This window comes from Azospirillum oryzae (assembly GCF_900177515.1).
Classification (GTDB): domain Bacteria; phylum Pseudomonadota; class Alphaproteobacteria; order Azospirillales; family Azospirillaceae; genus Azospirillum; species Azospirillum oryzae_A.
This window is the reverse complement of sequence record NZ_FXAK01000007.1, coordinates 109,390-165,924: the sequence shown is the minus strand read 5'-3', so window position 1 is coordinate 165,924 and position 56,535 is coordinate 109,390. Positions and strand designations below refer to the sequence as shown.

The window sequence follows — 56,535 nt, the reverse complement described above, 5'->3', positions numbered from 1 at the left end:
GACCCAGGAGATGGTGTTCGACGCCCACGCCCGTGCCGCGGCCTTCTACGGCGGCCTGTGCGAGCGCGGCATCTACGACAACATGAAGACGGCGGTGGACGCCGTATTTGTCGGCAAAGAGCGCCGCTTCAACCGCCGCTTCGCCCAGATGTGCTCGCATTACCTGGTCGAGCCGGTGGCCTGCACCCCGGCTTCGGGCTGGGAAAAGGGCCAGGTCGAGAACCAGGTCGGCACCTTGCGCCAGCGGCTGTTCACGCCGCGGCTGCGGGCCAAGACGCTGGAAGAGGTGAACGAACGCCTGCACGACGAGGTGATCGTCTGGGCCCAACAGACGCCGCATCCAGAGGATAGGAGCCGGACGGTGTGGGAGGTGTTCCAGGCGGAGCGGCCGGCGCTGATCACCGTGAGCGATCCTTTCGACGGCTTCCACGAGGCCACGCTCAGCGTCTCGAAAACCTGCCTGATCCACTTTGACCGCAACCGCTACAGCGTGGCCGCGATCGCCGCCGGCAAGCCGGTGCAGGTCCGCGCCTACGCGACACGGATCGTGGTGTGGTTCAACGGCGCGATCGTCGCCGAGCACCCACGAGCTTTCGGGCACGGCCACACGCGGTACAATCCGCTGCACTACCTGCCGGTTCTCGTCCGCAAGCCGGGGGCGCTGCGCAACGGGGCGCCGTTCCGGGACTGGGATTTGCCGCCAGCCCTGGCGACGGTGCGGACCCGCCTGGGCCGCGGCGACGACGCTGACCGGCAGTTCGTTGGCGTGCTCGCCGCCATCCTCACCGATGGCCTGGAGGCGGTGGAGGTCGCCTGCCGCGAGGCACTGGCGAGCGGTACGCACAGCCGGGACGTGATCCTGAACATCCTCGCCCGGCGCCACGACGTCACACCGGCACCGGCCATGGCGGTGCCGACGGCGTTGACGCTGTCCATCGAGCCGGCCGCCGACTGCGGGCGCTACGACCGCCTGCGCGCGGTGCGGGAGGGCTGCCATGGAACGGCATGAGCTGATGGCGCTGATGGCCGAGCTCAGCTTGGCCGGCATGCGTGCCGCCTACGACGAGGTGATGAGCGACGGGCTGAAGCGGCAGCGCACCGTCCAGCAGATCCTGGGCGATCTGCTGGCGGCGGAGCGGGCGGAGAAGCAGGCGCGCTCGATCCGTTACCAGCTCGGCGCCGCCAAGCTGCCCCTGGCCAAGACGCTGGCCGAGTTCGACTTCACCGCCAGTCCCCTCAACGAGGGGCTGGTGCGCGACCTGCACGATGGCGGCTTTCTGGAAACCCAGCGCAACGCCGTGTTCATCGGGGGAACCGGGACCGGCAAGACGCACATGTGCATCGCCATTACGGCCAACTGCGTGCGCCGCGGCGCCCGTGCCCGGTTCTTCAACGTCATCGACCTGGTGAACCGGCTGGAGGCCGAAGCCCGGATCGGGCAGGCGGGCAAGCTCGCTGACCAGTTGACCCGCGTTGATCTCGTGGTGCTGGACGAACTCGGCTACCTGCCGTTCTCACAGAGTGGCGGCCAACTGCTGTTCCACGCGCTCAGCCAGTTGTACTCGCGGACCTCGGTGTTGATCACCACCAACTTGAGCTTCGCTGAATGGCCAACGGTGTTCGCTGGCGACGCCAAGATGACCACCGCTTTGCTCGACCGGCTGACGCATCACTGCGACATCCTGGAAACCGGCAACGAGAGCTGGCGGTTCAAGAACCGCTCCTGATCCAAAGCCCTCCCCCCGTCCGTTGCCCAGGGGGGCCCACAGGCCCCTCCCACACGCGCCGCTGCGTCAGCCATGAGGGCACTCCGCGGCGCGCGCGGGACCCTCCCGTGGACTCCCTGGACAACAGGTTCTGCAACCGCAAGCGTGGCTGGAAATTGCAAGCCGATGCCGGCTGGAAATTGGAAGCCGGTTGACACGAACCGTCATCTCTACGCTAATATCCCTGTCAATATTCCCAATTCTTTACCCGGATAAACGAAAGGGAATTTCTTCAGTGTGGCACAGGTCTGAAGTAGATCAATACACAAAATAATATTACACGAAATTAGGGAAGTGACGCTTGACGATCACATCACCCCATTTCTTACACCATATTTTTTCATTTCCATCAACATTTATTGCAACTCCCTTCATTTTATCTATAAAACTTACGCATAAAAAAAGTCTAAACGTCAAATATTTTTCATCTTCTCTATTGCGGAAATACAATAGCGCCTCAACAACTCTTTCGACATGTTCATAAAAACCATCCGGCCAATTCATTATTATTCCCATAGAATGAATCAGGCAATCTTCGTAATATTTATAAATGCTTCCATAGATGATTTTCCTACTTCTTACTTGTATAAGTGGAGCCATATATAGATCAACAATTAGATCTAGAAAATTTTCCAAAGACAATGCTCGCAACTTATCAGCTATTTTTGTGTTTTCATCCTCTTTTTTATGCCAAAGAAGGAAAGAAATGTGTTTTGAGCAGAAAATTAAGTTCTCATGAGAATTACTCTTGAAGCAGTCGTCATACTCAAAGGCACCACATTCACACATGTATGTTGCTTGGCTCCATGACAGAGACCTACCGCATTCTGGACATTGATCAATTATATGAGTTCCATGAATTGGGCAGGCAATCCAGGCTCCAATATCCCATACAGACTGAAATATTGGATTCTCATAAAAACATATTGTGCATATCTTCTGTGAAGATAATTTGAAGTGCTTCCTTCTTATCTCAAATCCGTAGAAATTGGTGATCCGGTCGTTTTTATCCCGAGGTATGTAGCCGCAGCCCTTTATGGTTTCGTAATCACACCCCGTGATACAATGCACTTGGTACAGTATATCTTCATAATACGTTTCCTCTTTCGATGATAAGTTATTTTTGAACATCCACTGCAGGCTATCGAACCCATTAGCAATACTAAGCCGCCGAAGATAACCAACCACGCTTTCACCAGGAACCAGATCGCTCCGGATGACAAGACGGTTGGGGATCGCAAAATTGTTGCGGATTGCCATTCTTCCGCTCCCACCTGTTTCGCCTGTTTATCCTTGAAGCGCCAATTTGAACCGCACCGAAATTTCAGTGTCTCTAGCTAGTCATCAGACTGGTTCATCTGAGATACAGACGGGACGTGCGGTACTGTCCAGTATCGGCAGAGCATAGGCTGTGTCTTCGATCATGTGGCTGTACAGGGGACGATGATGCCACCATCGCAGTTAGAAGTGGACAAACCAGATGTCTATAGTAGAATAAACCAGACATAGAATTTCGTTCTGTATAGGTAACAGTCTGTCTGGTGCATACCACCAGCAGACGTCCATTCCGCTCCAGTTCAGAACAGCCAGTATCAGCGCACCAGCAGGTCCAGCGGGACACGCAGCGCAGAGGCAATCTTAGCCAACGTGTCAAGGCTGCCGGGCTGGCAAGCACTCCCGATCTCCGACAGGCACGATGGCGCGACGCCGGCCGCTTCTGCGAGCCCGCGCGCAGTGAGGCTCCGGTACTCGCGGAAAACAGTGGCAGAATGGACACCGTCTAGGAGCCGCTCAGCGAGTTCAAAGGGGAATGCCTCCGTCTCGCCAACAGCCAGACGACTCTTCACCACGTCGGCGTCAGCCAGATCCCGGGCGTCGACGACCAACTCAGCCAAGGCCTCATAGTCGGTCCGGCTCAGCGTCACAGTGTCCGCTGTTTCGGCAATTGGCGTAATGGGCAGGACGTTCATGGGGATACCTTATCGTAACTCACAACCTTCAGCATCGTGATCAGCAACGCATCGCCACCGATCGGGTGAATGGCTCCTCAGTCCCCGTATCGGCCGCGCTCCCGCCCGTTACCGAACGCTTTTGACTTTGCTATTGCCAAAGCGCCTGATCGCAGCACAGTCAGACGCTTTGGCAAGATACAAGGTTACTTCCTTTACTCAACCAGCCAGCGTAGCATCCAGCATACCGTCGATGTTGCCAGACGCAGCATTTAGGTGCGGAGTGACCGGTGCAGCGGTGTACATCATGCATGATTCAGATCGCCGAGAGGATCTTCGGGCAGTCATTGATCTCTTGCCATTGGGCAAGCGCCAGAAAGCTCTCGCCGTGGAAAGCATCGACAGCATGTCAGCGGACGAGAAGGATGACATGCTCGCACTTTATGAACAAGTGGTCAGCCAACTGCCGGCGGCCCTGGAAGCGGCTAAACGAATACGGGGCATCATTCCAGCGACTCAAACAGAAAGTGCTTCGCCGTTCGACTCCGAGCAGTGACATATCCCTCTCTGTTCGCCGACACTGTGAATGGGCAACGAGGCCGTTTGGCGGTGGAATTCACGGAGACCACCACAGCTTTCGGTCCAGATGGTGACCGTCACGGCGCAGACGATCGCAGTGAACGTCGGTGATGTGGCAGCGGCGGGATCGGCAGAAGAAGGTAACGGTCGCGGAAGCGGGGCTGGAACCGGGTGAGCCGGTGGCCCCGAATGCGCCGGCCAATGCCTGGGCTGGGCGAGCCGCAGAGAAGAATGGGACGGCGTTGCACCTGGACCAAGTCCAGTATGCGCCTGAGGCAACCGCGCGGTTGGCGGCCAGATAGTCTGACGACGAACCGGTTCGCCGGAAGCGCTGGGATGGTCGCTGACGCAGCGGTGCGCATTCCGATCAACCGCAGGTACTCTGGCAAGGATAAGCCGTGCCGCCGGGCGTGCGGGAGCCAGCGATCGCGCTCGGTGGGAGTGGGCTTGATCGTTGCCAAACGGTGGATGACCGGGCGCGTGGGCGATCGGGGCATTCGTGCTGTCCCTTGAAACTGAGGCCCAACGGTAACGCCGCCCACCAAGAGCGTCGTCTTAGTATCGGAGCTACGGTCCCGGCGGCAGCGCCTCACTCTACCGCACGGACGGTTGCGAGCAAGCTTTCCGGGGCGCCGAGGTCCGATAGTTTTCTTGCCCATGCCATTTGGACCTCACGCCACTCACGTTCACCTGTGCCGTCCGTCTGAGTGAGCAGGCGCCAGTTGTATTTGAGCCCGACCCGCTGCAGGAGTTGTCCAACCTCATACCCGTCCCAAGCCTGCCGGTCGCTGCCCTTCAGCCACGCCAGCGTCTGATCCCATGCCGCCAGGAACTCTTCCGTCACAATCATACCGATCCGAGCCTCCTCTATACGGGCAAGCGGGATCGTCCGGCGAGTGACGCACGCAGGAGCCGCTTACCCGATCTTATTTTACGGGTGACGGAGATAAGCCGAAAAATGAGCCTATGGTCAAGTGCTGTGCCCGAAAGGACAGTTCGGGTTATGGTGCGAGACCTGAAGCAACTTCTTGGCGCGCGGCTACGGGCCCGCCGCTTAGCCCTCAATCTGACCCAGGAGCAGGTTGCCGAAGCTATCGCACGCACCGTCGAGACAGTGTCGAACCTTGAACGTGGCAGAGCCTTTCCGGGCCTCGATACGTTGGAGCAATTGGGCCGAGTGCTCGACCTGCCGCTCGGTAGCTTGTTCGAGGAGGTGGGCACGACGGCGGTGTCGTCCCGGCGCGTGGAGCTGCGCGCCCAGCTACTCGCCCTCGCCGATGGACTCGCCGACGCCGACCTGGAAATAGCGGTCCGACAGGTGGAGGCTTTAGCGCAGGGGAGGCCGCGGCGGCCGTGAGGCTCCGCTTTGACTTCTCCTTGACGCTTTCGCCGCCGCACGTATGTAGAACGACACGTCCCGTCTGGCGCAGTCGTCGGGTAAATGGTGCATAACGGTCATCTTCGACGGGACCGATGTCACCGCTTTGGACTTGGAGGTTTCTTACTGATGGCTGCGCTTCGCCAAAACCGCCGTCCCACCATGCCCGGAGTAATCCTCAAGGCCCACTACATGGAACCGCGTCGCATCAGCGTGACTGCCATGGCGGATGCGTTGGGTTTGAGCCGGAAGTACGTCAGCCAGATCGTAAACGGCCACAAAAGGCTCGATCCGACCACTGCGGCCCGTTTGGCAATCGTACTTGGAACCAAGCCGCGCTTCTGGATGAACCTCCAAGCCGCCGTCGATGAATGGGACGCCTTGATGGAAATCGCTGACTGGACGCCTGGTGCGACTTTCGCGCCGCCGCCAGCCAGCAGCGACTCGGCTGCACCAGCGGCGTAGAAGCGTCCGCCAAAGGCGCGCCAACGGCGCCGGCTAGCAGCAGGATCGTCGGCGTTCCATCCGGTCCGACACTGCGATAGTAGAGTTGTGCGAAAAGCGCCGACACGCGCGACCTGCGGGACTGGGCTAAGCCCCGCGGGGTCGCGTGGAACGGCGCCAGTGGCTGGATGTTCACCTCGCTTATCAAACTTTGCGCAAAAGCCTGTGCGATTTCTCATCCTTTGCTTAATGCTCTATCAGATTCTGTTTAACTGCGGCACATAACGCATTGATCTCATTGTGCAGACTTTCTCATTTTTTGTGACATGGACCAAAAGCTCCGCCCTTTTCGTTTGCAGCCGCGGCTTCGTCATCCCTCGGAGGAAGCTGGAGTGTTCCTACAGGCTCGTCATGCGCAAACGCAGCGCATTGCCGATGACCGACACCGAACTCAGCGCCATGGCGGCGGCCGCGATGATCGGGCTCAGCGTCCAGCCGAACAGCGGATAGAAGACTCCGGCCGCCACCGGCACCCCGAGCGCGTTGTAGACGAAGGCGAGGAACAGGTTCTGGCGGATATTGCCCATGGTGGCACGGCTCAGCAGCCGGGCGCGGGCGATGCCGGCGAGGTCGCCCTTCACCAGCGTCACGCCGGCGCTCTGGATCGCCACCTCGGTCCCGGTGCCCATGGCGACCCCGACGTCCGCTTCGGCGAGTGCGGGGGCATCGTTGACGCCGTCGCCCGCCATGGCGACCACGCGGCCCTCCGCCTTCAGCTTCCGCACGATCTGATGCTTCTGGTCGGGCAGGACCTCGGCCTCGACCTCGTCGATGCCGAGGCGCCGCGCCACCGCCTCCGCGGTGGTCCGGTTGTCGCCGGTCAGCATGACGATGCGCACGCCATCGGCGCGCAGCGTCTCCAGTGCATGCGGCGTGCTCGCCTTGATCGGGTCGGCCACCGCGATCACACCGCCGGGGCGGCCGTCCACCGCGGCGAACAGCGCCGTCGCCCCCTCCCGCCGCAGCTCGTCGGCGCGTGCATCCAGGTCGCCCGCCTCGAGGTTGTCCAGGACCACGCCCCGGTCCCGCATCATCGCCGCATTGCCGAGCAGCACCACCCGGCCGCCAACCCTCCCGACCACCCCCTTGCCGGTCACCGAGCCAAAGTCGGCGACCTCCTGCAACGGCAGCCCCCGCTCCCTGGCGGACGCGACGATGGCAGCGGCCAGGGGATGTTCGCTCGACCGCTCCAGACTGGCTGCCAGGGATAGAAGCTCCGCCTCGTCGATACCGGCCGCCGGGACGACCGCGGTCACCCGTGGCTTTCCCTCGGTCAGCGTGCCGGTCTTGTCCACCACCAGCGTGTCGACCTTCTCGAAACGCTCCAGGCTCGCGGCGTCCTTGATCAGCACACCGGCCGTCGCCCCCTTTCCCACCCCGACCATGATCGACATCGGCGTCGCCAGCCCCAGCGCACAGGGGCACGCGATGATGAGCACCGAGACCGCGGCGATCAGCGCGTAGGCGAAGGCGGGGTCCGGTCCCCAGAGCATCCAGCCGGCGAAGGCGAGAAGGGCAGCCAGGATGACCGCCGGGACGAAGTAGCCGGACACCACATCGGCCATCCGCTGGATGGGGGCGCGAGAGCGCTGGGCTTCGGCCACCATGGTCACGATGCGCGACAGCATGGTGTCGGAGCCGACCTTCTCGGCCCGCATCACCAAGGCGCCCGTCTGGTTCACGGTACCGCCGATCACCTTGGCGCCGGGCTCCTTCTCCACCGGCATGCTCTCGCCGGTGACCATCGACTCGTCCACGGCGCTGCGACCCTCGAGTACCTCGCCGTCGACCGGCACCCCGTCGCCGGGGCGGACGCGCAGCCGGTCGCCGACCCGGACCTGGTCGAGGGGAACCTCCTCGTCCTCGCCGCTCTCCTCGATACGGCGGGCCGTCTTGGGCGCCAGGTTCAGCAGCGCCCGAATGGCGCCGCCGGTCTGTTCGCGGGCGCGCAGTTCCAGCACCTGGCCGAGCAGCACCAGCACGGTGATGACGGCGGCGGCCTCGTAGTAGACGGCCACCACCCCGTCCATGCCCCGGAAACTCGCCGGGAAGAGACCGGGCAGGAAGGTCGCGGCCAAGCTGAAGAGGTAGGCAACGCCGACCCCCAGCGCGATCAGGCTGAACATGTTCAGGCTGTGCCGCCGGAACGATTGCCAGCCGCGCTCCAGCAGCGGCCAGCCCGCCCACAGCACGACCGGCGTCGCCAGGAGAAACTGAATCCAGATGGAGAGGCGCGGCGGCACCAGGTCATGCAGCCCAAGGGCCGGAATGTGGCTGCCCATCTCCAGGACCAGCAGCGGCACGCTGAGCACCAGGCCGATCCAGAAGCGCCGGGTCATGTCGACGAGTTCCGGGTTCGGCCCTTCTTCGAGGCTGGCACCCACCGGTTCCAGGGCCATGCCGCAGATCGGGCAGTTGCCTGGTCCCTCCTGCCGGATTTCCGGGTGCATCGGGCAGGTGTAGATGACACCCTTCTGGGGCGAGGCCTGCCCGGCCCGCTTCGGCGCCGCGGGCTTGGCTTCCGGCTTCAGGTATTGCTCCGGAGCGGCGACGAACTTGTCATGGCAGCGCGCCGAGCAGAAGTGGAAGCTGTGCCCATCATGCTCCGCATGGTGCGCGGTCCGCTCCGGGTCGACCATCATGCCGCAGACAGGGTCTTTGACCATCCTATGGTCGTCGGGTCCTGCGTGATGATGATGACCATGATGGTCATGTCCGTGCTGATGCCCATGGCCATGATGCAGGTCGTTCATGTTCGCGTCTCCCTTCGCAGGCCCGGCGTCGACGCTCCGGCATTGCGCGGCGCCGTCCGGATTCGAGGTGTGGCGGCGGCTGTGGACCCCATGCTCCGCCTTCCAGTGACCGGAAGGTCAATCCCGCTGTGCAGGCTGACGACTTCCTCTCCTCAGTTCTTCGACCGCTCGCTCATCGCGGTGTGGCGGCGACGGATTTCCTCCGGCCAGGAGCTTTTGATGAAGGCCAGAACGGCCCATATGTCGGCGTCGCTCAAGCTGTTGCCGAACGCCGGCATGTCGCTGCTGTAGCCGGGCGGAGCGAACGCGGCGATGCCTTGTTTGGTGATCTTGAAGAGATCCGCGTCCGGGTGGTGCCACGTATGGCCGGAAGCGTCATGAGGGGGCGCCGGCAGACGGCCGTCGGGCTTGCGGCTCTGCCAGTTCGGCTGACCCTCGAGCCGAACCCCGTGGCACGACGCGCACTGCTCGGCGTACACCACCCTCCCTCGGGCGACCTGCGCGGCATCGGTCGGGTCGGCGCCCGCCGTCGGACCGACGAGCATGACCGCGCCAGCCACCGCGACTGCAGCGGCCAGAGTCAAGCCGATGCCGGCCTTCAACGCCTTTTTCACGGCCGCTTCCCCCGATGCGTCATGACTGGAACGGCTTCCAGGCGTTGCCCTGGGCGTTGACCTGGGATCAGCGAGGCCGCCGCCGGCGTGGCGAGTTTCTTCTTGGCGCTCATCGCGCGTCTCCTCGTTCGGGGTGGCATGAGGCGGTGATCCTCATGCCACCCTTGGGGTCTCAGTGGCCGGCGTGGCCCACCTCAAAGCGGGCCTGAACCGGCTTCTGGCCGGGCATGGTCAGGGCGGTGACCACCTTCACGCTGTCGTGGGACTCGCCCAGCTTGGCCTTTCCCTTGAGCGCATTGGCGCCTGCCGGCTCCAGCGTGACCTTCTGGGTCTGCTTGTTGGCCAGGATGGTGGCCTCGGCCTTGGCGCCGGTCACGTCGACCGGCTTGTCCGCGCCGTCGGTCACGTACAGGACGACGTCGTTGCCCTGGAGCACGAGCTCGGCATGGTACGGGCCGGCGTCGGTGCGGGGGCCGCCATGGGTGCCGGTCTTGGCGCCGTCGGCAAAGGCCGGGACCGGGGCGGCGACCAGGGCGGCGGCGACGAGGAGGGTCGAGAACTTCACGATAGGCTTTCCTTCTGGATTGGAAACGGGTGAACGGGTGGATCAGTAGGCCTCGGCCGGACGCAGCGAGCCGGCTTGGGCATCGACCAGATGCCTGAGCGGCTTCCCGCCGAGCCTGAGGAAGAGGACGGGGGTCAGGACCGTGTCGAGCAGGGTGGCGCTGACCAGGCCGCCGAAGATGGTGACGGCGACCGGGTGGAGGATCTCCTTGCCCGGGGCGTCGGCGCCGATCATCAGCGGCACCAGGGCAACGCCGGCCGACAGGGCCGTCATCAGCACCGGGGTCAGCCGCTCCTGGCTGCCGCGGATCACCATGGCCTTGCCGAAGCTCTCGCCCTCGTGCAGGACCAGGTTGATGTAATGGCTGACCTTCAGGATGCCGTTGCGCGTGCTGATGCCGGTCAGGGTGATGAAACCGATCATCGAGGCGACCGACAGCGGCTGTCCGGCGATCCACAGCGCCGCGACGCTGCCGATCAGGGCCAGCGGCACGTTGCCCATGATGATCAGCGTCAGCACCGCGGAGCGGTAGCGGCTGTAGAGCACCAGGAAGATCATCGCCAGCGACACCATCGACAGCGCCGCGATGGTCTTGGACGCTTCCTCCTGCGCCTGGAAGGTGCCCTCCAGGCTGGTGAAGTAGCCGGGCGGCAGCGAAGAGCGGCCGACCACCTCACGGATGCCCGCGACGATCTGCGCCATGTCCGTCTTGCCGTCGCTGTTGCCGAGGATGACGATGCGGCGCTTGCCGTTCTCCCGCAGGATCTGGTTCGGACCGTCGGTCTCCTCGACACTGGCGAACAGGCTGAGCGGCACCCGCCCCGCCGGGGTCTCGACCAGCAGGTTGGCCAAGCCGCTGGTGGTGCGGTCCTCGTCGGAGAGCCGCAGCACGACGTCGAAGCGCCGCGTGCCGTCGACGATCTCCGACACCACCCGCCCGTTGGACAGGCTCTCCAGCGCCTCCGTCGCCATCGCCGGGGTGACGCCGTAGAGGGAAGCCCGCTCATAGTCGATCACGACCTGCACCTGCGGGATGCGGACCTGCTTCTCGATCTGCAGGTCGACCAGCCCGGGGATCGCCGTCAGCGTCTGCTGCAGTTGCCCGGCGAGGCTGCGCAGGGTGTCCAGATCCTCGCCATAGACCTTCAGGGCGATCTGGGCGCGGACGCCGGACAGCATATGGTCGAGCCGGTGCGAGATCGGCTGGCCGATGTTGACCGACACCGGCAGGGCAGCCAGCCGTGCCCGCACGTCGGCCAACACCGCGGAACGGCTGCGCGCGGACGGCATCAGGTCGACGTCGATCTCGCTGGAATGGACGCCTTCCGCGTGCTCGTCGAGTTCGGCACGGCCGGTGCGGCGGCCGACCGACGCCACCTCCGGCACCTGCATGATCAGCTTCTCGGCGGCGAGACCGACGCGGTTCGACTCGGCCAGCGAGATGCCGGGGTTCAGCACCATGGAGATCGTCAGCGTGCCCTCGTTGAAGGGCGGCAGGAAGGCGCGTGGCAGGCTCGGCACCGTGGCCGCGGCGATCACCACGGCGGAGCCTACGACGGCGAAGAGGGTGCCCGGATTGGCAAACGCCCAACCGAGCAGCCGTGCGTTGCCGGCTTTCAGCCGCCGCACCAGCCAGCTGTCATGCTCGTCGAGCCGCTTCAGCTTGGGCAGCAGGTAGTAGGACAGTACCGGGGTGACGGTGATGGCGGTGACCAGGCTGGCGAGGATCGAGACGATGTAGGCCACGCCCAGCGGCGCGAACAGCCGTCCCTCGATGCCGGACAGGGCGAACAGCGGGACGAACACCAGGATGATGATGATCGTGGCGTAGACGATGCCGGAGCGCACCTCCTGCGAGGCCGCCGCCACCACCTCCAGGATCGGCCGCGGGTTGCCGGCCCGCCGGTTCTCGCCGAGGCGGCGGTAGATGTTCTCCACATCGACGACGGCATCGTCGACCAGTTCGCCGATGGCGATGGCGAGGCCGCCCAGCGTCATGGTGTTGATCGACATGCCGAACGCCTTGAACACCAGCACGGTGATCAGGATCGAGATCGGAATGGCGGTCAGCGAGATCAGCGTCGTGCGGACGTTCAGCAGGAACAGGAACAGGATGACGGCGACCACCACCACCGCCTCCTGCAGCACCGTCATGACGTTGTGGATCGAGGTGTCGATGAAGTTGGCCTGCTTGAACAGGATCTCGTTCGCCTTCACCCCCTTCGGCAGGAACTGCGCCAGATCGGCCAGGGCCTTCTCGACATCGGCCGTCAGCGTCGTCGTGTCACTGCCCGGCTGTTTCTGCACGGACAGGATGACGGCCGGCTTGCCGTCGACGCCGGCGTCACCGCGCTTCACACGGGCGGCGAAGTCGACGTCGGCCACCTGGCGCAGATGGATGGGCTGGCCGGCCTTGTAGGCAACCACCAGATTGCGCAGGTCCTCCAGCCGGGTCGTCCGGCCGATGTTGCGGATCAGGTACTCCTCGCTGTGCTGGTCGATGAACCCGCCGCCGGTATTCGCCGAGAACTGTTGAAGCGCTTTCACCAGTTCATCGGTGGTGATCTCCAGGTCGTGCAGGCGCGCCGGGTCGGGGGCGATACGGTACTGGCGGATTTCCCCGCCGATCGGGATGACCTGACTGACGCCGGGGATGGCGAGCAAACGGGGACGGACCACCCAATCGGCGAGTTCGCGGACATCCATCGGCCCGACGCCGGTTCCCGGCTCGGCGGACATGGCGAGCAGCATGATCTCGCCCATGATCGAGGAGATCGGCCCCATCTGCGGCCGGACGTTCGGGGGCAGCTGGCCCTGGACGATGGCCAGACGCTCGGCGACCTGCTGGCGGTTGCGGTAGATGTCGGTGCCCCAGTCGAACTCGACGAAGACGATGGACAGGCCGACACCGGAAACCGAGCGCACGCGGGTGATGCCCGGCATGCCGTTCATCGAGGTCTCGATCGGGAAGGTGACCAGCTGCTCGACCTCCTCGGGCGCCAGTCCCTCGGCCTCGGTCATCAGCGTGACCGTGGGCTTGTTGAGATCGGGGAAGACGTCGACCGGCAGACCCTTGAGGACGAAGGAGCCGTAGACGACCAGCAGCACGGCGGCTGCCAGCACGAACAGGCGGTTGCGCAGGCTGGTGTTGACGAGGACGTTGAACATGGCCGCCTCACCGGACCTGGTTCAGCAGGCCGGCGCCATCGGTCACGATGCGCGCCTCCGGCTCGATGCCCGCCAGGACCAGCACCGTGCCGCCGTCGACCGGCTGGGTGCGCACGGGCCGGGCGACGAAGCGCTGCGGCGACTCGTGCTGCCAGACGATCGGCTGACCGCCGGCGCCGCGCACCACGCTGTGGCGCGGCAGGACGATGCCCGATGCGGTGCCCTGCACCTGGGCGACGAGCCGGACCGGCTGGCCGACGCCGAGCCCAGCCGGCGGATTGCCGATCCGGAAGAGCAGCGGGATCGCCTGCTGGCGCAAAGCCACGCTGGAACCGAGGAGTTCCAACGACAGGTGGGTGCCGTCGGCGGTCGTCGCCGTGGCCGCCTTGATGGCGTTCGCCACCCGGGGATCGAAGGCGACCGCCTCGACCATCAGCCGCGACGGATCGACGATCTCGAACAGGACCTGATCGCGGCCCTCGATGACCTGACCGGCTTTGACGTTGTTGGCGGTGACGACCCCAGCGATGGGAGCGCGCAAGGCTTCCTTTGTGGTCAGGGTTGGCGACAGGGCGGCACGGCGCTTGCGCAGGCCGTTGAGGTTGGCCTCCGCTTCCTCGATGTCCCGTTGCGGCACGCTGCCTTCCAGCTTCCGCAGGCGCTGCACCCGCGACTCGGCGATGACGAGCTCCTGCTCGACCGTGGCGATCTGCTGCTGGATGCCGCTGCGGTCGACCACGTTCACGGCCGGCGTGATGGTGGCCAGGATTTGCCCGGCCTCGACACGCTGACCGACATAGGGCAACCCCTTCTCGCCCGGTTCGATGCGGCCGCTCTGGGTCGCCTGGACGTGACCGCCGCCGTTCGGATCGGCGATGATCTGGCCGATCAGCTGGACTGTCTGCGCCGCCTGCTGCGTCTTGGCGACCGTGGTGCGCACCGACAGCAGGCGCTGTGACGTCTTGGGCACGTACAGGCTGCCGTCCGGCAGCCTGCGCGGGCTCTCCGCCGCGCCGGTCACCGCCATCGGCGCCGCCGCTGCTCCTGGAGTCTTGTCCTTCGCCTCATCGGCATGGCTGTGATCCTCGCCGCCATGGGCGAAAGCGGCGCCGCTGGCCAGCAACAGGCCGAGGCCGAGCAGGGCCGCTCCGGCGACCGTGCGCGCCCGGCCCCGCTGGGTCAGCGCCACCGTGGTCAGCACGCCGAGCAGGAAGAGCATGACGGCCCCCAGCATCAGGCCAGGATCATGCCGCACCTGACCGAGCATGGCCGACACGCCGCGCCCGCCATTGGGCTCGACGGGCTGGACGGTCGCCGGGATCTCCAGCGTGCCGATCAGCAGGTCGGCGGCGTCGGCCGCCGTCACCGACACGGTCAACTCGTGCGGACCCGGCTTCGACACCCACGCGGCGTCGAGGCGGTAGACGCCCTCCTCCCCGGAAACGGGGGAGGCGGTCACGGCTTCCCCATCGGCGGTGACCTCGACGGTCGCGCCGGTCACCGGCTCGTTGGTGGTGAAGCGGTCCAGGTAGACCAGCAGGCCTTTGCCCTGGACGACCGCCACCAGTTCGAAGTCCGACGAGGACGTCTCCATCGTCGGTGTGGCGGTGGCGACGACCGGCTTGGGAGCGTCGCCGTGCTCATGGCCTTCATGAGCCAGCGTCGGAAGGGCGACCGGCGCGGCAAGGCTCGCGGCGATCGAGGCCGCGGCGAGAAGGCGTCGGTGGATCATGGAAGAACTCCGAGAGACTGGTTCAAACGGGCGCGCGCGGCGCCGACCTGGATTTCGGCAGTGGCACGGGCGAGGTCGGCTTCGAAAGCCGCCTCCTGGGCCCGCACGAACTCGACGAGGCTGATCTCGCCGCCTTTTCTCGCCCGCTCGACGATGGACAGGCGCCCCTTGAGCGCGGCGGCGCGGTCGCGGGCGATGGAAAGGCGTTCGGTGGCGGCCTGATGGGCCAGGCGGGCCTGCCGGATTTCGGTCTCGATGGTGCGCTCCGCGTTCGCCTGCTCGGCTTCGCTGCGGACCACCTCGGTGGCTGCCTCGGCGCGCTTGGGGGCATTGACCGCGTCCACCGAGAACGGGATGCGCACCGACAGGCCGAGGATGGTGTCGAAGCGCTCCCCACGACCATCCCGCTCCTTGCGGGCCAGAACGCCGACCTCCGGGCTATCGCGGGTGGTGAGATCGACCAGCTGCCTCTGCGCCTGGGCCGACCGGACGCCCAGGCGAGCCGCCTGAAGCACCGGGTGCCGGTCGAGCGGCTGCTCGCCGATCAGCGGCTCGGGCGTGGCTTTCGGGACCGTGGCGCCGGTCAGCGTGCGGAACGCCTGCCGGGCCTCCTCCAGGGTCAACTCCTCGTCCCGGACCTCCGCGGCCACGGCGAGGGCCTCCCCGCGCGCCAGCTGGTGGTCGGCCTCGGAGGTTTCCCCGGCTTTGGAGCTGCGCTTCGTGTCGGCCTCAAGACGGCGCGCCACCGCGAGGCGCTGACGGGCGAGTTCGACACGCCGCTCAAGGAGCGCGATCTGCCACAGTGCCGTCCGGACCTCTCCGGCGACGGCCAGTTGGCGCGCCGCGATCTCCGCGTCGGTGCGCGCCAGCAGCGCGTCGGCGGCGCGGACGGTCGCCGTGCCCTGGCCGGGCAGCCAGAGCGGGACGCCGACTTCGGCCTCATACTCGCGCCGCCCGACATTGCGGCCCACCACATCGGTGATGTGCCGCAGGGTGACGGCCGGAGCGGACGGCACCAGCGACTCCCCGGCGCCGCGTTGGGCCACCGCTTGCCCCCGCTTGGCCTCCAGCGACCGGATCTCAGGATTGAGCCGCCACGCCCCCTCCACGGCATCGCGCAGGGTCTGCGCCCCGGCCGGAAGTGCCAGCAGGCAGACGGCAACTGCCGCCGCCGCCGCCTGCGTCATACGCTTGGAGCCGAACTCACGCACCAAACGACCCTCCTACCTTGGGGCGGTTCGGCCCATGTCCGGCAGGCTGCGGGACCCATCCCGGCGTGACGGCGGCATACCGCTCGTAGGCGATGCCGAAGACGCGGAGGGCAGCACTCTCCTGGAGGTTGAAAATGACCGGCATCCACAGTCCGTATCCCGGGGCCTCGTGCGTCATGGCCGCCTCCTCACATCATGCCCATCGGGCCGGCGAACAGCTGGTCGGCGACCTTCTTCTGGTCGTCGCTCAGCGCGGCGTAGAGCGGCTTGGCGGCGGCCTCGAGCGCTTTGGCGGCGTCGAGCCGGGTCGCCAGGACCTTCTGCTGAGCGGCCAGCCGCTCCGGCCACGCGGACGGCAGGCCGCCCTTGGTCATCTGCTCGTGCATGGCCTGATGGGCCTTGGCGTTCGACCGCAGGGTGTCGGCGAAGGCATTCCACTGCGGCGCCTGGGCATCGGTGATCCTGAGCTCCGCCTTCAGGAAGGCGATGCGGCCCTCGACGTGCTCGAACGGCAGGCCCATGGCGCCCATGGCGCCCATGCCACCCTGCTGACCCATCATCATCTGGCGCATCATGGGCATCATCTGCTCCATCATGCCCGGCCCCATCATGCTGGATTGGCCACTCTGCTGGCCCATCATGCCGCCCATCATCATGCCGGGCCGGTTCGCGCTGGGCGGACCTCCCTGGGCTTGGGTACCGGGCTGCACCGGGGCCACAGTGGGCTGGTCCTGGGTGGTGGTGGCGCCGTTCGGGTGGTGGACCTGGTGGTCCTGACCCTGGTCCGGAGTGGTGGCGGTCTGGGCCTGGGCAGCCGACATCATGGCGACGAGCGCAAAGGCCGGGAGCAGTGTGCGGGTGAAAGACGACATGGCGTCCTCCGTCTGATCATCTGGTTCGAGCCATCCCGGCCGGACTCCATGCGGGAGCGCCGGGGACACAAAGGCCGCGCGCACGACATCCGGCGACGTCCTTCGCTGAGCCGAAGCTCAAGCTGGGCGCGGACAGACTCGTGGCGTCAGAGGATCAGAGAGGGGGACGGAGTGCCGGGTCGCTGCCGATGCCTTCGGGCGTGGCCAGGGCAAGCAGATGGTCTGCCCGGTCGAGGGCCGGAATGAAGGCCGCAATGGCATCGGCGGGGAGGCCGCCATGCATGGTCGCGCATTGGGCGACGCTGCAGCAGGCATCGTCGCCGAGCACACCAAGATCCTTGCAGGGGTCCTGCTTGTGCTCATGGTCTGCCACGCCAGCGACACCATCGTCGTGCGTGTCGACCAAGCCGTGCTCATGAGGCGCCGGCGAATGCTGGTGAGGCAGCAGACTGGCGTGGCTCGGCACGGCATAGACGAGCAGCGTGGCCAGCATCAGCAGGCTCACCACCACCCTCCTCACCGTCGACCACGTCCCACGCCACATGGCGATTGCCTTCCTTGTCCGAGATCGGACGGCACCTTAGCTGTGCCCACCGGCCCCTCTGCCAAAGGTAATACCATTCCCTTGTCCCTGCAACAGCACGATCGTCTCGACGACCGCCCCTGTCAGGGTCCCGGAAAAGTGCGGCGGAAGGTCACTCCGCTTCCATCACCAATCCAGGCAGTAAAGCAAGCATCAACCCTCCAGCGGTGGGAGGGTCAATACGAAAAACGCGCGACGTCAACGGCAGTCGATCGACGATGCCGGTTGACGGACATCAATGCCCGCACACATGCGGGAGACTATGGTTGTGCCGGCCCGGACGGATCCGGGTCGTTCAAAGCGACGGCTGGCATGAAGCGGTTGGGCCACATCTTCGCCATTCTGGCGTTCGGCTTCGCGCTCCTGATGGGCGCGGCGGGCGGAGCCATGGCGAATGTGGGGGCGCATGTGGACATGCCGGCCGGCTCGATGGGCCATCACGGCTCCCATCACGCCCCGCCGCCCTCTGCACCATCCCAGAGCGATCACCACAAGGCCGCCCTCGCCGTCGCGGCGACCTGCTGCCCGGCGGCCGAGGCTCCGGCGCGGCACAGCCTCAGCATCCCGGTGACCATGGTCGAAACGTCCTGGCACCCGCAGGCCGGCTTCGTCCCGAGCGCCCGGGACATCACGCCGGACACGCCCCCTCCGAAGACCAGCCTCTGATCGGCCGCGCGCCCTGACGCCTGTGTCGGACGCCCGGCCATGCGCCGCCTGACCGGCGGCGTGCGCGAGCGATTCCGACCACGCGATCAGAGGACTCTCATCATGTCCGAGAGGCATGTCACGACCCGTCGCGGCTTCATCGCCGCGTTGGGCTTCAGCGCCGTCTCCCTGTACGGCGCCTGGGCAGCCTATGGCGCTGCCCCGCTTCCCTTCGGCGGCCGCAAGGACGCGTCCCCAAAAGCCGACGCACACGGCAGCCACGATGGGCATGGCACCGCGGAGATCCCCGCAGAAACAGGCGGCCACGGCGCGGCCGCGGGCATGGCGCCCGAGGAGTTCCGCTTCGAGCATGACTTCTTCGTCCAGAAATACGCGCAGAAGGATGGCAGCGTGAATCCACACGCCGATGCGGACGCCCATGGCGGCGACGCACACGGCGGCCATGGTCATGCCGATGCCGGCCACGGCCACGGTGCGGAGATGGCGTCCGTCGAGCCGGTCGACGTCTATCTGATGGCACAGAAATTCGCCTACAGCCCGGACGTCCTCCGGCTCAAGGCAGGCGTGCCGTACCGGTTCCGCATGATGGCGGACGACATCACGCATGGCGCGTCGATCCAGTTGGGGGCTGCCAGCCGCATCATCCGCCTGCGGCCGAACGTCGTGACCGAGCAGACGATCACCTTCACCAAGCCGGGCGAGCACCTCGTGTACTGCACCGTCTATTGCGGCCAGGCGCATGACGCCATGCACGGCCGCATCGTCGTCGGCTGAGCCGGGGAGACTCCACCATGGACAGTATTTCGACCTCCGTCGCCCCGGTGGGATCGCGCTCGCGCCTCACGGCTCGGGTCGCCGCACTGCCGGGTACCGACAAAGCCCTCCTCACGCTGCTGTTCGGCGCCGCTCTGCTGGCGCTCGTGCTCGGCCTGTTTGGCGGCTTCGTGACCGCGCTCGCCCGCGCCGGGGCGCTCACCTTCTTCCCGGATGACGCCTACCGCCTCCTGACCCTGCACGGCGTGTCCGTGTTCTTCTACTGGCTCTACCTGATCCAGGCAGCGCTGCTGCTGGTGCTGGCGGCGGCGGAGAATGGCCGTGGCCTCGCCCTGCGCCCGCTGGCGTGGCTCGGCGCCGCACTGATGCTGGCGGGCTTCGGCGTCAGCGAGTGGATCTCCGCCACCGGCACGCCGCTGCTCTATGACGGCAGCCCCGAGCTTGCCGCCGACGACCCGCGCTCCGTCGGGGTCTTCGCGCTCGGCTACCTGCTGCTGTCTGCCGGCCTCACGGCGTCCGCCCTCAGCGGCATCGCCACCGTGCTCCAGCCCCGGCTGCGCGGTGAGGCCAGCGAGTTCACCTCCATCGGCTTCGCCCTGTTCGCCTGGGCCGGCTTCCTGGTGGTCAGCGCCATCGCAGCCACCAACGCCTTTCTTCCCGGCCTGCTGTGGGCGCTCGGCACGGGACCGTTCCCGGCCGACCACGGCACCGAATGGCACATCCTGTTCCACAACCTGCATTACCTGCCGCTGATGGCCACCGTGCTGGTGTGGTACGTGCTGAGCGAGCACCTGACCGGGGTGACGTCCATCCACGGCGCCCGCCTGTCGAAGATCGTCTTTGCCGCCTATCTGGTCTTCGTTCCGCCGACCAGCCTCTACCACATGTTCCTGGAGCCGAACCTGTCGGAGAGCGTCCGGGTCGTCGGCTCGCTGCTGTCGCTGTTCGTCTCCGTGCCGACCCTGGCGGCCTTTGCAATCATCGCCTCCTCGCTGGAGGCGAGCGCCCGGGCGCGTGGCGCCACCGGCTTCTTCGGCTGGATGCGGGGCCTGCCCTGGCGCAACCCGGCGATGGCGAACATGGGGTGGGCGGTGGTGAACATGATGCTCGGCATCACCTTCGCCTTCGTCCTGATCCAGGAGAAGCTGGCGCCGATGTTGTCGGACACCTTCTTCGTGCCCGGCTATTTCCACTTCTTCGCGGTCGGCGTGCTGACCCAGACCTTCCTGGCGGCACTGATGGTGATCCTGCCGGCGCTTGGCGGAGGCAGCCTGTGGCGCCCGGAGTTGCTGCGGCGCATGCCGGCCATCGTGACCATCGGCCTGCTGATCTTCGGCGCGGCGGGCATCACCGCCGGAGTCATGGGCGTGCCCCGCCGGGCTTTCGACGTCAGCTATGGCGGCATGGCCCCGGCCGCATGGCCGGTGCTGATGGCCCTGGTCGGCGTCGGCGCCACCGTCTTCGCCATCGCCCTCTCGGTCAGCGTCTACGGCGTCGTCCGCACCCTGCTGTCGCTGCGCCCGTCCCTCCAACAGGCGCCGGTGGTCGACTGGCGGACCGGGTCGCGCGGCGTCGGCGCCGCCCCGGCCTGGACCGGGCCGCTGTCGGTCGCGGCGCTGGTCGCCGCCATGTACGTCTTCACCATCGTCGCGTTCCAGCTGATCCAGTCGCTGCCGATCATCGCCATCGGCGGCGGGCACGGCCATTGAGCGCAGGAGACCCGCCATGAAACTGAACGAAGAGCTTTGGCTCGTTGTCGTCATCGCCGCCGTGTGGGCGGTGCTCGCCGCCGTCTACGCCCTGGTCCCCAGTCTTGGAATGCCCGGCTACGTCCGGGTCTGGGGCGGCGGCGCGGTTCTCTTCCTGATGCTCGCCGGAGTGCTGGTCGCCGTCGGGCGGAAGGCGCCCAGGGGCTAACCAGCCCAAGTGCGTCCAGACCCCGGCAGCCCCCTATGTCGCGGACGGGGGCGTCCCCGTCCGCGACGTGAGGCTCAGCGCCTCGGGTATTGAATAAGTGCCACCGTGCCGAACGCGGCCACACGCCGTGCCGTGACGCCTCAGGTCGGCAAGCCTTCAGGCCGACGATGAATCTCAACAAAACCAGACAATGATCCTCCTAAGATTACCGGAAAAATAATCTTTGATTTCGAGTCTGATCATCCGGACGATCACGATTTGTTTAGAATATTCATTGCAAACCTCCCAACAGATCACCATTTAGAATTTAACGAAGTCACTCCAGACTTGTTTCCTCGTTGCCGAGGATCCTGCATCCGAAGCGTTTTTCTGGCGTGACTCCATCCGGACGGCATGACCACCGATCCTGCCGATCAACCGGCCATCGTCGGAGAATACTGTCGGAGAGCCCCCATGGACGCCGGGACAAGCCTTGCCTTCTTTTTTCTGACATTACGGCCGGTCGAACGGCCATGACATCCCCGCTCCACTCCATCGAGGGGCAATGCCCCCATGGCGCCGATCTGCTGCGCGAGCAGCTGCGCTGGACCAATGCCGAGCGCCGCTGGCATCCGCTGCCTCACGCCACGCTGGAAGCCGGCCGCCTTCCGCCGACCTTTCCGCCGCCGGGCCATGCCGGGCTGCCGCGGGGCGCCGTGCTGACCCGCCTCACCATGGCCCGTGCCGCCGGCGCGACCGCCTTCAAGGAGCAGTGACCTCATGAGTCTTTCAGCCCATTACATCGTGTCGTGCCGGACGGACGGCTGGTTCATCCGGTTCGAGGGGGAGCGCTATGGCCCCTTCGTCAACGGACAGGCCGGCGCCCTCATCGCCGCGGTTCAGGCCGCCAACCAGGCCGGAAAGGACGGGCATGACGCCCGCGTGCTGCTGCGCAAGCCGGATGGCGCCGTCGATGCCGTCTGGGTCTTCGGCACCGACAGCTACCCCTCGCCCTGGGTGACCGATCTGCACCGGATCGCCCAGTTGCCGCGCCGTGAACGGGCCCGCACGCCCGTCCCGCCGTCCTCCGCGGCGCTGGACGCCACGGCGGGCCAAGGTGCGGCAGGTTAGGCATAACCGGAAGGGCGGGCGCGGATCAGGCGGTCACCTCGTCGGTCCAGACCTGGAATTCCGTCAGGGTGTTGGGGCCGAAGGTGTGGGTGAGCGGCACGTCGGCGGCGTCGCGCCCCTGCGCGATCAGGATACGCCCGATCCGCGGAGCGTTGTTCCGCGGGTCGAAGACATGCCAGCGACCGCCCAGATACACCTCCATCCAGGCGGCGAAATCCATCGGCGCATAGGGCGGCGGCTCGCCGATGTCGCTGATGTAGCCGGTGCAGTAGCGCGCGGGGATGTTCATGGCGCGGCAGAAGGCGATGGCGAGATGGGCGTAGTCGCGGCAGACCCCGCGCTTCTCGGCATAGGTCTGGGCTGCGGTCCGCGTCGGGCGCGAATGCTCGTAGCCGAACGTCACGTGGCCGTGGACGAAGTCGCAGATCGCCTGCACCCGCGCCCAACCCGGCGGGGTGCCCGCGAACAGCCGCCAGGCCTCGTCCGACAGCACGTCGGTCTCGCAATAGCGGCTTCCCAGAAGGAACAGCAGGGTGTCGGCCGGCAACTCGTCCACGCGGTGCTGTACGGCGCCGTGGTCCACCGGGTCACGCGCGCCGCTGTCGCGGATGATGCTGTCGGCGCTGATGGTGACGGCGCCGGCGGGCGCCACCAGCCGGCTGCACCAGTTGCCGAAGCTGTCGCGATAGCCCTGGATCGGCGCCGGCACGCTGGTGACGATGTGGTCGGGCCGCTCCAGATCGCCGACGCGCGTGTAATGCACGTTCAGCATCACAATCATCGGGGTGGGGGCAGGAAAGCTGAAATTCAGCCGATAACCCAGGCGAATGCGCATGAAGGCCCTCCGATGAAAAAGCATGCCGGTGACGGTGCGTGCCGATGTCGACCCGCGGCAGCAAGGGATCGGGGGAAAGGATGGACGTAAGGCGCATGGACCGCGCTGTAAATCCTCTGAAAAAGCCTAACAGACTTTGCGCGGACTCATACAGCTTTTCGCAATTTCGCTTCACATCGGATCGCGGCGCGAATGGATTACGCCGGCAACCCTCTGACTGTTCCTTCTATTTCTCTGCCTGCTTTTTCAGCAGGAGCGGCCCATGAAAAAGGCGGCGCCATATCGGCGCCGCCTTTTTTACTTTGCGACAGGCTCGCGTGGCCCGGGCGACAGTCCCGTCAGATCATCACGCCATGGTCCTTGGCGAAGGTCTTCAGCTTGTCGCGCAGGCTGTGGTCGGCCCCGGTGTAGAGCCCGCTCATGTAATCGCGCAGCGCCGCGACCTCGAGCGAGCGCAGCATCGTCTTCACCGGGCCGACCGACGGCGGCGACATCGACAGGGTGCGGAAGCCGACGCCGATCAGCGCCATGGCGTCGAGCGGCCGGCCGGCCATCTCGCCGCAGATGCTGAGCGACACCTTGTGCCGGGTGCATTCGTCGACCAGGCGGCGCAGCACGCACAGCATCGACGGCGACAGCGGGTCGTAGCGGGTCGAGGTGCGCGGGTTGCCGCGGTCGGCGGCGAACAGATACTGGGTCAGGTCGTTGGAGCCGACCGACAGGAAATCCAGCTTGGGCAGCAGGGCGGGGAGTTGCCACAACAGGGACGGCACCTCCAGCATCGTGCCGACGCGCAGGCTGCTCGGCGGCTCGATGCCCTGGGCGGCCAGCCGCTTCAGCTCCAGCTCCAGCAGGCGGCGGGCGGCGTCGAACTCCGCGACCTCGGCGATCATCGGGAACATCACCGACAGCGGCCGGCCGGCGGCGGCCTGCAGCAGGGCGCGCAACTGCTGGCGCAGCAGCGACGGATGATCCAGCCCGATGCGCACGGCACGCCAGCCCAAGGCCGGGTTCTCCTCCTCGCCACCGGTCATGTAGGGCAGCATCTTGTCGCCGCCGACATCCAGCGTGCGGAAGACGATCGGCTTCTCCCCGACCTCGTTCATGATGCGGGAATAGAGGTCGGTCTGCGCCTTCACGTCGGGGTAGGAGGCGCGGACCATGAAGGGGATTTCGGTGCGGTAGAGCCCGACGCCCTCCGCGCCGCTGGCGGTCAGGTGCGGCAGGTCGATCAGCAGGCCGCAGTTCAGATGCAGGGAGATCGGCACCCCGTCGCGCGTCACCGACGGGAATTTGCGGATCTCCGCATACATCTGTTCCTTGCGGTGCTGCAGCGCCACCGCCTCGGCGAAGGCCATCTGGATGTCTTCGGCGGGACGGATGAACACCTGCCCATGGTCGCCGTCGACGATCAGCTGGTCCAGCGGCTCGATTCGGTTCAGCGCGTCGGCCGCCTGCACCACCGGGATGTTCAGCGCGCGGGCGACGATGCAGACATGGCTGGCCGGCGAGCCTTCCTCCAGCAGCAGGCCGCGCAGGCGGGTACGGTCGTAATCCAGCAGCTCCGCCGGCCCCATGGAGCGGGCGACCAGGATCATGTCGTCCGGCAGGGTGGCGCCGTCGGTGCCGCTGGTCTTGCCGGCCAGATGTTGCAGCAACCTGTTGGTCAGGTCCTCAAAATCCATCAACCGTTCCCGGATGTAGGGATCGGTCAGATGGCTCATGCGGGCGCGGGTGTCGTTCTGCACCTGCTGCACCGCCGCTTCCGCCGTCAGGCCGACGCGGATCGCCTCGCGGATGCGCGACAGCCAGCCGCGGTCCTCGGCGAACATCCGGTAGGTCTCCAGGATGTCGCGCGGTTCGCTGAGCCCCGCCAGCGACGCCGCTTCCAGCAGGTCGTCGATGGCGCTGTGCATGGTCTGCAGCGCGGTGTTGAAGCGCTCCAGCTCGGCATCGGCATCCTCCGCCACCATCTGGCGGACGGTCAGCTGCGGCCGGTGGATGACGGCGAGGCCCATGGCCAGCCCGGCGCTCATCGCCGTGCCCGACAGGCGGGCCGGCAGCAGCACGGGATCGCCGGTGGTGGTGACCTCCACCGGGTTGACCAGTTCGCTCTGCGCCACCAGTTCGGCGACGACCATGGCGATGGTCTGGAGGGTTTCCACCTCCTCCTCGACATAGCGGCGGCGGTCCTTGTGCTGGATCACCAGCACGCCGCGCACCTTGCTGCCGCGCAGGATCGGAACGCCGGCCAGCGACTGGAACGGGTCCTCGCCCGTCTCCGGGCGGTAGGCGAAGCTGGGGTGGGAGGGCGCGTTGTCCAGCGCCACCGGGCGGGCGTGGCCGGCGATGTAGCCGACGATGCCCTCGCCCACGCGCAGGCGGGTGTTGTGGACGGCGGTCTTGTTCAGGCCCTCGGTGGAGAACAGCTCCAGCACCTCGCCGGCGCGCATGACATAGCAGGAGCAGACGTCCGCCTTCATCTCCGCCGCGATCAGCGTGACGATCTTGTCCAGCCGGTCCTGCCCCGACCCCGACCCGGCCATGATGTCGCGCAGCCGGGCGAGCAGCCGGCGCGACGAGGTGCCGTCGAAACGCACGTCCATTCCCCCCTCCATACCGCCGCCACCGGTTGCCGTGTCGAGGGTGTCGGTCATCGCTACAGCGCTCCCACGGGCGGCTCCGCCATCTTGGCTAACGATGCCTCATCCATCGCCCGCCGGGCCAGAGCCGATTCGGCCTGGGCGATCAATTCGGCCAGGATGTCGGCCACCGGCTGTTCGCGGGTGACCAGCCCGACGCTCTGCCCGGCCATCAGGGAGCCGTTCTCCACGTCGCCCTCGATCACCGCCCGGCGCAACGCGCCGGCCCAGAAATGCTCGATCTCCAGCATGCCCTCGTCGCGGCTCATGACGCCGGAATCGACCCTGGCGATCACGTCGCGCTGGAATTCCATGAAGCGCTTGGACGCCTCGTTCGCCAGCGCCCGCACCGGGATGACGGGAAAGCGCGGGTCGATCTGCACCGACGGCTGGGCGTCGCGCGCGGAGGCCCGGATGAAGGCCTGCTTGAAGTTGGGGTGGGCCACGCATTCGGTGGCGCAGACGAAGCGGGTGCCGACCTGCACGCCGGCCGCCCCCAGTTCCAGATAGGAGAGGATCGTCTCGCCGCGGCCGATGCCGCCGGCGACGAACACCGGCACCTCGCGCAGCTCGGGCAGGATTTCCTGGGCGAGAACGGTGGTGGAGACCGGGCCGATATGGCCGCCGGCCTCGGTTCCCTCGATCACCAGCGCGTCGGCGCCGTGCTTGGCCAGCCGCCGGCCGGCGGTCAGCGTCGGCGCGAAGGCCATCGCCTTGGCCCCGCCGTCCTTGATGCGGCGCAGGGTGGCGCCGGACGGCAGGCCGCCGGCGACGACCACATGGCCGACGCACTGCTCGCGGCAGACGTCGATCAGCTGGTCCAGCGCCGGGTGCATGTTGATGACGTTGACGCCGAACGGCTTGTCGGTCAGCGCCCGGGTGCCGGCGATCTCCACCGCCAGCTGGTCCGGGGCCATGGAGCCGCAGGCCAGCACGCCGAAGCCGCCGGCGTTGGAAATGGCGGAGACCAGGTGCCGTTCGGACACCCAGCTCATGGCTCCGCCCATCACGGCGGTGCGGGTGCCGAGGAACTCCCGGCCCCGCTGCCAGAGCCGGTCGAGCCGGGCCGATGCTGCCGCCGCGTATGATGTGGCGTCGGTCATGGCCGGCCCTCCCCTGCTGTTGCGGTCCCCGGCACCCGGGTCGCCACCTGCGCTCAGGCGGCGTCCAGGCCGTAGGCGGTGTGCAGGGCGCGCAGCGCCAGCTCCGCATACTCCTCGGCGATCAGGACCGAGATCTTGATCTCCGAGGTCGAGATGACCTGGATGTTGATGCCCTTGTCGGCCAGCGCCTTGAACATGCGCTGGGCGACGCCGGCATGGCTGCGCATGCCGACGCCGATGACCGACACCTTGACCACGTTGGCATCGGAAATGATGCGCTTGTAGTTCAGGGTGGACTGCGCGTCCTCCAGCACCTTCACGGCGCGGGCGATGTCCGCCTTGCCGACGGTGAAGGTCATGTCGGTGGACTTGCCGTCTTCCGACACGTTCTGGACGATCATGTCGACGTTGACGGCGTTGTCGGTCAGCGGACCGAAGATGGCGGCGGCGACGCCCGGCTGGTCGGCGACGCCCACCAGGGTGATCTTCGCCTCGTCGCGGCTGTAGGCGATGCCGCTAACAACTTCCTTTTCCACGATCTCGTCCTCGTCAACAACCAGGGTTCCGGGAAGCGAACTGCCCGCAGCGGCTTCGAAGCTCGACAGCACCTGCACGCGCACGCGGTGGTTCATCGCCATCTCGACCGAGCGGGTCTGAAGCACCTTGGCCCCCTGCGAGGCCATCTCCAGCATTTCCTCGTAGGTGATCTTGTCGAGCTTGCGCGCCTTGGCGACGATGCGCGGGTCGGTGGTATAGACGCCGTCGACGTCGGTGTAGATGTCGCAGCGGTCGGCCTTCACCGCCGCCGCCAGCGCCACCGCCGAGGTGTCCGAGCCGCCGCGGCCCAGCGTGGCGATGCGGCCCTGTTCCGACACGCCCTGGAAGCCCGCGACCACGGCGACTTCGCCGGTCTGCAGGGACTTTTCCATCTCGGTGGTGTCGATGGAGACGATGCGCGCCTTGCCGTGCGTGTCGTCGGTGCGGATCGGCACCTGCCAGCCGGCCCAGGAGCGGGCGGGAATGCCGAGCGACTGCAGGGCGATGGCCAGGAGACCGGAGGTCACCTGCTCGCCCGATGCGACGACCGCGTCATATTCGCGCGCGTCGTGCAGCTTGTCGATGTCGTTGCAGTATTTGACGAGCTGGTTGGTCACGCCGGACATCGCCGACACGACGACGGCGACCTGATGCCCCGCCTTCACCTCTTGCTCGACCTTCCGGGCCACGTTCTTGATGCGGTCGATGTCGCCGACCGACGTGCCTCCGAACTTCAGGACGATCCGCGCCATACCTCACACCATGTCTGGCCGCCCGGTCATGCCATCTGGATCATGCCATCAGGATCATGCGGGTCGGCTGAGCGCACCCCCGCTCCACCGTTGCCGGCGCGGGGCGGCGTATCCATACTCCGTCGGTGGAAGCGAGGCAAGTTGCCCGCACCCGTCCCGCCTCACAGTTTACGGATTTTCACCATGACCGCCTCATCCTCCGCCTTCCCGCACGCGTCCGCAACCGCCCCGGCTGGTGGGACGGTGGATCCGGAGGATGTCGCCCGCTTCTCCGCCATCGCCGCCGAATGGTGGGATCCGACCGGAAAGTTCAAGCCGCTGCACCGGCTGAACCCGCTGCGCCTGACCTATATCCGCGACAGCGTCTGCAAGCGGCTGGGTCGCGACCCGCTGGCGCCCAATGCGCTGGCAGGCCTGCGCGTGGTCGATATCGGCTGCGGCGGCGGCCTGCTGGCCGAACCGATCGCGCGGATGGGTGCCGAGGTGGTCGGCGTCGATGCGTCGGAGAAGAACATCAAGACCGCCGCCACCCACGCCGCCGAGACCGGCACGACCGTCGACTACCGCGCCACCACCGCCGAGGCCCTGGCCGCCAGCGGCGAAAAGTTCGACGTGGTGCTGGCGATGGAGGTGATCGAGCATGTCGCCGACGTGAACCTGTTCGTGAAGTCGCTGTCCGACCTGCTGGCCCCCGGCGGCGTACTGTTCCTGGCGACGCTGAACCGCACGCCGAAGTCCTTCGCGCTGGCCATCGTCGGGGCTGAGTACATCCTGCGCTGGCTGCCGCGCGGCACCCACAACTGGCGCCAGTTCCTGCGCCCGTCCGAACTGAACGCCGCCGTACGCACGTACGGGCTGAGCGTACGCGACCTGACCGGCATCACGTACAACCCGCTGAGCGACGAGTTCCGGCTGAACGCGCGGGACTTGGACGTGAACTACATGGGCTGGGCGGAGCGGGGGTGAGGGGCGAGTCGTTAGAATCGGCATACAGGTCTAAAACACCAATGGCCGCCGACACTGAGTCGGCGGCCATTGGGCGTAGCCAAGCTCCAAAATTACGCCGCCGATTTATCGGTGGGTGCGAGTTCATTCAGCCGGCTCGGATCTCGATCCAGAAGCCTGAGCAGATTGGCCATGGCTCGCGAGGGGATTTCTCGACGCTTTTCGTATTTGTTGAAAGCAGCGGGTCCGCCACCGAGCCGTCTGCCCGCCTCATCCTGCGTCAGCCGCAGTTTTTTCCGGATTCGCTTCACCTCGGCAGCGGGCAACGAGCCATCGACAACGGCCTTGAAGTCCATGAATGCCGCCTCCGTCGCAAGACCGTCTGAGACAGACAGCAGGCTTTCTCCGCACGAGGTACAGTACCAAGCAGGTTGATCCAGAGTGATTGACTGGCCGCGATATGTGAAATCCATAGGCCGGCTATCTCGGACCATTTCGCCACCACAGTCGCAATGCGGTTTCTGCTTTGCATTGTCGGTGTTGGTCATCATCATGATCCCTCGTCCTTTTCCTTGAACGACAGTAGGCGGAACTCGCACACAGCGTCGGCACGAAACTTGATATAGATCGTTAGGTTGTCTTCATATGGGAAGTGATAAACGTCCTGCCATTCCTTACTGTTGCCGATGGTGGTCACAGAGTGATTGAAGTGGCTCGTAGTAAGTGAAGCAATAACGTTGCCCATCTGGGAAATACCAAGACCTATGGAGCGAGCGCCCTTGATTGCACTGCCGGTAATCACCCCGTTATCGCCCCGCGATTTGATCTCGTGGGCAACCACTGCCTGAAAGCTAGCCAGGGCGTAGGTTGGTTTACGCTTCGTCGACATATCTCCAACGTGCCATGAAGATGGGGAGCCCTCAAGCGGAAACAACCTTATCGGTGGTTTTTCGCCGCATTTTGGATCGGGCTGGCGTCACTCACGCACACGAACTATCGCCTCGCCTGTGAAGACAGCAAGCAGGGCAGCTTGCGGCGTGGCTAACATGAGACCGGCCCAGCGGGCGGTCCCGTGATCGCTCTCAGTCCTCGTGCACCGCGTCCAACGGCAGAGAGAGGTCCAACGCGGCCAGCATGACCGGACCCTCGCGCACCACATCGGCGGTCCAGCCGCTGCCGTCGCGGCGGTAGACCTCGACCAGACGTTCGGACTGCGAGACGAGGACGATCTCGCGCAGGGACGGGATCTTTTGGTAGTTGGTCCGCTTCTCGCGGCGGTCGATGGCTTCGGTGCTGTCGGACAGCACCTCCACGACCAGAACCGGGTCCTTGATGACATCGGGGTCGTCGTCGCCACCGGCGCAGGTCGCGACGAGGTCGGGGTAGTAGAAGGCGTTCGCCGCCTCGACCCGGACCTTCACATCATTCGCATAGGCATGACATCCGCGGGCGCGGGCGGCCTGCCGCAGGGCGACGAACAGGTTGCCGACGATGGTCGCGTGACGGCGGCTCGCCCCGACCACGGCGAAGATCTCGCCGTCGACATATTCGTGGCGGACCTCCGCGACCCGCTCGGCAGCGAGGTATTCCTGCGGCGTAATCCAAGGCTTGCGCGATACGCCTGCCATGGCCTTGTTGGCCCCCGTCGGTCATGTCGGCCCGGTCCAGTATACCGCCCGGTCCGGCCCCACTCCAATCGGTGTTCAAGCGCCAAAGAAAAAGGGCCGCGCACGATCCCGTGCGGCGGCCCTTTCGGCATGCCGTGCCCCTCACCGGCGGCCCGTCAGTTGGACGGGGTCGCTTCGTGCTGGGTCAGGAGCGCGTACATCGCGTCGCCGGATTCGGCTCCGCGCAGCTTCTCGCACATGGACTGGTCGCGCAGAAGGCGCGACACGCGGGCGAGCGCCTTCAGATGGTCGGCTCCCGCCTGTTCCGGGGCGAGGAGGAGGAAGATCAGATCGACCGGCTGCTCATCGATCGCGTCGAAATCGATGGGCCGCTCCAGGCGGGCGAAGACGCCGTGGACGCGGTCCAGGCTGGACAGCTTGCCGTGCGGGATGGCGATGCCATGGCCCACGCCGGTCGTGCCCAGCCTTTCGCGCTCCAGAAGCACGTCGAAGATCGCCCGCTCGTGCTGACCGGTCAGCTCGGACGCTTTGCGCGCCATCTCCTGCAGGGCCTGCTTCTTGTTGCCGGCCTTCAGGTTCGGGAGGATGGCGTGCGGAGAGATGAGGTCGAGCATGACGCTTCTTGACCAGTGGGACGGGTCGGCGCCGTCAGGCGCCGGCCTTCTCCGCCGGGTCGACCCAGCCGATGTTCCCGTCGGCGCGGCGATAGACCATGTTCAGGCGGCCATGCGCACCGTTGTGGAACATCAGGGCGGGGGCCTGCGCCAGTTCCAGGCGCATCACCGCCTCGCTGACCGACAGGGTGGCGATGCTCGTCTCCATCTCGGCCACGACCATCGGGTTGGCGGCGCCGTCGGCGGCCGTCTCGACCTCGTCGTGGTGTTCCTCGGCCTCGGCCTCCAGCACGCGGTAGCTGGCCGGCAGGGCGGCGCCGTTCTCGGCGGCGTGGTGGTCGCGCAGGCGGCGCTTGTAGCGGCGCAGGCGCTTGGCCAGCTTCTCGCAGGCGATGTCGAAGGCCGGGTAGGGTTCGGTGGCGTCGCCGGCACTCTGCAGGACGATGCCGCGGCCCACATGGACCTGGATGTCGGCCTTGTAGAGATGCGCGTCCTTGGTCAGGACGACGTTCGCCTCGATCGGCTTGTCGAAGTACTTGCCGACGACGGCGTTCAGGCTATCGGCCACATGGGTGCGCAGAGCGTCGCCCACATCGAGCTGCTTGCCTTTGACGGAGAGTTGCATGGTGGAACGTTTCCAAAAATTGGTCCGCTGGGGACGGTGTAGAGACGACGCCCGAAGATGCCGGCTAGAAGATGCTGGTCCGCCGCTTGCGGGCCGGGACGATAGGCAAGGGGCATCTGACTGTCAATCGAGCCCTCCCCTGTCAGACCCGCTTACATGCGTGACATCTTGGCACGGCGCCGCTGCACCGATGACGGTATTTTCATCGCTTCACGATACTTCGCGACCGTCCTTCGCGCAATGTCGATCCCTTCCGCACGGAGAATCTCCACCAGTTTGTCGTCCGAAAGCACGTCGTCCGGCTTCTCGGCGTCGATCATGGTCTTGATGCGGTGCCGAACCGCTTCCGCGGAATGGGAGGCTTGGCCGTCCGCACCCTGGATGGCGGAGGTGAAGAAGTATTTCAGCTCGAAGACGCCGCGCGGGGTCGCCATGAACTTGTTGGTGGTGACGCGGCTGACGGTGCTCTCATGCATGCCGATGGCCTCGGCGATGTCGCGCAGGATCAGCGGCCGAAGATGCGAGACGCCATGGATGAAGAAGGCATCCTGCTGGCGGATGATTTCGCTCGCCACCTTCAAAATGGTGGTGGCGCGCTGGTGCAGCGACTTCACCAGCCAGTTCGCCGACTGGAAGCGTTCGGAGATGTATTCCTTGTCGGCCTTGTTGCGGGCGCTGTCGGAGATGCGGGCGAAATAGCGGTGGTTGACCAGCACCCGCGGCAGCGTGTCCGGGTTCAGGTCGATCAGCCAGCCGCCGCCGGGGTTGGCGCGCATCAGGATGTCGGGGGTGACCAGCTGGGCCGGGGTGTGGTCGAAGGCCAGCGCCGGCTTCGGGTTCAGCTTGCGGATGTCGACGACCATGTCGGCGACATCCTCGGCATCGACGCCGCAGACCTTCATGATGGCCGGCAGGTTGCGCGCGGCCAGAAGCTCCAGATTGTCGAGCAGCGCCGCCATCGCCGGATCGAGCCGGTTCTTCTCGCGCAGCTGGATCGCCAGGCATTCCTTCAGCGAGCGGGCGAAGATGCCGGGCGGGTCGAAGCGCTGGCAGGCGGCCAGCACCCGCTCCACCCGCTCCGCGTCGCAGCCCAGCTGTTCGGCCATCGCCTGGGCGTCGAAGCCGACCAGCCAGCCGGCCTCGTCCAGCATGTCGATCAGGGCCAGCCCGATCAGCTGGTCGCCATGGTCGGGCAGGTCGATCTTCAGCTGCTCGGTCAGGTGGTCGCGGAGGTTCTTTTCGCTGGTCAGCGTCGCTTCGAGGTTGCTGTCGTCGTCGTCGAAGCCGCTGCGGCCGCCGCGCTCGCCATAGGAGCCGTAGACCTCGCTGCCGCCGTCCGAGCCGTCGGAAAAGCGGTCGTCGCCATAGACATTCTCGAAATCGGTGTCGAGCGGCGCCTCCGACGAGGAGGCCATCGTGTCCGACGAGGTCATCTCCACGGTGTCGCGCGTGCGCCCGTCGCTCGGCGCCAGCGCCGGCCCGTCGTCGCGGCCGTTCAGCCCGTCGATGCTGAGGCCGTTCGCCTCCATGCCACCGGGGCCATCCAGACCGCCCGGCGCCTCGCCGCCGGCACCGTCGCCGACAACCGGGTCGCTGCCGCCGTCGCCGGGGCCGCTGTCACGCTCCAGCAGCGGGTTCTGCTCGATCTCGCGGTCGACGAAGTCCGACAGTTCGATGTTCGACAGCTGCAGCAGCTTGATCGCCTGCTGCAGCTGCGGCGTCATCACCAGTGTCTGGGCTTGTCGAAGGTCGAGACGTTGAGCAAGCGCCATGGCTGTGGAACCGGGACCAGTGGAAACAGAGGGCTACAGACTGAACCGGTCGCCGAGATAGACCCGGCGCACGCCCTCGTGCGCCACGATCTCGTCCGGCCGTCCCTCCATTAGTACCACACCATCGTGCAAAATGTATGCCCGATCGACGAGGTCGAGCGTTTCACGCACGTTATGGTCGGTGATCAGCACGCCGATGCCGCGGTCGCGCAGGTGGCCGACCAGCTCGCGGATGTCGTTCACGGCGATGGGGTCGATGCCGGCCAGCGGTTCGTCCAGCAGGATGAAGTGCGGCTGTCCGGCCAGCGCGCGGGCGATCTCCACGCGCCGCCGCTCGCCGCCCGACAGCGCCAGGGCTGGGGAGCGGCGCAGATGCGTGACCGAGAATTCGGCCAGCAGCTCGTCCAGCATCGCCTCGCGCGCGTCGCGGTCGCTCTCCACCACCTCCAGCACGGAGCGGATGTTGTTCTCCACCGTCATGCCGCGGAAGATCGAGGCCTCCTGCGGCAGATAGCCGATGCCGAGCCGGGCGCGGCGGTACATCGGCAGGGCGGTGATGTCCTGGCCGTCCAGCGTGATCGTGCCGGAATCGGCGGCGATCAGGCCGGTGATCATGTAGAAGCAGGTGGTCTTGCCGGCGCCGTTGGGGCCGAGCAGCCCGACCGCCTCGCCGCGCTGGACGCTGATCGAGACGTCGCGCACCACCGGCCGCTTCTTGAACGACTTGCCGAGATGCTGGGCCACCAGCCCTTCGGTCGGGGTGGATGCCGTGGGGCTGCTGCCGGCGGGCGCGGCGCCGGGTCCGTTCGCGGTCAGCACGGTCACGGCTTCTTGGCCGCCGGGGCGCTGCCATTGCCGGCCCCATTCTTCTCGGCGGGGATCAGCAGGCCGCTGACCCGGCCGCCGGCGTCGCGGCCGGCGATGACGCGGTTGATCTTGGTGTTCATGTTCATCTCGGCGGCTTCGCCGTTCAGCTGGTTGTCGCCGCGGGTGATCTTGACGTTGCCCATCAGCACCGCGACGTTGTCGGCGACGGAATAGACCAGCTTGTCGGCCAGCGCCACGTCAGTGGGGGTGGTGACGACGACATTGCCGGAGCCGTCGATCCGCTCCATCTGGGTGGTGCCGTCCGGCATCTTCTTCAGCCGGCCGATCAGCACGTCGGCGCGCAGGCGGTCGTTACCGCGCACCGCAACGGCGTCGCCACGCGCCACCGTCAGGTCCTGCGCCTCGTAATATTCCAGGCTGTCGCGGGCGGTGACCACGTCCTTGGTGGTGACCAGCCTCAGGTCCTTGCCGGTGACGACGGCAACCTGCTTGTCGACATCATAGACGCCATGGTCGCCGAACACCTGCTGGGTCGGGCTGACGATGCGGACATTGCCGTCGGCCACCAGCTGGAACACCTCGTTCCCCTTGCCGGGCACCTCGCGGTAATAGGCGGTCAGCACGTCGGCGAAGACGGTCGAGTCGTTGCGCTTGGCCGACGCGTTGCCGCGCGCCACATAGGCGCGGACGTCCTGGTGCCATTCGATCGCCTGATCGGCGTTGATCTCCACCGGCTGCTTGCCGCCCATGCCGGGCAGCCCCTGGGCGAAGGCCGGAGCGGAAAAAGAGAAAAGCCCGCCGGCCAGGATGGCCGACAGGGTCAGGGCAATACGGAGTTGGGGGTGACGGAATGGCGACCGTTTGGACGTCACGGCTTCTTGCTCCCGGGGCGCTCGGCGGCCTGGACCTCGGCCTTCGACTGGTTGAGGAAGACGACGTTCTTGCCGCGGTCCGACATGCGGAAGCCCTTGGCGTTGATCTCGCCCTGCGGACCCTGGCCGGTCACCGCCTGCTCGCCCCAGGCGTTGCCCTTGCGGATGTCGGCCTCGGCCTCGCTGGTGGTGAACTCGTTGCCGTCGTCACGCAGGACATGGACGTTGCCGCGCATCAGCAGGATGCCGGTGACCTGATTGTACCAGCCCTTGTCGGACCGCATCGTCACCCAGGTGCCGGTGCTCTCGGTCATCTCCGCCTGCGGTTCGTCCAGCAGGACGATGTCCGGCTGGTCGGCCGACTTGTCGGCCTTGGCCGCCACCAGAGAGAAGGGCTGGTTGTGTTCGTCCAGGCTGAAATAGCGCGGCTTCAGCATCTCGCTCTGCCCGGCGTCGGCGGAGACGCGCGGGGTCGGCGGGCTGTTCAACGACGGCCAGGCGGCCAGCAGCGCCACCATCGCCAGCGCCGCCGCCGGCAGCACGAACTTCAGGGCCGAGACGAACCGGCTGTGGAACCGGCTGACCGGACGCGTGTTCCGCCGCCGGTGCGCCCGGAGCGCGGTCGGCGGCTCCGCCGGCGCCGGGGCGCGGACCTCCCGACCGCTGCCGGTGTGGGCGGATGCGGTGTGGTCGGCTTCCGTACGGTCGGGGCTGCGCAGGTCGTCCAGGCTCAACTCTTCGTCCCTCCGGCTCGGCGCTTGGCTTCCATGATGGGCGGGAACGGCGTCAGGCGGCACCGGCGCGCAGGACATCGTGGATGTGCACGATGCCGAGCGGCCGGTCGGCCTCGATCACGAACAGGGTGGTGATCTTCTTGTCGTTCATCTCGCGCAGCGCCTCGACGATCAACGCCTTCGGGCGGATGGTCTTGGGCCGCGGCGACATGATGCTGTCCGCGCGTTCCGCCAGAAGCTCCGGCGTCAGATGACGGCGCAGGTCGCCGTCGGTGATGATCCCGACCAGCGCCCCGGCTTCGTCGGTCACCCCGACGCAGCCCAGCCGCTTGGCCGTCATCTCGAAGATGACGTCGGACAGCGGCGAGTCAAGACGGCACAGGGGCAAATCATCGCCCTTGTGCATGATGTCGGTGACCTTCAGCAATGCGCGGCCCAACTGGCCGCCGGGGTGGAACTCGCGGAAATCGGCGGCGGAGAAGCCGCGCCGCTCCAGCAGAGCCACCGCCAGCGCATCGCCCAGCGCCAGCATCATGGTGGTGGAGGTGGTGGGCGCCAGCCCCAGCGGGCAGGCTTCCGGCTCCGGCGGCACCACCAGCGCCACGTCCGACTGCTCGGCCAGCGAGGAGGCGGCCCGGCGGGTCATGCCGATCAGCGGGATGCCGAAGCGGCGGGTGTAGGCGATGATGTCCGCCAGCTCGTGCGTCTCGCCGGAGTTGGACAGGGCCACCACCGCGTCGATCCGGGCGATCATGCCGAGGTCGCCGTGGCTGGCCTCGCCCGGATGGACGAAGAGGGCCGGCGTGCCGGTCGAGGCCATGGTCGCGGCGATCTTGCGGGCGACATGCCCCGACTTGCCCATGCCGGTGACGACGACGCGGCCTTCGATGCCCTGAAGGATGTCGAGCGCCCGCAGGAACTCCCCGTCGAGGCTGCCGGCCAGCGCGACCAGCGCATCGGCCTCCGTCCGCAGGACGCGGGTGGCGCAGGCGAGATCGCGGTTCTCCACGGCGCCGGACTCCGTCGAAGCGGTCGAGCCGTCGGTCTGGCTGCCAGTCAGGCTGCCAGCCAGACTGGAGGTGATAACGCTGGTCAAGGCTGTCATGCCTTCCATTCAAAAGGCCCGTCCGCGGGCCGTTCACAAACACGGCGCCTGCCCGGAGGACTCCCGGCAGGCGCGTCGCGCAGTATGCCCCCCGGCGGACGCCCGGTCAAATCCACGGCCGGTCAGGGGGTGAGGTGTCGCAGACGGCGCCCTCTCCCGTCCCGGGACGGGAGAGGGCGTTTACCGCGCGGGTCAGTGCGCCAGAATGTCCGGGGTTTCCCAGCCGCCGAGGTCCAGCTCGCCGCGGGCGGGCAGGAAGTCGAAGCAGGCCTGGGCCAGATGGGTGCGACCCTCGCGCGCCAGCATGACGTCCAGCTTCGCCTTCAGGTCGTGCAGGTGCAGCACGTCCGAGGCGGCATACTTCATCTGGTCGGTGGTCAGCTCGGGAGCGCCCCAGTCGGAGGACTGCTGCTGCTTGGAGATCTCCACGCCCAGCAGATCCTTGCACAGGTCCTTCAGGCCATGGCGGTCGGTGAAGGTGCGGACCAGCTTGGAGGCCACCTTGGTGCAATAGACCGGCTGGCAGCTGACGCCGAGATAGGCCTTCATCACCGCCACGTCGAAACGGGCGAAGTGGAACAGCTTGGTCACGCCGGGGTTGGTCAGCAGGCGCTTCAGGTTCGGCGCCTCGTACTGGCCGGGGCGGAACTGGACCAGATGGACGGCGCCGTCGCCGGCCGACAGCTGCACCAGGCAGAGGCGGTCGCGGTGGGGGTTCAGCCCCATGGTCTCGGTGTCGATGGCCACGCAGTTGTCGCGGGCGCCGGCGGCGAGGTCGAGGCCGTCGGGGAGGTCGCCGTCATGAAGGTCGATGGGCATGGTCGCGTCCCGGGGTGGTCAGGCCCCCGGCCATGGACCCTAGAAACGACGAACGCCGCTCTGCACTTTCCCCTTCTCGATCGAAGGAGCTGTGCATGCGGCGCAGCCGGGTAGAAAGAAATGGTGCCCAGGAGAAGACTCGAACTTCCACGACATTTCTGCCACAGGTACCTGAAACCTGCGCGTCTACCAATTCCGCCACCTGGGCTCGGTGCTCGGTGTGTGGGCGGTTGTTTAATGATCCGGCCGGGGGGCGTCAACAGCTTTTTTTCGACCCCTTCATTTTTTTGCCGCATCGCGGGTTTTCGCGCGCGGCCGGCGGGCGCGACGATGCAGCCCCTGGCTTGGCGGCGGTCCATTCGCTATAAGCATGCCCGCAGTTCCAGCAGTCATCCAGGCGACACACAGTCGGACGACGCGCGGGGGCGCGAGGCGGGCCATGAAAAGGCCGCCGCGCGGAAACCCCGGTTCCGGCGCGCAACGACACGGGAGACGGTCGATGTCCTATCGCACTCAGGTTATCACGGTGTTCGGCGGTTCGGGCTTCATCGGCCGCCACCTGATCCGGCGCCTCGCCAAGTCGGGCGCCCTCATCCGCATCGCCACCCGCAACCCGGGCAAGGCCACTTTCCTGAAGACGGCGGGCGCCGTCGGCCAGATCGTGCCCTTCGCCACCGACTGCACCGACGACGTGTCGGTCGCCCGCGCCCTGCAGGGGGCGGACATCGCCATCAACCTGCTGGGCGTGCTGTACGAGCGCGGGAGCCAGAGCTTCCAGGGCGTGCATGTCGACGCCGCCTCGCGCATCGCCCGGCTGGCGGCATCGGCCGGGGTCAACCGGCTGGTCCATGTCTCCGCCATCGGCGCCGACGCCACCTCGCCGTCGATCTACGCCCGCTCCAAGGCGGCCGGCGAGCAGGCGGTGCTGTCCGCCTTCCCGGCGGCGACGATCCTGCGCCCCAGCATCGTCTTCGGGCCGGAGGACAACTTCTTCAACAAGTTCGCCGCGATGGCGCAGAAGGCCCCCGTCCTGCCGCTGATCGGCGGCGGCAAGACCCTGTTCCAGCCGGTCTATGTCGGCGATCTGGCGGACGCCGTCGTCGCCGCGCTGGAGAGCGACGGCGCCCGCGGCAAGACCTATGAGCTGGGCGGCCCGCGCGTCTACACCTTCCGCGAACTGCTGGAACTGACCCAGAAGGACATCCAGCGCCACCGTCCGCTGGTGACCATCCCCTGGAACTTCGCCGAATCGCTGGCCGGCATCCTGGAGAAGGTGCCGGTGCTGGCCCCGGCGCTGACCCGCGACCAGGTCGCGCTGCTGAAGCGGGACAACGTCGTCTCCCCGACCGCGCTGGGCTTCAAGGATCTCGGCATCACCGAACTGGCGACCTGCGAGGTGATCCTGCCGACCTACCTGTCGCGCTTCATCGTCGGCGGCAAGTACGGCGGCCCGACCAACAACGCCCGCTCCAACAACGCCCACTGAGCGGCGGGTCCGGTCCCATGACTCCCGAAAGCCCCGGCCCCCGCGCCGGGGCTTTTGCGTTCTCCAGGCTGCGCGCGCCGGCCGCCTTCGCCTGCGGCGCGGTCATCGGCACGCTGGGCGGCCTGATCGGGCTGGGCGGGGCGGAGTTCCGCCTGCCGCTGCTGATCGGCGTCTTCCGCTTCGCAGCACTGGACGCCGTCATCCTGAACAAGGCGATGAGCCTCGTCGTCGTCGCCGCCGCCCTGCCCTTGCGCGCCGGGACGGTGCCGCTGGGCCTCGTCGCCGCCAACGGCGCGGTGGTCGCCACCCTGCTGGCCGGCAGCCTGCTGGGCGCCTGGATCGGCGCGGGATGGGCGATGCGGATGGACGCCGCCCGGCTGCAGCGGGTGATGGCCGCGCTGCTGGCGCTGATCGCAGCCGCGCTGCTGTTCGGCCATGGCCTGACGGGCGGGGCGGGGCCGCTGCTGGAGGGGCCGGCGCTGACCATCGCCGGGATGCTGGCCGGCTTCGCCATCGGGGTCGTCGCCTCGCTGCTGGGCGTGGCCGGCGGCGAGCTGCTGATCCCGACGCTGGTGCTGCTGTTCGGAGTGGACCTCAAGCTGGCGGGCAGCCTGTCGCTGGCGGTCAGCCTGCCGACCATGGTCGTCGGCTTCTCCCGCTACGCCCGCGACCGCAGCCTGGTCCTGCTGGTCCGGCAACGCGGCTTCGTCATGCTGATGGCGGCCGGGTCGCTGGCCGGCGCCCTCATCGGCGGGCTGCTGCTGGGCGTGGTGCCGGACTGGCTGCTGCTGCCGGTGCTGGCGGCGATCCTGCTGCTGTCGGCCGTCCGGATGTGGCAGCATTGAAGAGTTCCCGCCGGTTTCCGGCATGGCACGCCTGCCCCATCGTCGCTTGAATTCCCGGCATGGCGCCGTCATGTCGGCGGTTCAACTGTGGCGGGAACGGCGATGACGGGCGCAGAGGATATCCGGGGCGTGTCGGGGCGGATGGTGGAACAGGCGTCCGCCGCGCGTTGGGCCACCGTCGCCGCCTTTTTCCTGAACGGCACCGTCTTCGGTGTGTGGGCGACTCAGATCCCGCTGCTGAAGAACCGGCTGGATCTCAGCCCGGCGGTGCTGGGGGCGGCGCTGCTGTGCCTTGCCGTCGGCGCCCTGACGGCGATGATCGCCAGCGGCCCGCTGCTGGGGCGGATCGGCAGCGCGCCGGTGACGCGGGTGACCGCCCTGCTGTTCGCCGGGCTGCTGCCGCTGCCGGCGCTGGTGCCGGACGTGGTGACGCTGTGCATCGCGCTGACGCTGTTCGGCGCGTCGGGCGGCACCATGGACGTGGCCATGAACGCACAGGGCGCGCTGGTGGAGCGGCGGCTCGGCCGGCCGATCATGTCGTCGCTGCACGGGATGTGGAGCCTGGGCGGGCTGGCGGGCGCCGGGCTCGGCGGGCTGCTGCTGCCGCTGATGCCGGCGGCGGCACAGGCCGGTCTGGTGTCGGCCGGGCTGCTCGTCCTTTTCCTGGCGTTGCAGGGGCGTTTCCTGCCCGACCGCAATGCCGGCGGCGGCGGGCTGGTGCTGCCCGACCGCAAGACCCTGCTGCTGGGGCTGCTGGCCGCCCTGTCCTTCATGAGCGAGGGCGCCATCCTGGACTGGAGCGCCATTCACCTGCGCGACGACCTCGGCGCGCCGGCCTCGATCGCCGGCATGGGGTTCGGCGTGTTCAGCGCCGCCATGGCGGCGGGGCGGTTCAGCGGCGACCGGCTGCGCCACCGCTTCGGCGGGGCGACGCTGATGCGCGGCGGCGGGCTGCTGGCCGCGTCCGGGTTGGGGCTGGTTCTGGCCGCGGCTACGGTGGCCGGCGGATCGCCGCTGCTGGCGATGGCCGGTTTCGGGCTGACCGGGATCGGCCTGTCGAACATGGTGCCGGTGCTGTTCAGCACGGCCGGCGCGGTGGAGACCGGACATCCCGACCATGCGGTCGCCGCGGTGTCCACCATGGGCTATGCCGGCGTGCTGACCGGCCCGCCGCTGGTCGGCTTCATCGCCCAGGCGACCAGCCTCGCCACCGCCTTCGCGCTGATCGCGCTGCTGGCGCTGGGCATGGCCGCCGCCGCGGCCCGTGCGGTGCCGCGAACGCGCTGATCCGGCCGCGCGGAGCCGTCCGATACTCAGCCTTGCGGCGATCCATAGCGACCGGCGACCGGCAGTTGCGACACGCCGTACTCCACCTCCAGCATCAGCCGCGGCCGGACCGTCGCCACGGTCCCGGTGTGGAAAGCGAAGGGATCCTCCGCGAAGCCGAAGCCCGCCGGACCGGTGATCGTCAGGAAATCGCGGGCGGGATAGACCTTCGTCAGCGACGCCAGCGACTGCCCCTTGAAGATGGTGAACTGGTGGCGGAGGCGGCGGTTGCGGTGGCTGCCGCGGATGACGCGGTGCGGACCGGCACCGTCGTCGACATCGACCAGGTAGAAGAAGTATTTCAGGCAGGCCCAGTCGTCGATGTCGAAGTGGAAGGCGTCCTGGGAGAAGGTGTTGCGCAGTTCGGCCGGACTGTCGGGGGCCACGAAACTCCACCACAACCGGCAGCGGGTCAGTTGCGGTTCGCTCCGGAGATAGGCCGTGGCGATGCGCGTGAGGGTTCCGTCGGTCGCCAATTGCCGGATGGCGGGACAGTCGAAGACCTGACCGTGATAGTCGGCGATCAAGGGAGGCGGGCCGTCGAAATGCACGTCCCCGCCGCGGTTGACCCTGATCGCCCGGTTCGGATCGGAATTGGCGTAGCAGCGGCGGGCTTCGGCGAAGCGCAGGATCTCCGCCAGCGTCGTCCGCGGAAGCATCAGCCCGGGATGGATGCCGTCGACGCGCAGGTCCCGGACGGCGGCCTCCACATCGACGGCGGGAAAGATGGTGGGATGGTCGGTCCGGGATCGCCGCCGGGACGGCGACCGTATGCCCCAGGCGAGCCTGCGGGCCAGGGTGAAGCGACCGAAGATGAACATGGCGAACCAGACGGGATTGCGTCTGCCGGTTGCGATGTACTGGTTCAGGCGGGTCGTCAGCCTGCGGACCCGGGCTCCCATCCCGGCCGGGATTGCCGCGGTCCGGCCGTCAGGCGCAGTGGGTGGTCGCATTGCCGCACCTCCGCCCGGGTTCGGGAAGGGAAATCGGAAAAGCCAAGCGGTCGATCGCCAAGCGGTCGATCACGGATGCATCGCATCATACCGTCGGCGTCGCCGGCCCTTCCGAGCGCAATCGGTCGGCAAGACTCGATCCTGTATAGCCAGCCTTGCCAGGTAGGTTGCGGCCGCATGATGCGGTTACCCCCACCTTTGCAATGAGCCGGCGGTTCGTGCCACTATTGCGGGTGTGGCGCGGCAAGCGCCTGCTTCGTGTCGACGGCGCCGGGAACCGGGCTTCGCTCGGAAGAATGGTATGACCCAAAGGCCGGACACCCGACGCCCGGCAGCTCCCCGCCGGGCGTCGGCGGCATCACAGATACAGGAACGCCAGCATGCCGGTGCCGATGGCGATGCGGTACCAGCCGAAGGGGGTGAAGCCGTAGCGGCCGACGAAATCGACCAGCGTCTTCACCACCAGCGCGGCGGCGATGAAGGCGGTGACGAAGCCGACCAGGATCAGCAGGCCGCTGTCCAGGCTCATCACCGACCAGTTCTTGTACAGGTCGTAGACGGTGGCGCCGGCCATGGTCGGCACCGCCAGGAAGAAGGAGAATTCGGCCGCCGCCTTGCGGTCGACGCCCATCAGCAGCGCGCCCAGGATGCTGGCGCCCGAGCGCGACACGCCCGGCACCAGCGCCAGGCACTGGCAGAAGCCGATCTTCAGCGCCAGCGGGGCGGAGAAATTCTCGATCTGGTGATAGCGGGCGACCGGGATCAGCCGCTCCACCAGCAGGATGGCGATGCCGCCCAGGATCAGCGCGATGCTGACCACGGTGGGGTTGAACAGCACCGACTTGATGATGCCGTGCAGGCCGGCGCCCAGCACCATCGCCGGCAGGAAGGCGATCAGCACCGCCATGACGAAGCGCCGCGCCCCCGGATCGTCCTTCAGCCCTGTGGCAACTCGCCACAGCCGGTGGAAATAGACCACGCAGATCGCCAGAATGGCGCCGAGCTGGATCACCACCTCGAACACCTTGCCGGGCGGTCCCTGGAAGCCCAGCAGCTCGTCCAGCATGATGAGGTGGCCGGTCGAGGAGACGGGCAGGAACTCGGTCAGCCCCTCCACCAGCCCCATGAGTGTGGCGTCCAGATATTGATCGATCATCATCGCGGCACGCAGCCTTCGGCAGGGTGGATGTTGCGGTGCTTATAGCAGGCCACGGCCTTGCTTGGCGACGGCGAGGGCTCGGTACCCCTATTCGGGCGATAGTCCTGTTTCGAGACTAATTTTCTGTCTCGTTTTTGTGACACCCCATTGCTACGCCCACGCATTCCAGCCTTGCGGAGGAAAAGGTCAATAAACCGGACCTATCGGTGCTTTTGTGCTTCCGCAGGCCCGGCTCATGCGTTATATGACGAGCGTCCGCCACTTTGCGGGCGTTCGATTTCAACCCAGCCGGTCGGTGTAGGCCAACGCCGCAGCCTCCGGTCAGGCCCAGCAAGGCGATGCCCCCGAGAGAGACGGCGGGGCCGCGAAGCGAAGGAGCAGATGTCATGGCGAACCAGAAAATGTTGGGCTTCGTGCACACCGCGCAGAAGATGCCCGACAAGCGGTCTGCCGCCGACCGCCGCCAGGACTTCGCGGAGATCTACGCCCGCTTCAGCGACGAGCGCGCCGGCGAGCAGGCCAACCGCTGCTCGCAGTGCGGCGTTCCCTTCTGCCAGGTGCATTGCCCGGTCTCCAACAACATTCCGGACTGGCTGAAGCTGACCGCCGAGGGCCGGCTGGAGGAGGCTTACGAGGTCTCCCAGGCCACCAACAACTTCCCCGAAATCTGCGGCCGCATCTGCCCGCAGGACCGCCTGTGCGAGGGCAACTGCGTCATCGAGCAGTCGACCCACGGCGCCGTCACCATCGGCTCGGTCGAGAAGTACATCAACGACACCGCCTGGGAAAACGGCTGGGTCAAGCCGCGCAAGCCGGCCCGCGAGCTGGGCCTGTCGGTCGGCGTGATCGGCGCCGGCCCGGCCGGCCTCGCCGCCGCCGAGGAACTGCGCGCCAAGGGCTACGAGGTCCATGTCTATGACCGCTACGACCGCATGGGCGGCCTGCTGGTCTACGGCATCCCCGGCTTCAAGCTGGAGAAGGACGTCGTCGCCCGCCGGGTCCAGCGTCTGGCCGATGCCGGCGTCATCTTCCATCCGAATTTCGAGGTCGGCCGCGACGCCTCGCTGGCCGAGCTGCGCGAGCGCCACGTCACCATCCTGATCGCCACCGGCGTCTACAAGGCCCGCGACATCAAGGCTCCCGGCGCGGGGCTGAAGAACATCGTGCCGGCGCTGGACTACCTGACCGCCTCCAACAAGGTCGGGCTGGGCGATACGGTCGAGGCGTATGAGAACGGCTCGCTGAACGCCGCCGGCAAGAAGGTGGTGGTTCTCGGCGGCGGCGACACCGCGATGGACTGCGTGCGCACGGCGATCCGCCAGGGCGCCACCTCCGTCAAGTGCCTGTACCGCCGCGACCGCAAGAACATGCCCGGCTCGCAGCGCGAAGTGGCGCATGCCGAGGAAGAGGGCGTCGAGTTCGTCTGGCAGGCCGCTCCCGAGGCCTTCACCGGTGATGACGTGGTGACCGGCGTCCGCGCCGTCCGCATCCATCTGGGTGTCGCCGACGCCACCGGCCGCCAGACCCCGCAGGTGATCGAGGGTTCCGAGTTCACCGAGCCGGCCGACCTCGTCATCAAGGCGCTGGGCTTCGAGCCGGAGGATCTGCCGGGCATGTTCGGTTCGCCGGACCTGACCGTCACCCGCTGGGGCACGCTGCTGGTCGACCACCGCACCAAGATGACCAGCCTGGACGGCGTCTTCGCCGCCGGCGACATCGTTCGCGGCGCCTCGCTGGTGGTGTGGGCCATCCGCGACGGCCGCGACGCCGCCGACGCCATGCACGCCTACGCCCAGACCGTCGGCGCGCCGAAGCTGGCGGTCGCCGCCGAGTAAGGCGCTTATTCCTTCCACTATTAGAACACCGTCTACCCCAGGGGGCCTTCCCTTCGGCCCCCCAGGTCAACGTCCAGACTGTGAAAGGGTCGTTCCATGACCGCCGAGTTTAACCAGGGCTCGTTGAACCAGGGTGAGCAGTTCGTCGCCGATTTCCGCGCCAACGCCGCGGCGCTGACCACTGCGCACGCCTACAATCCGGCCGACGAGCACGACGCCTGCGGCGTCGGCTTCATCGCCGCGATCGACGGCAAGCCCCGCCGTTCGGTGGTCGAGAAAGGCATCGAGGCCCTGAAGGCGGTCTGGCACCGCGGCGCGGTGGACGCCGACGGCAAGACCGGCGACGGCGCCGGCATCCATGTCCAGGTGCCGCAGAAGTTCTTCAAGGACCACGTCAAGGTCATCGGCCACACCCCGCCGGAGAACAACCTGGCGGTCGGCCAGGTCTTCCTGCCCCGCATCAGCCTGGACGCCCAGGAAGCCTGCCGCTGCATCGTCGAGACCGAGATCCTGGCCTTCGGCTACTACATCTATGGCTGGCGTCAGGTGCCGATCAACGTCGACATCATCGGCGAGAAGGCCAACGCCACCCGGCCCGAGATCGAGCAGATCATCATCGGCAATTCGAAGGGCGTGTCGGACGAGCAGTTCGAACTCGACCTCTACATCATCCGCCGCCGGATCGAGAAGGCGGTGCATGGCGAGCAGATCAGCGACTTCTACATCTGCTCGCTGTCGGCGCGCTCGATCATCTACAAGGGCATGTTCCTGGCCGAACAGCTGTCCACCTTCTACCCGGACCTGACCGACGACCGCTTCGAGTCGTCCTTCGCCATCTACCACCAGCGCTATTCGACCAACACCTTCCCGACCTGGCCGCTGGCCCAGCCCTTCCGCATGCTCGCCCACAACGGCGAGATCAACACGCTGAAGGGCAACGTCAACTGGATGAAGGCGCACGAGACGCGGATGGAACATCCGGTGTTCGGCGCCAACATGGGCGACCTGAAGCCGGTGATCGGCGTCGGCCTGTCCGACTCCGGCGCGCTCGACACCGTGTTCGAGGTGATGGTCCGCGCCGGCCGCAGCGCGCCGATGGTCAAGATGATGCTGGTGCCGCAGGCGCTGACCAGCTCGCAGACCACGCCGGAAAACCACAAGGCGCTGATCGCCTACTGCAACTCGGTGATGGAGCCGTGGGACGGCCCGGCCGCGCTCGCCATGACCGACGGCCGCTGGGTCGTCGGCGGCATGGACCGCAACGGCCTGCGCCCGATGCGCTACACCATCACCACCGACGGCCTGATCATCGGCGGCTCCGAGACCGGCATGGTCAAGATCGAGGAGAACCAGGTGGTCGAGAAGGGCCGCCTCGGCCCGGGCGAGATGATCGCCGTCGACCTCCAGGCCGGTAAGCTGTTCAACGACCGTGAGCTGAAGGACCATCTGGCCGCCCAGAAGCCCTGGGGCCAGTGGGTCAAGAACACCACGCACCTGGACGAGCTGGTCAAGACCGCCGCGCTGAAGGGCGAGGCGTCGGAGATGGAGAAGGAGGAGCTGCGCCGTCGCCAGATGGCCTTCGGCCTCGCCATGGAAGACATGGAGCTGATCCTCCACCCGATGGCGGAGGACGGCAAGGAGGCCGTCGGCTCGATGGGCGACGACAGCCCCATCGCCGTGCTGTCCGACAAGTATCGCGGCCTGCACCACTTCTTCCGCCAGAACTTCTCCCAGGTCACCAACCCGCCGATCGACTCGCTTCGCGAGCGCCGGGTGATGAGCCTGAAGACGCGTCTGGGCAACCTCGGCAACATCCTGGACGAGGATGAGAGCCAGACCCGGTTGCTGCAACTCGACAGCCCGGTGCTGACCACCGCCGAATTCCGTGCCATGCGCGCCTATATGGGCGAGACGGCGGCGGAGATCGACGCCACCTTCCCGGTCGATGCCGGCCCGGACGCGCTGCGCGACGCCCTGCGCCGCATCCGCCAGGAGGCGGAGGACGCCGTGCGCGGCGGTGCCAACCACGTCATCCTGACCGACGAGGCGATGGGCCCGGCCCGCGCCGCCATCCCGGCCATCCTGGCGACCGGTGCGGTCCACACCCACCTGATCCGCTCCAACCTGCGCACCTTCACCTCGCTGAACCTGCGCACGGCGGAATGCCTGGACACCCATTACTTCGCGGTGCTGATCGGCGTCGGCGCCACCACCGTCAACGCCTATCTGGCGCAGGAGGCGGTGGCCGAGCGCCAGCGCCGCGGCCTGCTCGGTTCGCTGTCGCTGGAAAAGGCGATGACGAACTACAAGAAGGCCATCGACGACGGCCTGCTGAAGATCATGTCCAAGATGGGCATCTCGGTCATCAGCAGCTACCGCGGCGGCGGCAACTTCGAGGCCATCGGCCTCAGCCGCGCCCTGGTCGCCGAGCATTTCCCGGCGATGGTCAGCCGCATCTCCGGCATCGGCCTGAACGGCATCCAGAAGAAGGTGCTGGAGCAGCACGCGCTGGCCTATGCCGGCGAGGCGCTGCCCCTGCCGGTCGGCGGCTTCTACCGCTTCCGCAAGTCGGGCGACCGCCATGGCTGGGAGGGTGGGATCATCCACACCCTGCAGCAGGCCGTCACCAACGACAGCTACACCACCTTCAAGAAGTATTCGGAGCAGGTGAACAAGCGGCCGCCGATGCAGCTGCGCGACCTGCTGGAGTTCCGCACCACCAAGGCCGCCGTTCCGGTGGACGAGGTGGAGAGCATCACCTCCATCCGCAAGCGCTTCATCACGCCGGGCATGTCGATGGGCGCCCTGTCGCCCGAGGCGCACGGCACGCTGAACGTCGCCATGAACCGCATCGGCGCCAAGTCCGACTCGGGCGAGGGCGGCGAGGATCCGGCGCGCTTCCGCCCGGACAAGAACGGCGACAACTGGAACTCCGCCATCAAGCAGGTGGCATCGGGCCGCTTCGGCGTCACCGCCGAGTACCTGAACCAGTGCCGCGAGCTGGAGATCAAGGTCGCCCAGGGCGCCAAGCCCGGCGAAGGCGGCCAGCTGCCCGGCTTCAAGGTGACGGAGATGATCGCGCGGCTGCGTCACTCGACGCCGGGCGTCATGCTGATCAGCCCGCCGCCGCACCACGACATCTATTCGATCGAGGATCTGGCGCAGCTCATCTATGACCTGAAGCAGATCAACCCGGACGCCAAGGTCACGGTGAAGCTGGTCAGCCGGTCGGGCATCGGCACCATCGCCGCCGGCGTGGCGAAGGCCAATGCCGACATCATCCTGATCTCCGGCAATTCCGGCGGCACCGGCGCCAGCCCGCAGACCTCGATCAAGTTCGCCGGCCTGCCCTGGGAAATGGGCCTGTCGGAGGTGCATCAGGTCCTGACCCTGAACAAGCTGCGCCACCGCGTGCGGCTGCGCACCGACGGCGGCCTGAAGACCGGCCGCGACATCGTCATCGCCGCCATGCTGGGTGCGGAAGAGTACGGCATCGGCACCGCCAGCCTGATCGCCATGGGCTGCATCATGGTCCGGCAGTGCCATTCCAATACCTGCCCGGTCGGCGTCTGCGTCCAGGACGAGAAGCTGCGCGAGAAGTTCGTCGGCACGCCGGAGAAGGTCGTCAACCTCTTCACCTTCCTGGCCGAAGAGGTCCGCGAGATCCTGGCCCGCCTGGGCTTCCGCTCGCTGAACGAGGTGATCGGCCGCACCGACCTGCTGCATCAGGTCAGCCGCGGCGGCGCCCATCTGGACGACCTCGACCTCAACCCGCTGCTGGCCCAGGTCGATCCGGGAGAGAACGCCCGCTATTGCACCCTGCAGGGCCGCAACGAGGTGCCGGACACGCTGGACGCCCGCATCGTCGCCGATGCCCGCCCGCTGTTCGAGGAGGGCGAGAAGATGCAGCTCGCCTACAACGCCCGCAACACGCAGCGCGCCATTGGCACGCGGCTGTCCTCGATGGTGACGCGGAAGTTCGGGATGTTCGGGCTGCAGCCCGGCCACATCACCGTCCGCCTGCGCGGCACCGCCGGCCAGTCCCTGGGCGCCTTCGCGGTCCAGGGCATCAAGCTGGAGGTGATGGGCGACGCCAACGACTATGTCGGCAAGGGCCTGTCGGGCGGCACCATCGTCGTCCGTCCGGCGACCAGCAGCCCGCTGGAGTCGAACAAGAACACCATCATCGGCAACACGGTGCTGTACGGCGCCACCGCCGGCAAGCTGTTCGCCGCCGGTCAGGCGGGTGAGCGGTTCGCGGTGCGCAACTCCGGCGCCACCGTGGTGGTGGAGGGCTGCGGCTCCAACGGCTGCGAGTATATGACGGGCGGCACGGCGGTCATCCTGGGCAAGGTCGGCGACAACTTCGCCGCCGGCATGACCGGGGGCATGGCCTACCTGTACGACCCGGAAGACTCGCTGCCGCTGCACATCAACGAGGAAAGCGTCATCTTCCAGCGGATCGAGGTGCCCCATTACGAGGCCCAGCTCCGCGCCCTGATCGAGGAGCACGTCGCCGAGACGCAGAGCCGTTTCGCCGCCGAGATCCTCAACGACTGGCAGCGCGAGCTCGGCCACTTCTGGCAGGTGGTTCCGAAGGAGATGCTGCACCGTCTGGCCGTGCCGGTGATCCTGCCGCGCGCCATCCCGGCGGAGTGATAAACGCCCTCTCCCCTCCCTCTCCCACAAGGAGCGGAGCATCCCCTCTCCCCCCCGCTCACGCGCAAACGGAGTTTGCGCTGACGCGACAGGCGGACCAAAGGTCCGCCGAAAGCGGGGAGAGGGTTAGGGTGAGGGGGATGCGCAGCGAGGATCTTCAAGAATTGCATACGAAAACGGCGCGCCATCCGGCAGGACGGCGCGCCGTTTCTCGTTTGCCGCCGCGTCAGCCCCCTGCAGACAGCTCCAGCGCCATGACGATGCTGTCGAACTGCACGCCCGGCGCCAGGATCACCGACCGGCGGCCGACGGGACGGAAGCCGGCCGACGCATAGAACCGCTCGGCGACGAGGCTCGACAGGCACTCCAACCGGCGGACGCCGGCGGTACGCGCCTCTGCGATGCAGCGGCCGAGAAGGGCGGTGCCGACGCCCCGGCGCAGGTAACCGGGATGGGTGGCGAAATGCCGGATGTGTCCGACCGTCGGGTCGACCGGCTGGCAGGGCGGCCCCGGCGGCTCGCGGGTCCAGCCGCCGCAGCCGACTATGGCGCTCTCCGCGGCGCCGTCATCCGCCACCGCCAGATGATAGGTGCCCGACCGCAGCAGCAGCGGGTTGGCCTTCATCATCGCCGGCAGGGCGCGATCCAGCACGTCGGCCGGATAGCCGGCGGCCATCAGCGGCGGGTAGGAGGCCCGGAGCAATTCGCCGACCGCCTCGGCATCCTCCGGCTGGGCCGGCCTGATTGTAAAGCCCGCATCCCTCACGGTTCGAACTCCCACGGCTCCGCCTTGGCCGCCGCGATCCACTCCCGCATCGCCGGCAGGTCCAGCACCGCGTCCATATAGGCGCGCGACTCCGGCGATACCGCGACGCCATAGGTCTCCAGCCGCGTCACCACCGGGGCGAACATGGCGTCGGCGATGGTGAAGGTGCCGAACAGGAACGGTCCACCCGCAGGGCCGCCAAAACGGCTGCGGGCATCGGCCCACAGCGCCTCGATGCGGGCGATGTCGGCGGCGGTCGCCTCGGTCATGCCCTGGCCCTTGCGGTCGCGCTTGAGGTCCATCGACATGGTGCTGCGCAGGGAGACGAAGCCGGAATGCATCTCCGCCGACACCGCCCGCGCCACCGCCCGCGCCGCCCGGTCCGCCGGCCACAGGTGAGCCTGGGGCGCCAGTTCCGCCACATATTCGCAGATCGCCAGCGAGTCCCAGACGGTCAGCCCGTCATGGATCAGGGACGGCACGCGGCCCGACGGCGAATGCTCGGCGATGCGCGCGGCGGTGTCGGGCTGGCGCAGGGGGATGACGGTCTCGGCGAAGCTCAGCCCGGCCTGCTTGAGCGCCAGCCAGGGGCGCAGCGACCAGGATGAATAAGTCTTGTTCCCAATCACCAGAGTCAGGTCGGACATCGGGCTTCACCTTTCAGGACGCGCAATCTGCGGGGGCGTGAGCATGACCCGGCACTGGGACCGGAGCAAGCCTTCCGGTTGCGCCGGAGCAAGCATCTGCCCCATCCGCGCGACAACGCTTTTCCGGGCATTTCATCAAGACCGGTCTATTATACGGCCGTGTGGGCGGGCGGACTGTCCATCCGCGACACAAACCGATCCGTTAGGTTACGCGAGGTCCTCCATGACCCGGAAGCTGTTCTGGGACGATCCCTACCGCACCCGCCTTGACACCCGCATAGCCGAGGTGGACGGCGACGAGGTCACGTTGGAGGCCACCATCCTCTACGCGCTGTCCGGCGGGCAGGAGAGCGACGCCGGCACGATCGGCGGTTTCGATGTGCTGGAGGCCCGCAAGGACGGCCGCGAGATCCGCTACAGGCTTGCGCCCGGCCACGGGCTGGCTCCCGGCGACTCGGTTGCGGTGACAATCGACTGGGTGCGCCGCTACCGGCTGATGCGCCTGCATTTCGCGGCCGAGATCGTGCTTGAACTGGTGATGGCCCGCCTGCCCGGCATCGACAAGATCGGCGCCCACATCGCCGCCGACAAGGCCCGCATCGACTTCGCCTGGAACGAGCCGCTGACCCCGCTGCTGCCCGAGTTCGCCGGGCAGGCGGCGCGCATCGTCACCGCCGACACCCCCATCCTGAGCGGCTTCAGCGACGAGGCCGCCGAGCGCCGCTTCTGGGAGATCCCCGGCTTCGCCCGGGTTCCCTGCGGCGGCACCCACCTGCGCCGAACGGGCGAGATCGGCGCGCTGACGCTCAAGCGTCGCAACACCGGCAAGGGCAAGGAGCGGATCGAAATCGCGCTGGTCGATGCTCATGCTTCGGCCATGCCTCAGCCGGGGAGCGACTAGGTCCCCGGTCGGCGATATCGGCTATGTAACCGGCGGATTGCAGGGTCGCGCAGCCGCCTTTCGCAGCCTTACGCCGGCACCGGATCCTGTGGAGCCCGTACCGCGTGCACGACACGGTTGCGGCCATCCCGTTTGGCGTCGTACAGCGCCATGTCGGCGGCATGGACGAGGTCGTCCCACCGTTCCCCTGGGCGGCCGACCTGGGCGACGCCAATGCTGGCCGTCACCCCCAGCACCGTGCCCTGCTGCTGGAATGGGATCGCCTGGATGGCTTCGCGGATCCGCTCCGCCACCGCCAGCGTGTCGGCACTCCGCAGTTCCGGCAGGAACAGCAGGAACTCCTCTCCTCCCATCCGCGCCAGCACATCGTCGGGGCGTTTCAGGTTCCGCAACGTCGCCGCCACGGCGACCAGCACCGTGTCGCCGGTGGCATGGCCGAACCTATCATTGACCCGCTTGAAGTGGTCGAGGTCGATGCAGAAAACGCTGTCGCCGGGGCTGAGGCGGCTCGGCCGCATCCGGTCCAGCCAGCGGCGATTGCCGATGCCGGTCAGGCTGTCCAACTCGGCCAACAGGGCGAGTTGGCGCTCCGCCCGGTCGGTCGCGACGCTGTAGATCAGGACCGCGATGGCGAAATTGCCCAGAATCTGGACAGCGAATTCCAACGCCAGCCAGTGGACGAATTCCGCGACGAACAGGATCGCGCCGGCGCCCATCAGGAATGACACTCCGCTGAGCACCAGCACGGTTTGGAGCGGCAGGCAGGATGGCAGCGCCTCGACCCGCCGGAGCCGGGTCACGATCCGAGCCGCCAGAAGCAGGCAAAGCGCGCCGTTCAGATGGAAGACAGTGGCGCGAAGCCCATTGTCCAGATGGAAATCGGTGATCCCGGCGACGACCCACAACACAACGGGATAAAGCACCAGCAGGCGCCAGCCGCGGGGCAGGCGCCCCGAGCGCAGACGTTCCATCCCCAAAACCAGCAGTCCATGCCCGACCACCCCGGCGGACAGGCTGCCCAGGGTCCAGACGGCTTTCGGCAGCATGGCCTGCTCGCCAAAACCGGCCAGGACACCGCCAGTCCCGACCAGCGAAAACGCCGCTGCCAGCATACCGAAGCCCGAGGTCGAGGATCGCCGCCGCGCAATCAGAAACACCGCCGCGCCGACCAACAGCGATGACTGGTACAGAAGCAGCACGGTGGCGATATCAAGTGTAATCATAGGCGGCAATGACGGTTGATCGGAATTGGAGCAGCGTAGCTTGAACATCATAACTGGTGAACCACCCGATACTGCATCGCTCACCGGTCAGAAATAGAAATCTGGATAATTATTTAAGACACACTGCAGGATCCACGATTCGCTTTCAGAAGATTTGCCAATTTCGCTGAACTTTGAAATATTTTCCGTTCTGGGGAAAATTTTATTTTCCACGGGATTGATGTGTTTTTACGAGAAAAGCACCTTTTTTATGATGATCAACTGCTTTTCCCTATTCATTAAATAGAAAAACAATCACCAAGAAAGTGTTTCACCCTGTTCCACGCCCCCTTTCCAGCCGGCACCCGGCGCGCCATCCTTGGGGGATGGGCATCCGTGTCGGATGCGTGACGTGATCTCGTGAGAAGGATTCCCCAGTCTTGCTCGCCACCCTGCTTGCCGTTGACGGTCCGGACACCGTCGCCCTCACCCCCGTGACCAAGGCCGGGCTGGCCGACTGGCTGGCCGGGCAGTCGCCGGCCGTCGCCTCCTGGGTCAAGGCGGTGGGCTTCACCGGAGAGGCCGGATCGACCGTCTTCCTGCCGGGGCCGGACGGCGCCGTCGCCCATGTGCTGGCCGGCGTGTCGGCCGTTGACGATCTCTGGGCTTTCGCCGGCCTGCCCGCCTCGCTGCCGGCCGGCTCCTACAAGATCGATAGCAAAATCGAAGGGGCGCTGGACGCGCGGGCGGCGACGCGGGCGGCGCTGGGCTGGGCGCTCGGCAGCTACCGCTTCAGCCGCTACAAGAAGCCGCCGGAGAAGGGCTTCGCCAATCTGGTCTGGCCGGCCGAGGCCGACCGCGGCGAGGTGGAGCGGGCGGCGACCGCCACCTGGATGGTGCGCGATCTGGTCAACACCCCGGCCTGCGACATGGGACCGGCCGAGCTGGCCCAGGCGGCGCAGGATCTGGCCGCGGAGTTCGACGCGGCGGTCGAGGTGATCGTCGGGCAGGACCTGCTCGACCGCGACTATCCGGCCGTCCATGCCGTCGGCCGCGCCAGCCCGCGCGAGCCGCGGCTGATCGACCTGCGCTGGGGCAATCCGGAGCACCCCAAGGTCACCATCGTCGGCAAGGGCGTCTGCTTCGACACCGGCGGGCTGGACCTGAAGCCGTCCTCCGCCATGCTGATCATGAAGAAGGACATGGGCGGCGCGGCGCATGCGCTGGCGCTCGGCCGGATGATCATGATGGCCGGGCTGCCGGTGCGGCTGCGCGTGCTGGTCCCGGCGGTGGAGAATGTCGTGTCGGGCGACAGCTTCAAGCCGCAGGACGTGCTGAAGACCCGCAAGGGCCTGACGGTGGAGGTCGGCAACACCGACGCCGAGGGGCGCCTGATCCTGTGCGACGCCCTGGCCGAGGCGGATTCGGAGAAGCCGGCGCTGCTGATCGACTTCGCCACCCTGACCGGTGCCGCCCGCGTGGCGCTCGGCCCCGACCTGCCGGCGCTGATGTGCAACGACGACACGCTGGCCAGCGACCTGACGGAGGCCGGGACCGCGGTCGACGACCCGATGTGGCGCCTGCCGCTGTGGGCGCCCTACCGCAAGGGGCTGGACAGCAAGGTGGCGGACATCAACAACGTCACCAGCAACGGCTTCGCCGGCGCCATCACCGCCGGGCTGTTCCTGCAGGAGTTCGTGTCGAAGGACACACCCTGGGCGCATCTCGACACCTATGCCTGGAACGGCTCGGCCCGTCCCGGCCGGCCGGAGGGCGGCGAGGCGCTGGGCCTGCGCGCCGCCTATGCGGTGATCGCCAAGCGGTTCGGCTGACGGTACAGCCGAGGGAGGACTGCAGGAGGGGCGGGGAATCGGCTGAATTTGTCCCCGCCCTTCACCCCCGAAGGGATGGAATGCACAAGCGGATCATATTAAAACGGAAGAATAGGAAACCTGACGTGTAAGAATGAACCGCCCGCCCCGACGCAAGGTGGGCGGCGACGTGGTGGAGGCGGACAGATGGCGTTGAAGGTTCGCGAGGATTACCGGACCCTCACCGGCCCGGAAAAGGCCGCCATCATGATGCTCGCTCTGGGCGAAGAACATGCCACCAGGCTGTTCTCGCTGATGGACGACGAGGAGATCAAGGAACTGTCCCAGGTGATGGCGAACCTGGGCACGGTGTCGGCCAACCTGATCGAGCGCCTGTTCGTCGAATTCGCCGAGCAGATGTCGGCCACCGGATCGCTGGTCGGCTCCTTCGATTCGACCGAGCGGCTGCTGCTGAAGACCTTGCCCAAGGACAAGGTCGACCAGATCATGGAGGAAATCCGCGGTCCGGCCGGCCGAACGATGTGGGACAAGCTGGCCAACGTCAACGAGTCGGTGCTGTCCAACTATCTGAAGAACGAATATCCGCAGACCGTCGCCGTCGTCCTGTCCAAGATCCGTCCCGAACATGCCGGCCGCGTGCTCACCCAACTGCCGGAGAGCTTCGCGATGGAGGTCATCATGCGCATGCTGCGCATGGAGGCGGTGCAGAAGGAGGTCCTGGACGACGTCGAGCGCACGCTGCGCACCGAGTTCATGACCAATCTCGCCCGCACCAGCCGCCGCGACAGCCACGAGATGCTGGCGGAGATCTTCAACGGCCTGGACCGCACCACCGAACACCGCTTCATGGCCGCCCTGGAGGAGCGCAACCGCGACAGCGCCGAGCGCATCAAGTCGCTGATGTTCACCTTCGAAGACCTGTCGAAGCTCGATCCCGGCGGCGTCCAGACCATGCTGCGCACGGTGGACAAG

At 66.9% G+C, this 56,535-nt stretch carries 51 protein-coding genes and 1 tRNA gene (2 of these 52 cut by a window edge); 20 read left to right on the top strand and 32 right to left on the bottom strand.

Annotated features, from left to right (window positions below; all coding sequences use genetic code 11):
• Positions 1-1,009, top strand: the 3' portion of a protein-coding gene (gene istA, locus B9N97_RS13330; RefSeq protein WP_085084042.1) for an IS21 family transposase. Its footprint begins 512 nt before the window's first position; the window shows 1,009 of its 1,521 coding nt (coding positions 513-1,521); its start codon lies off the left edge, out of view; it ends in the stop codon at positions 1,007-1,009.
• A complete protein-coding gene (gene istB / locus B9N97_RS13325; RefSeq protein ID WP_085082852.1) occupies positions 996-1,727 on the top strand; it encodes an IS21-like element helper ATPase IstB in 732 nt (243 codons plus the stop codon). The genes istA and istB overlap by 14 nt, the downstream gene beginning before the upstream one ends.
• Before the next feature lie 315 nt (positions 1,728-2,042).
• Here the strand turns inward: istB and B9N97_RS13320 are convergent, their stop codons facing one another.
• Both B9N97_RS13320 and B9N97_RS13315 read right to left on the bottom strand, forming a co-directional pair.
• Entirely contained in the window at positions 2,043-3,026 is a 984-nt protein-coding gene (locus tag B9N97_RS13320; RefSeq protein ID WP_085087164.1) for a TniQ family protein, read from the bottom strand.
• 332 nt (positions 3,027-3,358) lie between these two features.
• On the bottom strand, positions 3,359-3,736 hold the full coding sequence (locus B9N97_RS13315) for a helix-turn-helix domain-containing protein (RefSeq protein WP_085087162.1): 378 nt from the start codon (positions 3,734-3,736) through the stop codon (positions 3,359-3,361).
• A 286-nt stretch (positions 3,737-4,022) separates the two neighbouring features.
• Between B9N97_RS13315 and B9N97_RS34975 the strand changes: the two genes are divergently transcribed.
• The gene (locus tag B9N97_RS34975; protein WP_143266700.1) at positions 4,023-4,271 is read left to right on the top strand and encodes a hypothetical protein; all 249 of its coding nucleotides are present in this window, start codon (positions 4,023-4,025) and stop codon (positions 4,269-4,271) included.
• Positions 4,272-4,883: 612 nt separating this feature from the next.
• On the opposite strand, the gene B9N97_RS13310 is transcribed toward B9N97_RS34975, so the two are convergent.
• Positions 4,884-5,144 carry a hypothetical protein gene (locus B9N97_RS13310; protein WP_085087160.1) on the bottom strand — a complete coding sequence of 87 codons (261 nt, stop codon included), beginning with the start codon at positions 5,142-5,144 and terminating at the stop codon, positions 4,884-4,886.
• 153 nt (positions 5,145-5,297) lie between these two features.
• On the opposite strand from B9N97_RS13310, the gene B9N97_RS13305 reads away from it, so the two are divergent.
• A complete protein-coding gene (locus B9N97_RS13305; protein WP_167393298.1) occupies positions 5,298-5,651 on the top strand; it encodes a helix-turn-helix transcriptional regulator in 354 nt (117 codons plus the stop codon).
• Between the two features lie 150 nt (positions 5,652-5,801).
• Positions 5,802-6,137: a HigA family addiction module antitoxin gene (locus B9N97_RS13300; RefSeq protein WP_085087156.1), complete on the top strand. Its 336-nt coding sequence runs from the start codon at positions 5,802-5,804 to the stop codon at positions 6,135-6,137.
• A 377-nt stretch (positions 6,138-6,514) separates the two neighbouring features.
• Here the strand turns inward: B9N97_RS13300 and B9N97_RS13295 are convergent, their stop codons facing one another.
• The 8 genes from B9N97_RS13295 to B9N97_RS13255 form a co-directional block, all read right to left on the bottom strand.
• A complete protein-coding gene (locus B9N97_RS13295; protein WP_244560706.1) occupies positions 6,515-8,842 on the bottom strand; it encodes a heavy metal translocating P-type ATPase in 2,328 nt (775 codons plus the stop codon).
• Positions 8,843-9,081: 239 nt separating this feature from the next.
• Complete coding sequence (locus tag B9N97_RS13290) at positions 9,082-9,543, bottom strand: c-type cytochrome (protein ID WP_244560705.1); 462 nt, start codon at positions 9,541-9,543, stop codon at positions 9,082-9,084.
• Between the two features lie 172 nt (positions 9,544-9,715).
• A complete protein-coding gene (locus tag B9N97_RS13285; protein ID WP_085087152.1) occupies positions 9,716-10,108 on the bottom strand; it encodes a hypothetical protein in 393 nt (130 codons plus the stop codon).
• A gap of 42 nt (positions 10,109-10,150) precedes the next feature.
• Entirely contained in the window at positions 10,151-13,276 is a 3,126-nt protein-coding gene (locus B9N97_RS13280; RefSeq protein ID WP_085087150.1) for an efflux RND transporter permease subunit, read from the bottom strand.
• 7 nt (positions 13,277-13,283) lie between these two features.
• A complete protein-coding gene (locus B9N97_RS13275) occupies positions 13,284-15,008 on the bottom strand; it encodes an HlyD family efflux transporter periplasmic adaptor subunit (RefSeq protein WP_085087148.1) in 1,725 nt (574 codons plus the stop codon).
• A complete protein-coding gene (locus B9N97_RS13270) occupies positions 15,005-16,219 on the bottom strand; it encodes a TolC family protein (protein WP_143266698.1) in 1,215 nt (404 codons plus the stop codon). The genes B9N97_RS13275 and B9N97_RS13270 overlap by 4 nt, the downstream gene beginning before the upstream one ends.
• A gap of 188 nt (positions 16,220-16,407) precedes the next feature.
• Entirely contained in the window at positions 16,408-17,091 is a 684-nt protein-coding gene (locus B9N97_RS13260) for a Spy/CpxP family protein refolding chaperone (protein WP_085087142.1), read from the bottom strand.
• A gap of 154 nt (positions 17,092-17,245) precedes the next feature.
• The gene (locus tag B9N97_RS13255) at positions 17,246-17,596 is read right to left on the bottom strand and encodes a hypothetical protein (RefSeq protein ID WP_085087140.1); all 351 of its coding nucleotides are present in this window, start codon (positions 17,594-17,596) and stop codon (positions 17,246-17,248) included.
• Between the two features lie 390 nt (positions 17,597-17,986).
• On the opposite strand from B9N97_RS13255, the gene B9N97_RS13250 reads away from it, so the two are divergent.
• The 6 genes from B9N97_RS13250 (at position 17,987) to B9N97_RS13225 (ending at position 22,141) form a co-directional block, all read left to right on the top strand.
• Positions 17,987-18,340 (top strand): hypothetical protein, encoded by a 354-nt coding sequence (locus B9N97_RS13250; protein WP_085087138.1) that lies wholly within the window; start codon positions 17,987-17,989, stop codon positions 18,338-18,340.
• Positions 18,341-18,379: 39 nt separating this feature from the next.
• Positions 18,380-19,114: a cupredoxin domain-containing protein gene (locus B9N97_RS13245; protein ID WP_143266696.1), complete on the top strand. Its 735-nt coding sequence runs from the start codon at positions 18,380-18,382 to the stop codon at positions 19,112-19,114.
• A 17-nt stretch (positions 19,115-19,131) separates the two neighbouring features.
• Positions 19,132-20,823: a cbb3-type cytochrome c oxidase subunit I gene (locus B9N97_RS13240; protein WP_085087134.1), complete on the top strand. Its 1,692-nt coding sequence runs from the start codon at positions 19,132-19,134 to the stop codon at positions 20,821-20,823.
• A gap of 16 nt (positions 20,824-20,839) precedes the next feature.
• On the top strand, positions 20,840-21,031 hold the full coding sequence (locus tag B9N97_RS13235; RefSeq protein WP_085087132.1) for a hypothetical protein: 192 nt from the start codon (positions 20,840-20,842) through the stop codon (positions 21,029-21,031).
• A 512-nt stretch (positions 21,032-21,543) separates the two neighbouring features.
• Positions 21,544-21,786, top strand: a complete 243-nt coding sequence (locus B9N97_RS13230; RefSeq protein WP_085087130.1) for a hypothetical protein — start codon at positions 21,544-21,546, stop codon at positions 21,784-21,786.
• A gap of 4 nt (positions 21,787-21,790) precedes the next feature.
• Entirely contained in the window at positions 21,791-22,141 is a 351-nt protein-coding gene (locus B9N97_RS13225; protein ID WP_085087128.1) for a hypothetical protein, read from the top strand.
• A gap of 25 nt (positions 22,142-22,166) precedes the next feature.
• On the opposite strand, the gene B9N97_RS13220 is transcribed toward B9N97_RS13225, so the two are convergent.
• The 4 genes from B9N97_RS13220 to B9N97_RS13205 all read right to left on the bottom strand — a co-directional run bounded on the left by B9N97_RS13220 (position 22,167) and on the right by B9N97_RS13205 (position 28,010).
• Positions 22,167-22,976: a transglutaminase-like domain-containing protein gene (locus B9N97_RS13220; RefSeq protein ID WP_085087126.1), complete on the bottom strand. Its 810-nt coding sequence runs from the start codon at positions 22,974-22,976 to the stop codon at positions 22,167-22,169.
• 338 nt (positions 22,977-23,314) lie between these two features.
• Complete coding sequence (ptsP, locus tag B9N97_RS13215) at positions 23,315-25,594, bottom strand: phosphoenolpyruvate--protein phosphotransferase (RefSeq protein WP_085090561.1); 2,280 nt, start codon at positions 25,592-25,594, stop codon at positions 23,315-23,317.
• Between the two features lie 41 nt (positions 25,595-25,635).
• On the bottom strand, positions 25,636-26,721 hold the full coding sequence (locus B9N97_RS13210; RefSeq protein ID WP_085087124.1) for an NAD(P)H-dependent flavin oxidoreductase: 1,086 nt from the start codon (positions 26,719-26,721) through the stop codon (positions 25,636-25,638).
• A gap of 53 nt (positions 26,722-26,774) precedes the next feature.
• Positions 26,775-28,010, bottom strand: a complete 1,236-nt coding sequence (locus B9N97_RS13205; RefSeq protein WP_085087122.1) for an aspartate kinase — start codon at positions 28,008-28,010, stop codon at positions 26,775-26,777.
• Positions 28,011-28,193: 183 nt separating this feature from the next.
• Here B9N97_RS13205 and ubiG point away from each other — a divergent pair, with 183 nt between their 5' ends.
• Entirely contained in the window at positions 28,194-28,976 is a 783-nt protein-coding gene (ubiG, locus tag B9N97_RS13200; protein WP_085087120.1) for a bifunctional 2-polyprenyl-6-hydroxyphenol methylase/3-demethylubiquinol 3-O-methyltransferase UbiG, read from the top strand.
• 92 nt (positions 28,977-29,068) lie between these two features.
• On the opposite strand, the gene B9N97_RS13195 is transcribed toward ubiG, so the two are convergent.
• The 12 genes from B9N97_RS13195 to B9N97_RS13140 all read right to left on the bottom strand — a co-directional run bounded on the left by B9N97_RS13195 (position 29,069) and on the right by B9N97_RS13140 (position 38,160).
• The gene (locus B9N97_RS13195) at positions 29,069-29,509 is read right to left on the bottom strand and encodes a type II toxin-antitoxin system MqsA family antitoxin (protein WP_208621216.1); all 441 of its coding nucleotides are present in this window, start codon (positions 29,507-29,509) and stop codon (positions 29,069-29,071) included.
• Positions 29,506-29,844, bottom strand: a complete 339-nt coding sequence (locus B9N97_RS13190; RefSeq protein WP_085087118.1) for a type II toxin-antitoxin system MqsR family toxin — start codon at positions 29,842-29,844, stop codon at positions 29,506-29,508. Before B9N97_RS13190 ends, B9N97_RS13195 begins: the two co-directional genes overlap by 4 nt.
• Before the next feature lie 193 nt (positions 29,845-30,037).
• Positions 30,038-30,583 (bottom strand): Uma2 family endonuclease, encoded by a 546-nt coding sequence (locus B9N97_RS13185; RefSeq protein WP_085087116.1) that lies wholly within the window; start codon positions 30,581-30,583, stop codon positions 30,038-30,040.
• A 155-nt stretch (positions 30,584-30,738) separates the two neighbouring features.
• Positions 30,739-31,197, bottom strand: coding sequence for a PTS IIA-like nitrogen regulatory protein PtsN (ptsN, locus tag B9N97_RS13180; RefSeq protein WP_085087114.1), 459 nt, complete (start codon positions 31,195-31,197; stop codon positions 30,739-30,741).
• A gap of 34 nt (positions 31,198-31,231) precedes the next feature.
• Positions 31,232-31,822, bottom strand: a complete 591-nt coding sequence (gene hpf, locus B9N97_RS13175) for a ribosome hibernation-promoting factor, HPF/YfiA family (protein ID WP_085087112.1) — start codon at positions 31,820-31,822, stop codon at positions 31,232-31,234.
• A 152-nt stretch (positions 31,823-31,974) separates the two neighbouring features.
• Positions 31,975-33,594, bottom strand: coding sequence for an RNA polymerase factor sigma-54 (rpoN, locus tag B9N97_RS13170; RefSeq protein WP_085087110.1), 1,620 nt, complete (start codon positions 33,592-33,594; stop codon positions 31,975-31,977).
• 33 nt (positions 33,595-33,627) lie between these two features.
• Complete coding sequence (gene lptB, locus B9N97_RS13165) at positions 33,628-34,419, bottom strand: LPS export ABC transporter ATP-binding protein (RefSeq protein WP_085087108.1); 792 nt, start codon at positions 34,417-34,419, stop codon at positions 33,628-33,630.
• Positions 34,416-35,294: an LptA/OstA family protein gene (locus B9N97_RS13160; protein WP_085087106.1), complete on the bottom strand. Its 879-nt coding sequence runs from the start codon at positions 35,292-35,294 to the stop codon at positions 34,416-34,418. The genes lptB and B9N97_RS13160 overlap by 4 nt, the downstream gene beginning before the upstream one ends.
• Entirely contained in the window at positions 35,291-36,028 is a 738-nt protein-coding gene (gene lptC, locus B9N97_RS13155; protein WP_244560704.1) for an LPS export ABC transporter periplasmic protein LptC, read from the bottom strand. Before lptC ends, B9N97_RS13160 begins: the two co-directional genes overlap by 4 nt.
• Positions 36,029-36,080: 52 nt before the next feature.
• Positions 36,081-37,142 (bottom strand): KpsF/GutQ family sugar-phosphate isomerase, encoded by a 1,062-nt coding sequence (locus B9N97_RS13150; RefSeq protein ID WP_143266693.1) that lies wholly within the window; start codon positions 37,140-37,142, stop codon positions 36,081-36,083.
• 183 nt (positions 37,143-37,325) lie between these two features.
• Complete coding sequence (locus tag B9N97_RS13145) at positions 37,326-37,952, bottom strand: ribonuclease D (RefSeq protein ID WP_085087104.1); 627 nt, start codon at positions 37,950-37,952, stop codon at positions 37,326-37,328.
• A gap of 121 nt (positions 37,953-38,073) precedes the next feature.
• Positions 38,074-38,160 (bottom strand) — tRNA-Leu (locus tag B9N97_RS13140).
• 291 nt (positions 38,161-38,451) lie between these two features.
• Here B9N97_RS13140 and B9N97_RS13135 point away from each other — a divergent pair.
• The 3 genes from B9N97_RS13135 (at position 38,452) to B9N97_RS13125 (ending at position 41,570) form a co-directional block, all read left to right on the top strand.
• On the top strand, positions 38,452-39,438 hold the full coding sequence (locus tag B9N97_RS13135) for a complex I NDUFA9 subunit family protein (RefSeq protein ID WP_085087102.1): 987 nt from the start codon (positions 38,452-38,454) through the stop codon (positions 39,436-39,438).
• Positions 39,439-39,455: 17 nt separating this feature from the next.
• Positions 39,456-40,283: a sulfite exporter TauE/SafE family protein gene (locus B9N97_RS13130; protein ID WP_085087100.1), complete on the top strand. Its 828-nt coding sequence runs from the start codon at positions 39,456-39,458 to the stop codon at positions 40,281-40,283.
• A gap of 102 nt (positions 40,284-40,385) precedes the next feature.
• Positions 40,386-41,570 (top strand): MFS transporter, encoded by a 1,185-nt coding sequence (locus B9N97_RS13125; RefSeq protein WP_085087098.1) that lies wholly within the window; start codon positions 40,386-40,388, stop codon positions 41,568-41,570.
• A gap of 26 nt (positions 41,571-41,596) precedes the next feature.
• On the opposite strand, the gene B9N97_RS13120 is transcribed toward B9N97_RS13125, so the two are convergent.
• Positions 41,597-42,562: a phytanoyl-CoA dioxygenase family protein gene (locus B9N97_RS13120; RefSeq protein WP_143266691.1), complete on the bottom strand. Its 966-nt coding sequence runs from the start codon at positions 42,560-42,562 to the stop codon at positions 41,597-41,599.
• A 358-nt stretch (positions 42,563-42,920) separates the two neighbouring features.
• Positions 42,921-43,721 carry an undecaprenyl-diphosphate phosphatase gene (locus B9N97_RS13115; RefSeq protein ID WP_085087094.1) on the bottom strand — a complete coding sequence of 267 codons (801 nt, stop codon included), beginning with the start codon at positions 43,719-43,721 and terminating at the stop codon, positions 42,921-42,923.
• 386 nt (positions 43,722-44,107) lie between these two features.
• On the opposite strand from B9N97_RS13115, the gene B9N97_RS13110 reads away from it, so the two are divergent.
• Both B9N97_RS13110 and gltB read left to right on the top strand, forming a co-directional pair.
• Positions 44,108-45,556, top strand: coding sequence for an NAD(P)-dependent oxidoreductase (locus tag B9N97_RS13110; protein ID WP_085087092.1), 1,449 nt, complete (start codon positions 44,108-44,110; stop codon positions 45,554-45,556).
• Positions 45,557-45,652: 96 nt separating this feature from the next.
• On the top strand, positions 45,653-50,215 hold the full coding sequence (gene gltB / locus B9N97_RS13105) for a glutamate synthase large subunit (RefSeq protein WP_085087090.1): 4,563 nt from the start codon (positions 45,653-45,655) through the stop codon (positions 50,213-50,215).
• A 226-nt stretch (positions 50,216-50,441) separates the two neighbouring features.
• On the opposite strand, the gene B9N97_RS13100 is transcribed toward gltB, so the two are convergent.
• Positions 50,442-50,981, bottom strand: a complete 540-nt coding sequence (locus B9N97_RS13100; protein ID WP_244560703.1) for a GNAT family N-acetyltransferase — start codon at positions 50,979-50,981, stop codon at positions 50,442-50,444.
• Entirely contained in the window at positions 50,978-51,628 is a 651-nt protein-coding gene (locus B9N97_RS13095; RefSeq protein WP_085087088.1) for a glutathione S-transferase family protein, read from the bottom strand. Before B9N97_RS13095 ends, B9N97_RS13100 begins: the two co-directional genes overlap by 4 nt.
• Positions 51,629-51,851: 223 nt before the next feature.
• Here B9N97_RS13095 and B9N97_RS13090 point away from each other — a divergent pair, with 223 nt between their 5' ends.
• Positions 51,852-52,529 (top strand): alanyl-tRNA editing protein, encoded by a 678-nt coding sequence (locus B9N97_RS13090; RefSeq protein ID WP_085087086.1) that lies wholly within the window; start codon positions 51,852-51,854, stop codon positions 52,527-52,529.
• A 68-nt stretch (positions 52,530-52,597) separates the two neighbouring features.
• On the opposite strand, the gene B9N97_RS13085 is transcribed toward B9N97_RS13090, so the two are convergent.
• Complete coding sequence (locus B9N97_RS13085) at positions 52,598-53,752, bottom strand: GGDEF domain-containing protein (RefSeq protein WP_085087084.1); 1,155 nt, start codon at positions 53,750-53,752, stop codon at positions 52,598-52,600.
• A 419-nt stretch (positions 53,753-54,171) separates the two neighbouring features.
• Between B9N97_RS13085 and B9N97_RS13080 the strand changes: the two genes are divergently transcribed.
• Both B9N97_RS13080 and fliG read left to right on the top strand, forming a co-directional pair.
• A complete protein-coding gene (locus tag B9N97_RS13080; protein WP_085087082.1) occupies positions 54,172-55,563 on the top strand; it encodes a leucyl aminopeptidase family protein in 1,392 nt (463 codons plus the stop codon).
• A gap of 186 nt (positions 55,564-55,749) precedes the next feature.
• Positions 55,750-56,535 carry the 5' portion of a flagellar motor switch protein FliG gene (gene fliG, locus B9N97_RS13075; RefSeq protein ID WP_085087081.1) on the top strand. It continues 237 nt past the right edge of the window, so only the first 786 of its 1,023 coding nucleotides appear in the window; its start codon is at positions 55,750-55,752; the stop codon falls past the right edge of the window.

What these genes read in the sequence shown, in the direction of transcription:
- B9N97_RS13130 (WP_085087100.1), top strand. Translation starts at nt 39,456, where the DNA reads ATGACTCCCGAAAGCCCCGGCCCCCGCGCCGGGGCTTTTGCGTTCTCC.
- B9N97_RS13235 (WP_085087132.1), top strand. Translation starts at nt 20,840, where the DNA reads ATGAAACTGAACGAAGAGCTTTGGCTCGTTGTCGTCATCGCCGCCGTG.
- hpf (WP_085087112.1), bottom strand. Translation starts at nt 31,822, where the DNA reads ATGCAACTCTCCGTCAAAGGCAAGCAGCTCGATGTGGGCGACGCTCTG.
- B9N97_RS13185 (WP_085087116.1), bottom strand. Translation starts at nt 30,583, where the DNA reads ATGGCAGGCGTATCGCGCAAGCCTTGGATTACGCCGCAGGAATACCTC.
- B9N97_RS13240 (WP_085087134.1), top strand. Translation starts at nt 19,132, where the DNA reads ATGGACAGTATTTCGACCTCCGTCGCCCCGGTGGGATCGCGCTCGCGC.
- rpoN (WP_085087110.1), bottom strand. Translation starts at nt 33,594, where the DNA reads ATGGCGCTTGCTCAACGTCTCGACCTTCGACAAGCCCAGACACTGGTG.
- gltB (WP_085087090.1), top strand. Translation starts at nt 45,653, where the DNA reads ATGACCGCCGAGTTTAACCAGGGCTCGTTGAACCAGGGTGAGCAGTTC.
- B9N97_RS13135 (WP_085087102.1), top strand. Translation starts at nt 38,452, where the DNA reads ATGTCCTATCGCACTCAGGTTATCACGGTGTTCGGCGGTTCGGGCTTC.
- B9N97_RS13230 (WP_085087130.1), top strand. Translation starts at nt 21,544, where the DNA reads ATGACATCCCCGCTCCACTCCATCGAGGGGCAATGCCCCCATGGCGCC.
- B9N97_RS13120 (WP_143266691.1), bottom strand. Translation starts at nt 42,562, where the DNA reads ATGCGACCACCCACTGCGCCTGACGGCCGGACCGCGGCAATCCCGGCC.
- B9N97_RS13145 (WP_085087104.1), bottom strand. Translation starts at nt 37,952, where the DNA reads ATGCCCATCGACCTTCATGACGGCGACCTCCCCGACGGCCTCGACCTC.
- B9N97_RS13300 (WP_085087156.1), top strand. Translation starts at nt 5,802, where the DNA reads ATGGCTGCGCTTCGCCAAAACCGCCGTCCCACCATGCCCGGAGTAATC.
- B9N97_RS13110 (WP_085087092.1), top strand. Translation starts at nt 44,108, where the DNA reads ATGGCGAACCAGAAAATGTTGGGCTTCGTGCACACCGCGCAGAAGATG.
- B9N97_RS13125 (WP_085087098.1), top strand. Translation starts at nt 40,386, where the DNA reads ATGACGGGCGCAGAGGATATCCGGGGCGTGTCGGGGCGGATGGTGGAA.
- B9N97_RS13090 (WP_085087086.1), top strand. Translation starts at nt 51,852, where the DNA reads ATGACCCGGAAGCTGTTCTGGGACGATCCCTACCGCACCCGCCTTGAC.
- B9N97_RS13150 (WP_143266693.1), bottom strand. Translation starts at nt 37,142, where the DNA reads ATGGAAGGCATGACAGCCTTGACCAGCGTTATCACCTCCAGTCTGGCT.
- B9N97_RS34975 (WP_143266700.1), top strand. Translation starts at nt 4,023, where the DNA reads ATGCATGATTCAGATCGCCGAGAGGATCTTCGGGCAGTCATTGATCTC.
- B9N97_RS13305 (WP_167393298.1), top strand. Translation starts at nt 5,298, where the DNA reads ATGGTGCGAGACCTGAAGCAACTTCTTGGCGCGCGGCTACGGGCCCGC.
- B9N97_RS13315 (WP_085087162.1), bottom strand. Translation starts at nt 3,736, where the DNA reads ATGAACGTCCTGCCCATTACGCCAATTGCCGAAACAGCGGACACTGTG.
- B9N97_RS13210 (WP_085087124.1), bottom strand. Translation starts at nt 26,721, where the DNA reads ATGACCGACGCCACATCATACGCGGCGGCAGCATCGGCCCGGCTCGAC.
- B9N97_RS13250 (WP_085087138.1), top strand. Translation starts at nt 17,987, where the DNA reads ATGAAGCGGTTGGGCCACATCTTCGCCATTCTGGCGTTCGGCTTCGCG.
- B9N97_RS13115 (WP_085087094.1), bottom strand. Translation starts at nt 43,721, where the DNA reads ATGATGATCGATCAATATCTGGACGCCACACTCATGGGGCTGGTGGAG.
- B9N97_RS13220 (WP_085087126.1), bottom strand. Translation starts at nt 22,976, where the DNA reads ATGCGCATTCGCCTGGGTTATCGGCTGAATTTCAGCTTTCCTGCCCCC.
- B9N97_RS13095 (WP_085087088.1), bottom strand. Translation starts at nt 51,628, where the DNA reads ATGTCCGACCTGACTCTGGTGATTGGGAACAAGACTTATTCATCCTGG.
- B9N97_RS13190 (WP_085087118.1), bottom strand. Translation starts at nt 29,844, where the DNA reads ATGTCGACGAAGCGTAAACCAACCTACGCCCTGGCTAGCTTTCAGGCA.
- B9N97_RS13320 (WP_085087164.1), bottom strand. Translation starts at nt 3,026, where the DNA reads ATGGCAATCCGCAACAATTTTGCGATCCCCAACCGTCTTGTCATCCGG.
- ptsP (WP_085090561.1), bottom strand. Translation starts at nt 25,594, where the DNA reads ATGGAGGGGGGAATGGACGTGCGTTTCGACGGCACCTCGTCGCGCCGG.
- B9N97_RS13295 (WP_244560706.1), bottom strand. Translation starts at nt 8,842, where the DNA reads ATGGTCAAAGACCCTGTCTGCGGCATGATGGTCGACCCGGAGCGGACC.
- ptsN (WP_085087114.1), bottom strand. Translation starts at nt 31,197, where the DNA reads ATGCTCGACCTCATCTCTCCGCACGCCATCCTCCCGAACCTGAAGGCC.
- B9N97_RS13280 (WP_085087150.1), bottom strand. Translation starts at nt 13,276, where the DNA reads ATGTTCAACGTCCTCGTCAACACCAGCCTGCGCAACCGCCTGTTCGTG.
- istB (WP_085082852.1), top strand. Translation starts at nt 996, where the DNA reads ATGGAACGGCATGAGCTGATGGCGCTGATGGCCGAGCTCAGCTTGGCC.
- B9N97_RS13225 (WP_085087128.1), top strand. Translation starts at nt 21,791, where the DNA reads ATGAGTCTTTCAGCCCATTACATCGTGTCGTGCCGGACGGACGGCTGG.
- B9N97_RS13195 (WP_208621216.1), bottom strand. Translation starts at nt 29,509, where the DNA reads ATGATGATGACCAACACCGACAATGCAAAGCAGAAACCGCATTGCGAC.
- ubiG (WP_085087120.1), top strand. Translation starts at nt 28,194, where the DNA reads ATGACCGCCTCATCCTCCGCCTTCCCGCACGCGTCCGCAACCGCCCCG.
- B9N97_RS13260 (WP_085087142.1), bottom strand. Translation starts at nt 17,091, where the DNA reads ATGTCGTCTTTCACCCGCACACTGCTCCCGGCCTTTGCGCTCGTCGCC.
- B9N97_RS13205 (WP_085087122.1), bottom strand. Translation starts at nt 28,010, where the DNA reads ATGGCGCGGATCGTCCTGAAGTTCGGAGGCACGTCGGTCGGCGACATC.
- B9N97_RS13245 (WP_143266696.1), top strand. Translation starts at nt 18,380, where the DNA reads ATGCGCCGCCTGACCGGCGGCGTGCGCGAGCGATTCCGACCACGCGAT.
- B9N97_RS13275 (WP_085087148.1), bottom strand. Translation starts at nt 15,008, where the DNA reads ATGATCCACCGACGCCTTCTCGCCGCGGCCTCGATCGCCGCGAGCCTT.
- B9N97_RS13310 (WP_085087160.1), bottom strand. Translation starts at nt 5,144, where the DNA reads ATGATTGTGACGGAAGAGTTCCTGGCGGCATGGGATCAGACGCTGGCG.
- B9N97_RS13085 (WP_085087084.1), bottom strand. Translation starts at nt 53,752, where the DNA reads ATGATTACACTTGATATCGCCACCGTGCTGCTTCTGTACCAGTCATCG.